Source organism: Spirosoma gilvum, assembly GCF_054776815.1.
Genome location: NZ_BAAHBH010000013.1, coordinates 1 through 54,565, shown reverse-complemented (window position 1 = coordinate 54,565; position 54,565 = coordinate 1). Strand labels below are relative to the sequence as shown.

Below are 54,565 nucleotides of genomic sequence, written 5' to 3'. Positions count from 1 at the left end.
GGAAGCCGAAGGTATATAAACGGTCCAAGGTTGTCCGGGACCAAGGCCAATTTGGGTAAATTCATCCGGATTATCTACTTTGACAACGCTATATCAGGATTAAGATTAACCAATATTTTTCGACTCAAAAACTGACAACCGCCACGGCGGACCGTTTATTTTCAGGATCAGACAAACGGTCAACACTTTCCAGGACGGGTCATACCGGCCACCGTTCAGAAAAACGTCCGATTCCATTAAGACAAGACATAATGACCCGTCCTGAAAAGCGTTGACCGTTTTGTTATTTATTCCCTTTTATATTGACCAGGCTAAGTTAGTCCGGTTTTTCATTGACCGCAAAGCTTTCGATTACTCGCTTTGTATAGTAGTTCTTCCATCTCCGCTTCAGTTTTCCCTCCTGTTGGTGGGCTTGCTCAGGGACCAACATGTCACAGCTTAAGTGAGGCCGTTTATAGTTATACAAAAAGACGGCTTGCTCAAGAACCACTCGGGCTTGGGCCAAGGAGTAAACTGATTGATGCGCTAAATACTCGTTCTTGATGATTCCATTGACCCGTTCAGCGATAGCATTCTCCAGTGGATCACTAGTCTCAGTCATACTAATCTGGACATCAAACGAGTCTAATAAGTCAATATAGTCGGCACAGCAATACTGAAGGCCTCGGTCGGAATGATGAATTAAGGTCTTGCCAATCTGGGGGTTTATATGCTCCAAGGCCATTTGTAAAGCCGCTTTAGAATGCACTGCATGTAAACTCTCGGCTACCTCGTAACCCATGATCCGTTTGGAATAGGCATCGGTCACCAGAGAAATATACAGACACTTGTAGTTGGTGAACCAGTACGTTATATCCGATACCCACAATTGGCTGGGTTTTTCTACAACCAATTCCTTGATCAAGTTGGGATATTTTCGGAACCGATGCCCAGAGAAAGTGGTAGCTACTCGCCGTCTCCGTTTTCTAATCAACAGACCGTTAGCGGCTAGCAACTCAAAAAGTACATCTCGCCCCATCTTGATGCCTTTTTTAGCTAGCTCCTCTTTGAGTAGATCATATAACTTTCGCCCACCCATTTTTGGATGATCCTTCCGAAGCTTTTTGACCATCTCAATTACGACGGATTCGCTATCAAGCTGGCCAGCTTGCCGCTGCCAATATTGGTAATAAGCTTGTCGTGAAAACCCAAGCCAGCCTTCTAACTGCCGAATATGCAGATTAGGATAATTCATGAGCATGAATCGGATGGCTTGGTAACGGACTTTTTTTCGATATCAACGCCTAACTCCTGCTCGGCAACTTTAACCAAGGTGGAATAATACAAGGCTTTGAATTTAGCCACTTCCAATTCTTGTTGGAGGGCATAAACTTTGGCGCGCAATTCCTGTTGATCCTCACCCTGTGGTGGGGAACGACGAGCGGCCGTTTTCTTTCGAGTGGGAGGTAGACTATGTACTTCAGGGACTATTTCCTGTTGTGTTTGAGCCTCTTTCTCTACCTTGTCAACCCAATGCCGCACTGTCTTGCGGTTGACATTGAACTGGACAGCGGCTTGGTCCATGTTGAGCTTGCCCAGGTGAATCTGTTGCACCATTTGGCGCATGGTGAGTTCATGCTGTTGCACCGGTGATAGATTGAGTTGATCCATAAGTTAACCAATTTGTGGTCAACTTTTTTCAGGACAAGTCATAATTTATCTTCGAGAGAATGTTCTGTTTCTTTAAGTTGCACACACTGGTTTCTTCACGTATCGAAATAGGATCAAATTCGTTACTAATTACCGTTTACGAAATGAGTTTGCAAAACTCTGGTCTTCTTTGAGTTTTGCAAACAAATACCGATCCGCCAGTCTATACCACCTATCGATTGGATAAGACCATGAAATTATCGTCACGTATCTGTATTCTCAGAACAACTGGGCGACTATTGCTCGTTTGGTGTTGCCTTGGCTGGCTCAATGCTGTAATCGTCAATGCGCAGGCATCTATCAAAAAGCCGGGTGAAATTCAACAGCCTAAAGGTAACTGGCAGAAGCCGGGTGAAATTCAACAACCCAAAGGAAATTGGCAAAAACCAGGCGAGATTCAGGTACCTCGGGGCATCCAGGCGATCCGAGTTGACGATAAAACATGCTTGCATCGACTATCCCTGGTTGCCGACGCCTTATTTGATTTCGATCAGGCTACGTTAAGCTCACAGGCCGAAGAAACGCTACAAGCACTGATACCCCTTCTTGCCAGGGAAGGTAAACATGTCTTGCTGATTGAAGGGCACACGGACGCCATTGGCTCGTCTGATTATAATATGGCATTAAGTCGTAAACGCGCCCAAGCTGTATCTGACTGGTTAGCTACCCATCAGAGCTTACCACCAGGCAGTGCCATTAAAGGGTACGGAGAAACACGCCCTGTTGCCGCCAACAAAAAGCCTGACGGTTCCGACGATCCAGTTGGTCGCCAAAAGAATCGGCGGGTTGATCTGGTAATCGATACCTGCCATTAAGTATTCTTTAGCCAATCCACGAATAAACGGCTTTTTAACTACGAACACAGCAGGGCATATGCTAGTCAAAAGGGTTATGATCCCTGACCAGTTGACCGAATCAGATTCCGGATTTGTAGCTGCTCCCACACGGCCGATTTATAGTTCCGGCCAATAGGTAGCGAATGGCCCGAAACCCTAAGTTGCGTTTCTGTCAGGGAATCGATCTTCGCCTTCGCTACCATAAAGGAGCGGTGAATCCGCAGGAATTGGTCCGTAGGGAGTAACTCATCATAATACCCCAGCGTCTGACGGGTGATCACCTCCCGACCGGTAGTCATGATTTTTACATAATCCCGCTTACTCTCCAGCCAACAGATATCACTCAGAACAAGCCGGATTAATTGACGATCTTCTTTCACAAACAGAAATGGTTCATCTGCCCCTACCGGGAGGGAAGGCAAGGCGGTGTGCTTATGGGCAAAGGCCTTCCCCACTGCTTTCATGAACCGATCAAACGCAATGGGTTTAATCAGGTAATCCAGCACATCGAGTTCATAGCCTTCCAGAGCAAATTCCCGGTAAGCCGACGTAATGATAGTTTTGGGCGGGTTGGTCAGCGAGCGCAGTAAAGCCAGCCCGGACAGTTGTGGCATCTGGATGTCCAGAAAGAGCAAATCCACGGGTTTATGCTGGAGCAGCGTAAACGCTTCCACTCCCGAACGACATTGGCCCATCAGTTCCAGGCTATCCACCTGCTGAATGTAGGCCGACAGTACATTCAGCGCAATGGGTTCATCATCGACCAGCAGGCACTTGATTTTCATGGGTATGTACAGGGCTAAAATCACTACGAACCAGATCCAGTTTGAGCGTTACCAAATACGTGCCCACCCCACTTCGGTGCCGAAGCTGATGACGACCGGGATAAATCAGTTGTAAACGCTTCGCGATATTGGGTAAGCCTATACCCGTAGCGGATTCATCAGCAGCTAATTCTGGTTTACTATTTTCCACTTTAAACACGAGTTCATCCGGCTTAACATTCAGTTGGAGCTGAAGCCAGGCCTGGTCCAGCTGGCGGCTGATGCCATGTTTGAAGGCGTTTTCCACAAAGGGTAGCAGCAGTAAGGGGGCAATATAGGGCTGATCGGTATCGCCACTGACCTGCCAGGAAAGCTGTAGCCGGTCGCCATAGCGAATCCGTTCCAGCGCCAGGTAATTCTCCAAGTAATCGATTTCGTTCCGTAGGGGAACCAGCGCCATGTTGCTCTCATACAACATATACTGCATCAGTCGCGAAAGCCGCAAAACCACCTCGCCAGCCTTTTCGGGGTCCTGTCGCGTCAGGCCGTACAAATTGTTGAGCGTATTGAAGAGAAAGTGCGGATTAATCTGATCTTTCAGCGATTTTAATTCAATACGCTGATTGGCGATAATGAGCTGCTGATTGAGTTGCTGCTGACCAAACCCGTACCGAATCATCTGGAACCCAATCAGAATACTACAGGTCGATAATAGATAAAAAGCGCACAAGAGGAACCACCCCCAATCCCAGGGCGATTCCTGGGCCGCTCGTTGGGGTTCAAACGGAACCAGGTACAGGTAATAAGACCCCTCCCAGTACAGAATGCCTCCGATAACCAACGCCGTAAGGGTGAGCAGACTAAACCGCTTATAGCGTCCGGTTAACAGATAAATCGGGATAAGCCAGTACAGGGTAGTATAGGTAAAGAGCAGTTGAGCGGGCAGTTGAGCGAGTGCCGACAGCAGATTGGCTACATACCGATGCTCAAACTTATCCAGCGCCAGCACCTGAAACAGAATATACCCTATCCAGGCCAGACAATGGATTTGTACTTCCCGGTAGAGAGTAGAGCTAAGCGGTCGCATACAAGCAGTCGTTCAGGTCGATAAAAATAAGGGATTAACCGCTTCGTTGCCGCCAAAAATGGCGTACCGATTCCCCGGAAGCGACAAACCGCCATTGGCCAACGACAGAAATACGGTCAGCTGCGACAAACGGTAATCGTACCGAAACGAACACGGTCTGTCAGTAAATCCAGGCTGTGTGACGAACGGGTGTTGGGCCATCCGATCAACTCGTTCATCTTTACCAGCACCAACCTATCTGAAACAAGCCGGCTGGTCAGTTCTACTGGGTAGTCGGCTTGGCTTATCGTCACTTAACATCTTGTTACGTATGAATGCCTGCTACTTGACGATGCTGTTGGGCGTTTGGACTTATGTCACCACGAGCCCTGGGCAGGATGACCGGTACGGATTTTACTTTACCCATCACCGCACAAAAGTACAGATCCCGTTTGTGTTTCGGGCCAATTTAATCATTGTACCCGTCCGTCTGAATAGTCGAACCACCGTCAATTTTATGGTCGATACGGGCGTCAGCTATACAATCATCACCGATGCGACAGTTGTTCCCCGGACAACCGATCAACTGAGCCGAACCATTCAGTTGACCGGCGTGGGGCAAGGAGATACCCAACTGGCCTCAATCGTTACTGGAAACACCCTTCAGCTCGGAGCGCTTCGGGTAGACCATCATCCATTGGTTGTTCTGCACGACGACGTTCTGCATTTATCCGAATATGCGGGTATGCCCATTCACGGTATTATTGGCTATGAGCTGTTTGCCAATCTGGTAGTCACCCTTGACTTCCAACAACAGCTGATGACGCTCATGCTGCCCGAACACTACCACTACCGACCCCGTAAAGGCGAACGATATCCGATTGCGATTCAGGATCGAAAAGCCTATACCAATGCACTGTCGATTTCGGTAGCTGGCGACACGCTCCCCCTTCGGCTGGTGCTGGATACGGGGGCCGGTCAGGCGCTCTTGCTGGACCGGTTTGCCGGCTCCTCCCTGCCAATACCCAACCCAATCATTCCGGTTCCGCTGGGACGCGGGCTGAGTGGTCTGATGCATGGACAGCTCGGACGGCTCCCCGCCGTCCAGTTCGGTCGGTTCAGTTTACGCAATGTGCTGGTTTGCTATCCCGACAGTACAGAATTTCGGCGTAAACTAGCCCATATGCCTTCCCGGCAGGGCAATATCGGCTGTGAGCTCCTTCGTCGCTTCCGGGTAACGTTTCATTATTCGGAAGGCTACATGGTGCTTAAACCGGTGAGATACCTGATGCGGGTTCCCTTCGAACATGATATGAGCGGAATTGAATTTCGGGCCGACAGCAGCCGGCCTGGCCGGTACGTTATTGGATACCTAGTGGCCGACTCGCCTGCCGAACAGGCTAAGTTACAGGTAGGCGATGAGCTACAGGTAATCAATAACATCCCTGCCAGCCAGTTAAGCTTAGGGGCGATCAACGAGCTACTTCAGAGCGGAGCGGGCCGCCCCATATCCGTCATAGTCCGTCGACAAGGTCAGCTTATCCCCTATCGCTTTACCCTCAAACGGCTTATTTGAATCACCACCCTTATTCAAGGTATTTCCCAACCCGACTAAACCCAACCAATCGATGCTGAAAGCCCTATTTCCAATCGGCCGGATCTTACTGGCCCTAGCCCTGGTACTTCTGGGATTGATCCACCTCATCGGAGGTAATTTCCCCGTGGCGTTGCTGCCGATTCCTACCCAGGCTCCCCAGCGGGACTGGCTAGTCCTGCTGATGGGTAGCAGCCTGCTACTGGCCGGACTGGGCATCGGTTTTAACTGGAAAGCGGCTCCAATAGCCTGCGGCCTGGGGATACTCTTTGGGGGTCTTGCCCTGGTACTCCATGTACCGCCTTTGGTACGCGATCCGTTTAACGGAAATGCCTGGACCGTGTTGGGCGAATTACTGGCGTTTAGCGGAGGAATGTTTTATGTAGCCGGTTGCCGGTTGCCAACGGCAAATACCTATCGCCTGCCCTGGCAAACGTACGGGCGCTACCTGCTGGCGGCCGCTCTACTCATGTTTGCCATTCTTCATGGTCAGTATGCTGATTACATTGCAACGCTGATCCCAGCCTGGATTCCTGCCACCTTATTCTGGGCCTATTTTGTCGGCGTAGCGTTTGGGGCATCCGCCTTAAGTTTCACACTAAATCGGCAGATCTCCCTGTCAGCCGGATTGTTAGGGCTGATGTTTTTCGGATGGGTACTTGTGTTACATGTCCCCCGGGTCGCCACCAAACCCCATTCGGAGCCGGAATGGACCAGCTTAAGCGTTGCCCTGATGATGAGTGGCATTTGTTGGCTACTTACGGGTAGTAGACAACAATCTTCTTCACCAGTCGATACCCTACCAACATCGGTAGGGCATACTTTCTACTAATTACCGTTAGTTCATCTGAAGCAGGTAAGCGAAAACTAAAAACGCCCGGGTCAATATTGACCGGGCGTTATGTATACCTACCCTATTTAGTTATAGAAAAGATGAGTGACGTTACTTGCTTGTTATTTAAAGGAATTATTAAAAGTAATTGAAAAGTATATATCTGATAACCAACGTAATAAATATATAATTTAGTGCTAAAATTAACGCTAATTTTGATAGTTAAATTGATACTAAATTCAATAGCTAAATTAGCGTTAACCCATGCTTTTTCTGTTCGCGCTGAATCTTTTCCCGGACCGCTTCAATCACCCAGTCATGCAAAGAGATAGTAATTTTACGACCTCGTCGTGCGGGCCGTTTATCCCTTAACACTTTAATGGCATTGATTTCTTGATCCATAAGATTCAGTTTTAGGCCTTTCATACCCTCGGATTGAGAAACCTTCTCTCCACCCCTTTCCTCTGTTGGCTTGCCGCCTTTGTTAATAAATTCTTGAATCTTCTTTTCAGGTACAACCTTCTTTGATCTAGCGATCTTTGGCGGATCGTCCGGCAGTCTTGAAATAGCCATATTGTAATAGATTTAGTAGTTTATTTCGTACTTTTTTCAACATTAAAATCAGTACTAATTTTAATGTTGATTTTATCCATTATTGTCTTGAATAACAGGTTAATCTCGCCTACGGCTTTCTCATCGACCGGGCTTCCTTCAATTACTCCTAGCCCACTCGATGCCGTGTTGGCAAAACTTTTTCGGCTGCCAATAGTCGTGTTGATAAATTCAAGTTCATGACTATCACTTAGCAGCTCCGCCGAATCTTTGTTATCCGACCCTTTCGGGTCTGCCCTGTTTAAGATCGAAAATGCGTGAAGCTCGTCAGGCTTAATAGCTCGTACTTCCTTTACCAAATTTTCTACATCGGCGACCGTCCACAAGTCGAACGAGCGTGGGTTGAATGGAACCAGGTATACGTCGGACACAAACAAAGCTGCCCGTTGGCTTGTCGTGTCCCGGCCTCCAGTATCGATGATAACGTGATCGTATTTGGACTTAAACTTGGTAACCTGTTGTCGAACGGCATCACCGGTCAGAATCGCGGCCGTATAGCCACTATTGCCTTGTGTGTGATGTTCACGCCACTTGGTGAACTTTGTGGCCGTTTCCTGCTCGTCAGCATCGACTAGTAGCACATCAAATCCTTTTTTGGAAAGCCAGACCGTCAGGTTTGTTGCCAACGTACTTTTACCAGAACCTCCTTTAATACCTCCTATAGTAAAGACCATTTTCGATATAGATTTTAGTATTAATATACGCGTCAAATTTAACATAAATAACAGTATTAGATTCTATATGGAAAAATAGGTTATAAAAAGTACTAAGATTAGTATTAAAAAATAAAGCTAGAATATTGATAATAAATGATTTATATAGATAATAATTAATTCTGCTAGTAAAGAGATTACTAATAAAATAGTTACTGATACGCTGTATGTGAGGTTAAAAATAACTACCCTATAAGCTCATCTTAAAGATACTATGGTTAGTTATGCTGAAAAATGCGACACAGACTGCCCCAAGCGTTCGACACGTGGTCATCCAAGGGTTTGTGTTACCAGAAATTGTCTTAAGGTTCAAAACGTCACATCTTACTCAACCACATTAGATAACGTTTTTTGACTCGAATAAAAAGAAAGTCGATCCACTAATCTAGGCTAGCTTAGCGGATAATCAGTAGTTGAGCGCTTAGAAAATCCAACTGAAGTGGTTTACGGTCGGCTGCGGCCTTATGAAAGTTAAATACACTCCTTTGGCTCCGATTGGTAGTTGGGTACGTTTGCAGAATCGTACATAATTCCTTATAGGCTGATAATAGGCCTTCTTCTTCCAACGGGGCAGATTTACACGCTAAGCAACGTGTTTTATAGTTAATAAAGAGCCAATCGTTGACAATCAGTTTGTTATCAAAAAGGGTGTCCAAAAAGCAGTCACAAAAACGTTCAATCTGAAGGGGTAATTTAGACTATCAAAAAGGATTTCCTTCTTGATAGTCTATTTATAAGTAACTGATAAACAGGACTCAACTAATGCATTAGTTCACTAACGTGTAGAATTGCCCCGTTGGAAGAAGAACCCCTAATAGCACTACCAAATTTCATAAAACCCGTTAACTAAGGGGTAAGTATGAAATTTGATTACGCTAACGGCATTGTGAAGCGTTCTTTAAGGCAAACAGAATGGCAGATCAAGCCTGCCTGTTCTGTTTCAATCAACCGACCGTTTGACTGAAAAGTCTCTGACGGTCTGTAAATCCTCTATCCTTGCAAAATAGTAGCCAGGTGAGGATTTGTGTACGATTCTGCAATGCGACCCGTAGTTGCAACACCTAGCCAATCTTCTTTTTAGAAATTTAATTTGAGTGCAGGATCTCCTGTTTTGTTTGGAAAGAGAATGGAGGCAATATAGCGGGTAGGGGTCGTCTTTATTTTCAGTAGACCATTTACGATTTTGTAGTCTAACTCGATAAACTTATCAAGCTTTGTTTCTTCACTCAGAATGGCCTTTTGCTGCCCTGAAGAGAAAGTGTACCGTTTGGCGAGAATGGCCTGTACATTTGCTTGGCGTAGCGGCAGATCTAGCGTAAGTATACTTTCCCGTAAATCGGCATCAATCTCCTGACGAAGCTGTTTTTGATGGTGTTGATTGACTTTGTCTTGCTTCAGACAGATTGAAAAATGCAATGTGTCAACCGCTCGGCCCACTCGCACTTCCTTGCATTCAACGTATATATCCGTTCGTTGATTAATTTCGTCAATACAGGGTGCCAGTACTTTCTGTTTAAAATTTGAGTACCGTTCATAGCTGGTTGCTTCCAATATCTCTTTGAGATCATTGACTCTAATCCGCCACTGGTGAAGATCTAAGAAACGACAGAGCCGTACGTATAAAATCTGTGAATAATCGCGACCAAGCGACATAGCAGATTCGCGTTTAAACTTAGTATAACCTTTACCAAGGGTACACATTGCAGGAACGATGAGTCGATCAACATGAACTTCTAAACGTCCATTCTCATAAAATACCCGGGGAAAGATGGCTAGTGCACCAACTTTACGTTTGGTAGGGTCAACAATATCCATGTGATCAACGGTTATTATCGACTTTTCAATTAACTGCTGAGCAATAGCTTCAAAGTTAGAGTAGGTTAATTTATTGGTTAATATTCCTCTTTGCTTCGATTTGCGCTTGACGGCTGAGTCTTCATCAACTGAGACTGATTCTGGCTTAGTCAAATAAAGATCTCGGACAGGAATTGAGAAAACAAGATTCTCGGCTGGGATAGGTAAGGGTTCATCTCGATTGGCAGTTTGCAGCTCACCCATTTTTGCCAGGATATACCAGTAAACCCGGCGATCAATAACCGACAGCTTGTGCTTGTTTTTAGCTAACAACAAATCAAGTGGCTCCTGAACCACTGAAGCAAGTTTAAGAAAGTGTGTGGATTCAATCTCAAACAGCTTAATCTGAGCCCCAGGTTTAGTTGATGTAGACATTTCCCGTTTCATAGTGTCAAGGTTCTAGCTTCTAGCTTAAAATTAAACCATTTACTATTGGCAACCAAATAAATGACAAAGTTGCCAATAGTATGCTGTAAATCAGGCCTGTGTTGCTTTTATTTTTAAGTTTTATACCGTTAAGATATTCGGTATTCTGGTTGCCAATAGCAAATTTTTAGCGGTATATTAGTTGCCGTTGATTGCCATATGAGCGGTATTCTAGTTGCCTTTATCATTTTGTAGAGGAGTATTACAAAGCAATATGGCCATATATATCAGTTCTTTTCTGCTCGTCTACATTTATACTTGAACTAAGTGGAATAAAATACCTCAATTAGATCGTCCAAATCATATATAAACTCTGTTTATGTTATCCACAATTTGAAAATTTTGTAGCAGTATACTGGTTGCCTAAGCGGTATACTGGTTGCCTTTAATTCAGTATTCTAGTTGCCTAAGCGGTATATTGGTTGTCTGTATTCAGTGTAATAGTTGCCTGTTGTCAGTATTATAGTTGCTTATAATTCAGTATTTTGGTTGCCTGAGAAGTATATCAGTTGCCTATAACTCTTAAATTAATCTTATAAGCATTTGATAATTAATATTATACAAGTACTAATAATTTGCATACAAGTCTCGCGCGCGATCAAGTCAAAGCAAATAGAAACAAGTTGAATTTGAAACAAGGCATCTAAAGTAACTGACTTATCCACACTGTCAGGTATAACTCAAACTTGAAAAAGCAAAGTGAAAAAAGCGCTAAGGAAATATGTAAGTTTCCCTTTAAAGGAAATATATTTGCTATAAACCTTCTAGTTTACGACATGAATCAACCCGACGAGTATGCTTCCCACGCCAAGCGCAAACGCTACGAGCCCCAAACCTACGCTCGACTGCTGGCTGAGTTAACTCAGGCTATGGAAGAGGTGCCCAAACTACGACCCGACAGAGACGCTTGGGATATTGAAGGCGACTGGGCAGCCACTGGCACGATCTACTTTGTGGATGCTGTACACCAGGCCCTATTTGAGCCCCTGCACCATTTTGACTGCCGCACCATTAAGCTAGTGAATTTAGACCAACCGGCCGTGCGTCTTACCTTTTACCGCAAACACCGCTATTGGCTTTTAAAAGACAAGGACTTGCCGCTGGCCGAAAAGATAGCCCAAATCCAGACTTACATCAATGACTTGGTCGTAAAAAGCCAAGCACTGGCCCAAAAGCAGGCGGGGTTATCAGCCCCTAAGCAAACGGAGGCAAAACGAACGATTGGACTCTATGAACAGCAAATTCAACAGTGGCAAGAGGTGTTGGCCATGCCAGAGCGCTACGAAATGGCCTTGTCCAACTACGCCCGCCAGCATATGTACGTCACGGTGAACTATAAATATCGGCTTGCCTCGGGCGATTATGCTAACGCCCAGGAGCATCTGCTCAATACCCAGCGAGATCGGCTGGGCAACATTACCCAAAACCGCTATAACATCCTCTTTGTCGACCCGGTGGAGATTCTTCGGGAGCATCCCTACCAAAACCGGGAAGTAGAGGGGTATCTGGCTAATTTTTCCATTCAGTCGGAAGTAGGTAAACACACGATCTATGCCCGTCTGCGGCCTGACACGAATAGCCTGGACTTGTTTAAATAAGCTACCTTATACTATTCATATTGGAAAGTGGTCAGCGCGCTTATTACAAACGGGACGATTTCTTAGCTAGCCAGGAATGGGGGAGGGGAGAGCGGTCCCAGCTGTATCAAGGTTTCAAAGACTCGACCGAGGCACGTGAAGCACAGTTAGGCCTAACCAACCCAATAGCGCCACGAATTGCCCTTAAGAAAACACCTAAGACTGACTAGCGATGAAACAAATGAGAAGCGCGCGTTTACTAAAGAAGGGGAGAGGTCCGCAACTGTATTTTTAATTATGAAATGTTTCACGAGTTGTAGTATTCTAAGAAAGCAGTCATTTGGTAGATATAAGAAGGAATTATTCAATTAACAAAACCAACTTTTTTAATTTCTCATCGTTAAATGATAAGTCTTATATAACCGCTTATAGTATGACACACTATCTTAAGTGGCTGATCAACAATATAATAGGGCTAGACCTCTTAGCCTTTACAACTCTTCTATTAACAGACGTAGTATTAATAGTTTATATATTTTACTTAGCTATCCGCTCTACACCCTTCGGCACGGCACCTAAGATTTTTAATTTAGTATTTACTTCTTCTTTCTTCTTAACATTCTGGCTAGCGGCTTATGTTGTAACTCATAGCCTACATTATGTAGCAAGTGTTTGGTTATCAAGGAACTACAATATATACGGTCAGCTGTCATTTGTATTGATAGTTGTTGCGCCTACTGTAATTTACCTGTACGTGCTTTACGTCTCCTATCTAAAAAACGCTTATCTGAGTGCTGACGATTTAAAACGACAGTATCTAAGCCGCCAAAAGTAATGCAGGTGGTTGCAGTCATGTTACTAATACTATCCAACTTAATATGAGCCTGTTAGAAAAGTTGCGAGTGAAGAATAATGCAATTGGTGCTTATTCACAGTATGATGGCGAGTATATCTATCCCAAACTTACCGGGCCGCTTAAGAGCCGGATGAGTTTTAAAGGCCGGGAAGTGATCGTTTGGAGTTTCAACGATTATTTAGGTTTGCAGTCAGATGAGAGGGTTATTCAGGCGGAAACGGAAATCGTTAAAAAATATGGTGCTGGTTATCCTGCTGGTTCACGGTTACTGACAGGAAACTCAGATTACCACGAAGAATTAGAGCATGAGATCAGTAAATTGTTAAGTAAAGAGGTGCTGCTACTAAACTTTGGTTATCAAGGCATAATGTCGATAGTTGATAGCTTGGTTGATAGGCATGATACGATCATCTACGATCAATTTGTACATGCATCATTACTCGATGGCGTTCGGCTGCATCAGGGAGCCAAACATTCGTTTAGACATAATGATATAGAGCATTTACGCAAGCATCTGGCAAATGCTAAAGAGCATGCTTCTGAAGTGCTTGTTTTAGTGGATGGCGTATTCTCCATGCGGGGTGATGTCGCTCCAGTGGATGAAATCCTGAAGCTAAAGGAGGAGTATGAATTTACTTTACTAGTTGACGATGCTCACGGATTCCAGACATTTGGCGAATGCGGGTCGGTTGGAGAACTAATGCCAGGTGTAGATATTTACATAAGCACCTTTGCAAAAAGCCTTGCTATTATTGGTGGATTCGTAGCTGCGAATCATGAGTTCATCGAATATTTTAAATACAACTTAAGAAGTCAAACTTTTGGCCGAACCTTGCCTATAATCGATGTAGCCAGCGTACTGTTTAAACTTAAATTACTGAAAGAGGAGGGGAACGAGAGAAGAAAGAAGCTTTGGAAAAACACACAACGCTTACAGAAGGGATTACGTGATATAGGCTACGACATTGGTAATACTTGTAGTCCAATAACTCCAATCTACATAGAGTGTAGAGAGGAAATTGCAATTTCGTTTTTTAAGGAACTTCGGTACAAACACGGCATTTTCTGTAGTGTTGTTGTCTACCCTGTCGTTCCCAAAGGAACAATGATACTACGACTTATTGCCACAGCCCTTCATTCAGAAGAAGATATTAATGAGACTTTAAAAGCGTTTTCGCTTCTTCAAGAGAAGTTTGATATTAATCAGTCAATTCTACAAGCATAATATATTTATCATGGAAGGTAAAAAATTTCGATACGGAGATATTAAGAATATGATGCATCGTGTTGCTATCGAATTGGAAAAGGCTGGATATGAAAGAGAATCTGAAGCTATGGGTTACCTAACTCATATCATAGCTTCTCGAATTGAACCACCTGATATATCTACCAAGTTTGGTCTACAATATCTTTTAGAATGTTTAGAAGCTCAGGATAAATTGATCAATTATATTGACGAGACGTACATCGAGAAAGAAAGGCATCCTTAGTAACTAGGCGGAATATAAGCAATGAGAATATTCTTGTCCTCACTTTTAGCCTTTTTATTGACCATTAGCATGATTGATAATGTTATGGGCCAGGATTTTAAAGTATCCGCAGGCCTTAGAACTTCAATCGTGGACTTCAATAGGGGTAGCTAACACATTTGGGGTAAATCCGCCACGTAGTGGCCGTAATATGCTGTATTTTAATTAATTAGGTTAATTTAACTAGTTCTGGCTCGTAGGATAGAATAGCCAATAAGGACGCTTCCAACGGATCACGGCTTGAGTCTTCGTCAAAGTTAAATTCGCCTTGGAAATTGATATGTTGCCAGGCTACTGGCGATGTACGGGGCAGCATCTCCAGAATAACCGCTCGCTCGGCTTTCGTGGCAGTGACCAATAAACGGCTCAGATACAAGTAATTCCAGCAGATTACTGCGTTCTCGATCAGCCGTTTACAGCCCTGCATTGTCAGCAACTCTTCCTGATTGGCATATTGCAAAACGCCGTTGTTGCCATAACTTACGGCCCGGCTTAGCGCATGAGCACTTTCAATCTTCTCCTGTTGCTGATGAGTACGATGGCGCATTTGTTCATCATTCATATAGCGTAGCAAAAATTCGGTTCTAATCACCTTGCCCAACTCTTTCAATGCCAGATACAAGGGATTCTGCAAGGCATACGAGTTGAGCCGCTTCATCACCAGCGAGGCTAGGGTATACTTGAGTTTGATGCTGACTACCAAGCGCAGTATACGATCCCATTGCCTGGCTACGACGGCTTCATCCATCTCCTCGCCAATGGCCAGTTGATAATCCGTCGAATGGCTCATGGTTACGCCTGTCATGCCGTGCAACTTCAGCCGGTGCAGATCGGTTAGGCGAGGCTGAAAGTCAATCCCCAGCAGGTAGGACACACTGAATACGGGATCAGTGGCTCCATGAGAATCGGTCGAGTGAATCTGGGAGCGTACCACGTTGTTATGCATTAGCCCGTCGATGACATACCAGGCTTCGCGGTCAGAAGCCGAAAAGGCCGTCGAATAGAACAGATCATGAATCGCGTTGATGAAACTGTAAATAGTGATGCCTTTTTCCTTGCCGAAATATTTAGCGGAATAGGTACTATGGATCGAATCAAAACCCACGGCGAACTTCTGCCCATCACTGGAGGTATGCCGCACTTGCGGATTGTGATTAAAGAAGACGCCCACATTCATTTGTTCAATCAACGCACTGATCCGATCATTAGCCCGCAGCAGGTTAGCCGAGCTGAAGTAGTTACGCACGGTTGTTTCTAAGGTAGCGGCCGACAAGTTTTTGGCTGTTTTAGCCACTCGTTGTGTCGTCAGATTACAGCCCAACCCGATGATACCGGCCAGAAACAGATTGGCAACGGGCCGTTCGCGCTGGTGATCCAGACGGGCCGCTTCAAACGTATTCGAGAACTGACAGACCCGATTGACCGTTTCCAGTACTTCGTAGAGCGGAATGACCCGATCCTGAGGAAACAAATCTACTGGTGCTTTCTCATCTGACTCATCCAGCACGGGTGTTTTAAAGCGCAGGGTGTTGTCTTTGCGTTTTTCAACCCACAGATTTTCGCCTGAATCGATGCGGGCCATGGTGTCCCCAAATTGAGCTCGTAGCCGACTTCGTAACTCATCGGCAACCGTTTCCCAGCATTCCAGATGACGCATACCGGCCCGTTCCAGTAAGGTCTGTTTGGTGGTTTGCCAAGTCTGTTCGTCGATCAGATAATCGTCTACCGACTTGTACTGATGGGACGTAGGCAGATAGACACTACCGGCCTTTAGACCCCGGGCGATATGTCGAGCCAGCAGAGCTTTGTACAGGCTTACGCGCAGTTTCCCATCAGCATCTCGAATGTTTGCTCGTTCAGAGGGCTTTAGAAAGTCGGTCGGCACGCTACCCGTCAGTAGACCGTCTTTCTGCTGGAAGAATCGAATCGCTTTGGCCAGTTCTTCGCCAACCGGTTCGGTGCTGAACTCCAGGTGTCGAATCAGGTCGGCTACTCGGTTCTGCAACTTCTGGGATCCTAAAGCGATCTCGTCGTAGTAATCACCATCCTTAAGGTGTCGGCTGGTTTGGGCGTACAAGTCGCGTACCAGGGGCAACTTAGCCAGAAAAGCAGCCGTCTCGGGGCTGCGCAACGTAGTCAGTAATGCCTTGAACTTCTCCTCTAAGGGCTTGGAGAAGTCATAGCTCACGGCCTGCATCAGGTCCAACCGCCCGGCCTGACTGATGTACTCTTGGAGAATATCGGTTAGCTGGCTCAGGTTATGCTCATACCGTTCCTGCCGATCCACTTTGTAGCGTTTTTCGCATTGATTGACACTATTTTCGGTGGCCATGACCAGGGTTTTGGCCAGCGTGTCGTTGAGATAAAAGTATTGATACTGGATAAAACACAACAGGTGCAGCTCCTGTCCCACCCACCGCTTGACCTGCCAGCTTCGGCTTCGCATAACCTCTAAGGCGTAGTCTTCGACCACGGCCTCATGTAAGGCTAATGCCTCCAGAATCGGTCGGTACTGGTGATAAAGCGTCTTCAGCCTACGGAAGTGGCCCACATTTTCACGAATGGCTTTGAGGCTCATCAGCTCCTGGGTATTCCGGAGTTGGGTCAATTGCATCGGTGCCGTCGTATGCAAGGGAGTTTTGTCGTCGGCCGTTTGCTCCAACAATGAGTGGAGGGCCGCCCGTTGCGCTTCATCCAGTTGCGTATGGAGTACCTGGCGCAGATGGGCATCGAAGGCTCGAATGGCCCGGTTGATGATATCGACAAAGGCGGAATAAGCCGGTATCTCCATGCGGTGGCTTCTCAGAAAGTCACACAAGCTACCGAATACCTGAGGTGGCCGCAGCCCCTGGGTAACGAGTTCATTGGCTTCCTGCTGACATCGCTCCCGGACTGCCTGGGTAAAGGGTATGACTCCCAGCACCGTTAGGATCAGGCTCCGGTGGCGCCGGGCCGTTGAGTCAGCATAACTCTGAGTGGGTGGTGTCGTTCCTTTGCGAGCCACTCGTCGGGCAGCAAACTCCCAATCTTTTTCCACAAAAGTAGTTGGCGAGAAGAACCGGCTGGTTGCCCGGAAATAGCCCAGCTGTAGCAGAAAACCTGCTTGGTTAGCCAGCGTATCCAAGCCAGCCAGTAGCGGCTTGATCTCATCGGTAATCTGAAAAAAGAACCGACGTTGGGTATAGGTAAAGGTAGGTGGTGTCTCGAACTCACGTTGATGGCCTTTTTCTAAAATGGGCCGAAGAGTAGGCATTGGGTGGGGTGATAACGAGCGTTTTCAGGAGCGAAATGCAATGCCGTTAAGGTACGTGTAAAAGCATAAAAATCAGCTACTTTTACCCACTCAAAGACCCTTAATGGCGAACCCCCTTTTGTACCTATGATTTACGGCTATGTACGTGTCTCGACGGCCGAGCAAACGGCCGATTCTCAAAAGAGTTTGATTGCTCGGTATGTGGTCGATCGGCGATGGACAGTTGATGAATGGATGGAGGTTGAGATGTCCTCCCGTAAGTCGACGGAACAACGGCGGCTGACGGAGTTAGTCGCTAAAGTTAGCTCCCAGGATACGGTGATCGTCTCTGAACTGTCTCGATTGGGGCGTTCCATCCGGGAAGTGCTGGGACTGATCGAAGAGTTGATCGGTCGTAAACAGTGTCGGTTGATCTTAGTCAAGCAGGGCCTGGACATCGACCCAAAAAATCAGCACGAGATGACCAACAAAATCTTGCTGACGGTCTTCTCGATGATGGCCGAATTAGAGCGGGACTTTGTTTCCGAGCGGACTAAGGAAGGCTTACGCTCTCGTAAAGAGCAGGGGGTGATTCTGGGAAAACCCAAAGGGGTGATCCAAAAGTCAATTTATGACAAAGACCGAGAAAAAATCGTCCATCTGCACAGTCTGGGGGTACCCTTGAATACCATTATTCGGGTGCATCTACAGTATGGTCGGTACCTATCCCTGAAAGAGTACTTGGAAAAGCGTAAAAATTTGGCATAATATACTGTCTTACAGCAACTTGGCATACTTACGTGGCGGATTTACCCCAAATGTGTTAGCTACCCCTCAATATGGTTCCACAGTTCTTTCCTGTACCTGGTTCGTTAGCTAACGTGTGGGATTTTAAGCCAGGTCTTGGTTATGAGATAGGTTTGTCAAGGATGGTTTCACTGAAGACATTTGAATTAGAACCAGGAATACGGTACGCTCATAATGTCTTAAAACAACCGATCATGATCGTAAACCAAGCACTGCAACCTCTGCCAGATAGTCGCAATGTATGGACTGTGGGTAATAAAGTTATTGAAATATCCATACTTTTTAAAAAGCAGGTTTCCCCTGGCGGATGTAAATTTTATCTGATCGCCGGTCCGTTTTGTCAGTTCAGAAAAAATGAAACGCTACATAATCAACTCGGCGATTTTTCTTTTCCCTTAGAAAAAAATCGTTTTGAATACGGCTTAGATGCTGGGTTGGAAACAACTGGAATCCTTAGCTTTCGTCTAATGGGTCAGTTTTCCAGAACTGTTTTTGCTTCAACGATAGGGTCTTATCATGGGAGTACATTTTCATTTACTGCTCGGTACAACATCAGCAGTTTTATTAGACGCAAAAAGGTGAAAAAAGTCGCTCGGATGAGTTGTCTCCCTACCGATTGCGACGTGACCCGGCCCTATAAAGAGGTAAGAACTCATGAATCCAGCTCTCTTAACTAATTTCAGAATCACCGGTTAGCTTTAATCCTTCGATGCTACTGGATCGGCTTTGTGGTTACAGTCTTTTGTTTTTGGAAGTTTCAATACTATGCCCATTTATACCGAAACTTCGTTCTATGCAGTACCGAACCCACTCAAAAAGAACTGCGCTCGGCCAAATTGTTAAAAAACTTTTTTCTGTTCTTGACTTACCTTTTTTTGATATTCTTTGCTGAGGTAGTGAAGGCTTTATTTTTAGTATAATAAACTTAGTTTTCTTCTTTTTTTCGTTTCTATTTATTTAGAAAATATGGGTTTTATATTTACTTTTATTCAATATAAAAATGAATAGTTATGAGATTAGTTTTTGATTTAATACGTCGATTTTTTTTACGAAAAATTCATGACAAGAAACGTTAGTTATTTTATATGAGTGAAAGAATTTTGATCTGCCTTTCTTCTTAAATGAGTTGACTTTTCATAAATTTATTTTAGAACGTCAACAAAATACACTGTTTGACGAATATTGCTTCAACGAACGGCATACAGAACTATGTGGTATTTGTTCCAAAGCGATTGAAGACTTAGACAATCTGATTTGTGATTTAGGACTTGAGCAGGTAGAGGATGTACAAGCCTATTTGAAGGAACTGAATCGAAATATTCACATAAGAGGGAACCGCTCAAGGGGCTTTCAATATCAACTTAACAGCATCTAAGATTATGGAAGCAAACACTATTTGCAGAGTCTATCTTACTACCTTACTGGCTAGCCTGACGGTACTTTCCTCGCCTTCGCCCTGCGGGCATCGGCGAAAATAAAAAAGTGCTACTTTTTAGCAAGAGGGAACGGGGCTATGCCACCGTTCTGTCTCTTGCCCTTCGGGGTAGTAATTGATAATCAATAACTTGTAAATTATTACTTAAATTACAAGTAGTTATTTTATAGCTACTACTTATATAAATACTTGATTATCAAATTCTAAAGTAGCTATAAACTTCACTACATAGCTTATGTCTAGATATAAAACCGTCAATGCCCATGCGCATGATTTCGCCGAGTTTGAGAAGCTGGCGACGGCCCACGGGCTGAGTAACACCGCGCTGTTTTCGGCCATGGTACACTATTTCAAAGTGACCAAAGCGGACCCCCGCGACCCCAAAGCGGACAACCCAACGGACGCTATCAAAGCATTAGATAAACGGCTCATTTCGTTTATTAAAGAGCAGGAGAAAAAGACGCTGCATCCCATGAAAGAAGCGCTGTTCGAGTTAGCCTCTTCGGAGGGTGCCACACGAAAACATGAGCTCAGAATTGTGAATAATAACATCAAAAAAATTATTGCTCACCTCCGAATTGATGGCTAGGTATGCAGACGAAATTTACTTCTCCGGTGAAAGGGCATAATAAAGGAAGTTGCCTAAAATTAGCGACCTATTTAGAGAAAGAAAATGACAAAAAAATCGAAGCTGAGCGGAGCTATTTTTTCTCGATAGATCGCGACCGTTGCAACAAATGGGAAGTCGTTCAGCAGATTGATACGAATGGAAAAGGCCAGGGATTGGAGCGGAAAGATGATCGATTTTATTCGATCGTGATTAGTCCGTCTCAAGCGGAGTTAGCCCATATTGGAACTGACTCGCAAGGCCTGAAAGACTACACGCGGCAGGTGATGGAAAACTACGCGGCCAATTTTGGAAAGGGGATTGACAGTCGAGATTTGGTCTGGTACGCCAAGATCGAACACGAACGCAAACACGGCTTTGACAGCCCCGACGTGAAGGCTGGACTCGCTCAGGCAAATGAGTTGAAGCTGGGTGATCAGCGCCATATTCACATTATTGTTTCGCGCTGTGCCGCCCGTGAACATGGACATGTGTTGCAAGCCGAGCGGTTGCTGACCCACCCCGATCGGACGATGAGCCTTTCGCCGATGACCAACCAGCGAGGCATCCATGGGGGAGCGGTCAAATCGGGTTTCGACCGAGACGCGTTCTTTCGAGCCAATGAGCGCAGCTTTGACGAGCAATTTGGCTATGAGCGCGGACTCGCCGAAGGGTATGACTATTGCAATGCGATCAAGAATGGTAGTCTCCATCACTATGAGCAGTCACTGAGTCAGTCGAGAGGAATGGAAATTATGAACGAACCTACCCGACAACGGTCGATTGACCACTCCGCTGGATTAACAGCGGGCTTTTAAGCCAATCTAACGAAACATAACCATGAGACAATCCTACGAGGGGAAAGAATGGGGGAAAGCGATTGCCAAATGGGTTGTATTCACCTTGATTGCCGCCTTAGGCGGCCTGTTGATTCATTTGGTCTTGCATGCCATGTTTCACGCCATTGGCATGAGCCGATGGCCCTCCATTATTATGTTAAGCAAATGGGTCAGCTGGGGATTCGGGCTCTACTTCTTTGTTCAGCTGGCGGGCAACACGAGGATGAAGCCCAGCGTGGGCAAAGCCAGCGTGACGACCCCTACCGGCATCCGGGTGAAAAGCGGGGTGTACAATTTAGCCACCCGAGAGCGTGATATTCACACCATCAAGATTACCAAGCCGACCCACCATACGCTCATTGCCGGTTCGCCCGGTAGTGGCAAAAGCTTTAGTTTACTCGAGCCGATCCTGATGCAGGCCATGCAGCAAGGCAAAGCGGGTTTGGTTTATGACTATAAGTTTCCGGCCCTGGCTCAGCTGGTAGCAGCTACCGTACCGGATAGTACGAAGGACTATTACATCAATTTTGATGACCTTAGCTATTCGCACCGGGTCAATCCGGTTCACCCCCAGGTGATGACCGAGATGGCCTACGCGAAGCAGTTTGCTACCACCATTGTAAAAAACCTGGCCGGCAACGGGGGCGATAGCCACGCTTTTTTTACCAGTTCCGCCATTGGCTACTTCAGTCTGATCTTATGGTACCTGCGCACCGAGCAACCCCAGCTGTGCACCTTACCGCATGCCATCCTGCTGGCTTTCCAGGAAACGGAGCACGTCGTCCAGCTCTTAGAGCGGAGTGGGGACAGCGTGATCCGCACCGCCGTCAAACCTATTCGCACGGCCCTCAAATCGGCCAACCAGCTCGCGGCTATTGAAGGCACCTTGCAACAGGGGCTACAAACGCTCATTTCCGCTAAGGTGTTTTGGGTACTGTCGGGGGCTGACTTTAGTTTAGACTTGAATAATCCGGCCGACAAAAAAGTGTTGGTGCTGGGCAATACGGCCAAGCTGGATGAGGTCTACGGACCCGTGTTAGCCTTACTGGCTACGGTGGCCTTAAAAGAGATGAATCAGCCGGGTAGGGCTGAGAGTATCTTTTTGGTCGATGAGTTTCCCACCCTGTATATTCCCCGCTTTGAAACCTACCCGGCTACCTGCCGCAGCAACGGCGTCGAAGTCATCATTGGTATCCAGGATTTCGCCCAGATGGAAGATCGCTACGGGCGGACGATGAAGAATGCCATCCTGGGAACGCTGTCGAATCAGTTTTTTGGGATGCAGGCCAATCTGGAATCGGCCAAGTACGTGTCGGAGCTGTGGGGGAAAGAGGAAGTGCCAACGACCTCCACGAGTCAAGGCGAATCCAGTAACCGAATGGGTAGTCATCAAGGCAGCAACGCCAGTCAGTCGGTGAGTTTAACCCAGCGGCAGCGTATCCAGGTGCAGGACGTCTCGAATCTGAAACAGGGCGAATTTTATGGGAAGCTGTTTCAGAGTGACTACAGTACCTTCAAAGCCCAGCTGCGGGCGGTCGAGCGGCCTGGCTCACCGAGGTGGCAACCCTTCACCGACGTAACGGAAGCCAAGCTGGAAGCCAACTTTAGCCGCATCGAGCGGGAGATTGCGACGCTGATGCAGGGGTTGCCACCTAAACCCCTTGACCCACTTCCCCCGGCCCCCGTTCCTAAACCAACGTCACCGCCCCCTGGCGGCCCGAATCAACCCGATCCGAACTTAGCCGACTCGTTTTAAGCGCTTCCGATTGTCTTCGTTTGCCCAGTGAGGAGACTCCTCATTGAGCAGATCAGACGCCTATTCCGAATTGATGCATCCATCAGCTAGCCTTAAGACAAGAGCAACATTAGAGTAACGGACTAGGCGCATCCACAAAGTGCTTATATTTTCCCAAGAGCCGACCCGTCAGAAACGTCAGGGGAATCATCACTTTTTTGACCAATACGGGAAGATCGGCCATATCGTATTCAGCAGCATACCGACTCAACAGATAAGCCGCATCGAACGCTTCGGGTTGCGCCTTGCCCGATTTGTTTTGAGCCGCATAGATGGCCGATAAATAATACACGATGCTGTTGGCGGGTTGGATCCATCCCTGGCAGCGTAAGGGCGTCTGGCCAGCATTCCAGAATCGGTGGGGAACGCCCCGTTTAAACAGGACACTGTCGCCTTCCTGGGCATACTGCACTGGCTGCCCCTGCACCTGATAGGCCAGCAAGCCCGATACGACCGTTAGGGCTTCGTCCTGCTTAAAATGGGTATGCATGGGTGGCCCGGACTGGGGAGCTACCTGATTTTCAATTAGCACTTTATCACCTTCCGGGCCTTGCTCTACGGAGAGAAAGGTAAGCGTTTCTCCCAGGCAATTTTGAATCGTATGAGGATAAGAAATAGTCATGGCTTTATTGGTTTGTTTTGACAAACGTACTACATTTAGGATATTGTCCTAGAGTGAATTGTGACCAGAGAAGCAAAAATTGTGGCTAAAGCGTTAGAATTGTTCAATGAACGGGGAATTGAGTACGTTGGCCTCAGGGAGGTGGCCGCTGCGCTGGGCATCCGGGTGGGCAACTTGACTTACTACTTTCCCACCAAAGACGATTTAGTCAACCGGCTTGCCCAAGATCTATCCTCGTTAAACGAAGGCATTGGCGTCGATGAGCCACTTAGCTTATTTTCCTTTCTGGACCGGTTTCGACTCGTTTTCACGCATCACGTTCAGTATCGGTGTCTGTTGCTCAGTATTGTGCACCTGATGGAGCAGAATAAGGTCCTGTCGGACCGCTATAAGGAAACAGAAAAGAAGCGGTCATCCTCGATCGTAGCCAACCTGGTAAGCCTACAGGAGTCGGGGTATCTAGCCCCGCAAGCTGATCTTGATTTTCTGGTGTCGGTATATAGTCTAACGGCTCGTTTCTGGCTTTCAGAAGCCAGTGTATCGTATCGGCACCTGTCCCCGTCAGAACAGATCACCCACTATGTGAGCCTGCTGGCTAAAGTTGTCTTACCCTACGCGACTCAGAAAGGGAAAGAGGATATTGAGCGTTTTTGGGGCTTCATTAAACCGGCTAGACAGGATGCTAAGCTTGCTTGATAGGGGCGGCAGGGGCTTTCGTTGGCGACTGGTGTAAGGTAGGTCTAGCTTGAGAGGGGATACTGCTACTTCTTGGGATTTCCCTAATTTAAAAATACCCCATTTACAAAACCGACACATAAAAACTCTTCGTCTCTTTTTGGAGCGATTTTTGAGATTTTATCATATAGCAGACATAAAATCAGAACGATTGTTCAGAGCTAATCCAATACCAGTATTCTACGTTTCACAGTCCTATAGTCTAGGAAAAGTTGGGGTAAGTCAACGGTTGGCCAGCAGTGCCGAGCCGGTAAAAGTCAATATCCTTGGCTAACTTTTGTATCTTTGAGTAGCAAACCCTACTCATGAACAACGATACTGATAGTGAGCTGAACAAGGACGTCCAGCGCGTTAACCAAATTGCGATCGTTCCCGTCTTGCTGGATGTAATTTGTCAAACAACCGGTATGGGCTTTGCTGCCGTGGCCCGAGTGACCAACACCCGCTGGATTACTTGCAGTGTGCGAGACGACATTCAGTTTGGACTTGTTCCGGGGTCCGAGTTGAGGCTCGAAACCACTATCTGCCATGAGATTCAGGGCTCCCATCAACCGGTTGTGATCGATCATGTAGCCCAGAGTGAGGTATATTGTAACCATCATACCCCGGCTCTGTATGGCTTTCAGAGCTACATCTCCTTTCCCATCTTTCTAAAAACAGGCGAATTTTTCGGTACGCTTTGCGCCATAGATCCTAAACCGGCCCAGCTCGACAACCCCAAGATTAAAGGCCTGTTCACCGCCTTTGCGGATCTGATCTCGTTTCATTTGCAGCAGACTGACTTACTGGAGCAAAGCGATTATACGGTCAGACAGTTGAGCCGTCAGCTCACCCAAAGCGAGGATGAGAACCGACAATATCGCCACATAGCCAATCATAATCTGCAAGAACCCCTGCGCAAGCTGCGGCTGTTTACCACGATGCTGGTGGATGTTGTCCGAAGAAACGAGCTGGACCAGGCTGAAGCGATCGCCCTGAAAATTAATGCGGGAGCCGAGAAGTTCTCCAGGATGATCAAGGACTTAGCCAATTTTTCCGTCTTAGATGATACCGATGCGACTCTTCAGGAGACGAATCTCAACCAGGTTTTATCGGTCGTAACGAGTCAATTAGCCCCAGCGATGCTGGCGACAAAGGCTCGTGTGCATGTAGGTGAACTGCCCATCATTCAAGCCATACCCCAGCAGATGGAGCAGCTCTTTTGTCACCTGCTGGAGAATTCCATTAAGTTCGCCAGGAAACAAGAGCCTTTAGTCATCTCCGTCAAGGGCCAGGTGGTTGATGGCTCTTGGTTGAGCCAGCCCTTGTCGATAAGCTCTGGTTATGTTCAAATCCAAGTGATCGATAACGGCATCGGGATCCAGCAATCCCAGCTGGAAAAGCTGTTTGATATGTTCGCCAAGTTGCCCGCCGACATTGCTGGCCAAGGCGAGGGTTTTGGCTTAACTTACAGCCGAAAGGTGGTTCACAATCTACAGGGTCAAATTAAGATCGAATCGGAAGTAGATCGAGGGACAACGGTTTCGATTTTTCTACCGGTTCATTGACTAGGGTACTACCTAAACGGCCGTTTGGCAGTAGGCCCTCGAAAAGAGGGTTTGTTGAGACGGCTCATACATGAGTATTTAGCCTAAAGTCGTGCTTTAGCTAACATAAGTACAGATTATGTACCAATTTTTATGAAATCGATCTATACAATCGTACTCCTTTGGATCGGACTTACTGGCGTGTTTGGTCAATCCAGACCCTCAACCAAGATTTACTTTTACAGCCTTCCCGCAAACTCGTTGCTTACCAGCGCTAATCCCGATAAACCGATCCGAATTGGTAAGTGCACATTACTAGAGACCAACTTGGATAGCTTGGGGCTGGATCTGCTAAAAGACAAACGCGTGTATATCCATTTCGAGTCAGGGCAAACGTATTATTACCGGAGTATCATCAGCACCAGCACGGCTATAGGTGCCACCGCCATCTTAACCCCCTGTGCAGAGCAGGACTTTTGGCTGAACGTTTATTTTCTTGGCATTGGTACTTATCGTCATTACTACTTAGACAAACAGGCAGGCTTGAAACTTCTGGAGGAGAAAAGCAGGTAGCTTGGTGTAACATAAGTGCGGTGGCTCTTGCAAAAGTCGCAACTAAAAACTCATGGACCTTACTAGCTTGAAAAGCCAGCACCTTACTTACATTAGTAATAGTAGCGTGTAAGCGTATACCAGCCGGGGTAAGAGGCAGGGGTTGTCTCAGCATACTCCAGTTGACTCACTAGACGACCCTGTTGATCGTAGTGGTTGGTATATACATACTCGGTCGTCGAACCAACTCCATTCGACAAATAACGGATTTCTGTCTTTCGTAACAGGGCATTCCGACTCGTTTCTCCCAGAAACGTCAGCGTTGCTAACGGAGCAAAATGCTGGTTGTCGTAGATGAAACGAGTAACACTTTCTAAAGCCCCAGTGAAGGAAGAATAGGCCTCAAGCCGGATCCTATTACCGGCCTCAAGGGCTATTTTACGATTCGGCTGGACGTATTTGATGCTCGGATAAGACGGGTTGTAACTGTCTTGTAGGGCACTGACTAGAATGCCTTCCCGGGAGTAGCTTCTCAGCGTGTCCACATCGACAAACGAGTAGCTTGGGCGGGTATAGCTGGTTATCCGCTGGTGGGTCGAGTCAAGGGGAAACTTGGCTGAGTAGCCGTCTCGAAGCACTTGTAAGTACCCATCCTGATAGCGATAGGTGTTTGCCGGGGCCATTGAGATCATTTTTTGGCCGTTAGCCTCAAAAGACTGTTTGAGTTGCTGGCCAATTAATCGCTGGTGGCTATCATAGCTAAAGGTGGTTGAATCAATGGCATTGACCGAATAGATGACCCCATTAAACAGCACCGTATCCACGCTTGTTTGTGAGTGAGATTTGCTTAAGTAAAACGTAGCCATAGCCTCTACTCGCTGAGTAGGGGGTTGAGTTGGTAGTTGGTCCATGGAAGGCTGTTTACACCCTTCTAGAGCCAGCAGCAGCGCCATGAGTTTGCCAAGTAACCTATATTTAGTGGTGACTAGCTGAAAGATATTCATATGGGGTATACGGGCTATGTGTCAACAAAGTACGAAACTTCTGGCTAAACATCGTTTCACCAAACGCCCGAATTACAGATACTACCTCGTCTCAGTTGGAAGGGATTTTTGAGATCATGAACCTATTGACTACCCATTCAGCTTGTGTATTCAATCGGTCAGGGAAAGTGGTAACCTGCCTTAGGGCCAAAAGAAGGGGCTACCATTTGCCAGTTTCTTTGGCTAAATCAATCAACCGCTGGCCTTCTGGCCGCATCAATCCAGCATCAATTAGTTTTTGCGCACGCTTTTTGTTCATTTCCCCCCAGCTACTGTTCGGATTGCGCGGAGTAAACTTTAAATACACACTTTGCTCATCGCGTTTGGCGGCCTTACTATCCACCCAACCAAAACTCAAGGCGTGTTCAATCGCATCGTGCCAGCGAATACCCGGATGCCCACTCGTTTTCTTGTAAACAATCAGGTAAATCGATTTTTGGCGTTGGCCATATTGCTCTAACCACGCCCGCCATTGGTCAATTGAGAGGGCAAAAAAAGTGGGTATGCCGTCCTTGGTCTCCATAAGGGAATAAAGATAACCTACTTAATATGCGTTTAAAGGAGCGTTTTTAAGAGACAGTGATTTTACTAGCTGTCCAGAGGGCCCGCTCCGGCGGTGGTGCGGCATTCTGACCGGCCACCGCGGCTCAATCAACAAGTAGACGGTTTTAGAAGAGCTACATAGCTCATAATCCGTAGTTCTACTTGTTAAACTAAGCTGAATTTACCCTACTCTTGTCTTTCCATTGATCGCTAAATCTTTACCCATGAACACCAACTCAATTTTTCATCGAAGTCACCTGGCTGCCTATACGCTGCTGACTGTATTACTGAGTACCTTACTAAGCCAAGCTCAGGCACAAACCGAGTCAGCTCGCGAGCGCGAGCTATTTACGGTGGTCGAACAGCCCCCCGAATTTGTAGGTGGCATGAAAGCCTATGAGTCATATATGAAAGCCAAGGTGCGCCAAGTAAAGGACACCTCGAGCCACAAGCTGACCGGTAAAGTGTTTATTAGTTTTACGGTCACGGATCAGGGGGCGATTGAAGAGCCAATGGCGTTGACTCGTCAGGGGAGCTCCGAGGCCACGGAAGCAGTACGATTAGTGCAGAGCATGCCCGCCTGGAAGCCCGGCAAGCAGGCAGGTCGTGCGGTGAATGTCAAGTATAATTTACCCATTAACTTTAGTGAACGCTGAGGCAAAGGGATATAGCCCGGAGCGTACCGCCTTCAGCAAGTCTCTCTTAGCTTCAGTTTTGAAGCCTTTTGTAAAGATCGATGAAGTTTTTACCGCCCACTTCACCGATCTATACTTACCTGAGAAATGGTAATCCTACAAATTATTGTCCTAGTTATTTTCGAAATTAGCTTCTTGACCGCTCGTTTAGTAGTGGTAGGGAGGTGTGCGTTCAGAAAAGGCAGCGTGGCTGTTGCACAACTCCGCTTTTTACGTCGATTGTTCACTGTCTGAAAAAGCTAATGGCTTTTCTGATCTCGTCGTCTTATCTCAGTTGAGAAAAAGCACGGCAAAGCCCAGAAAATTGTCTTGACAAGCCAATGACCACTCCACTTTTAGAGCTAGGGCTTGGCTGACAGTAGACTTGGTAGTGAACTTCATGTACTTCTTCAGGTTGAAGGCAACGGCTGCCATCAGCATCACCTTGTGAGCCCCAACTTTGCCTCGTACATTAATCTTTCGCAGCCCATAATAGTCTACCAGACTGCCTAAGGCTGGTTCGATCGTCGCACTTCGTAACCGCTTCATGCGCTTGCCTCGCCGGCTTTGCTGGCGCTCCAGGGCTCGTCGATAAAACGGATCATAAGCCGAACGAATAATCTGTCTGCATTGGCTGTTGGGTACACACGTGGGTTTGAAGGGACACTGTTGGCAGTCTTGGTAAGCCGCCCGGTAGACTTTCAGCCAGCCGCCATCAGCGTTCTTGTCAAACGTTTTAAACACCAAACGCTTACCCTGCGAGCAGGTAAAGTGATCTTCTTCAGGATTATAGGGAAAGCCTTCGATCTGTGGCTTGTACTTACCAAAAACAGGTATCCATCCGGTGATGTTCTACCCTTCCAGCAAGGCGTAGTTACCGCCATTGGAGTACCCCGTATCAGCCAGTACCTCTTCTAAGCGCAGCTCATTGGCGACCAACCGTCACTGAAGCTTCAGGGTAATATCAGGTAAGCACTGGCTGTCTCGACCATCAGCGAAATCCGCCTGTACGTGGCTGATAACCCCTTTGGCGGTATCCACTGCCAGACTACAATGGTAGTTGAGTTTGCGGGCTTTACCCGGCGGTCCGCCGCTGCGAGCTTGATGAAGATGCGTGCATCGGGATCAGTTGGGCTATAGTGAGTTTTATTACTCAGGAGCTTCGCCTTTTCGTTGCCAGCTCCTAAGGTAGTCGGTGCACTCTTCAAGTTTTGCTGGTGCTTTTTTAACCGTCTTAACTGATGATCGGCTGCGGTAATCACCGATGCCGCTTCACGGGGACTGGGAGTGGCTATAGAGGTTACTGACTCATGCTGATCTTCAATCGACTGGGCCAACCTAGGACCAGGTAAATTGGGTTGTTTTTCTAGCAACCTTTCCATTGAGGCATTGGCTTTAACAGGGGCTGAGTCAATGGCAACCCGGCGACCAGCCACCATGTTGTTGGCCATGCAAAGAGTGAATACTTTGTCAAACAGTAGCTCAAAAAGTGCTTCCGGATAAAGTTAGCGAGTACGGCTCAGCGTAGAGTGCCAGGGTAATGGCTCATCCAGGTTGTAGCCTAAGAAATACAACATATCCAACCGCATGGAGCAATGCTCAATCAGCTTACGGTCAGACGTAATATTCTCCAGATAGCCAATGAGCATAAATTTGAAGAAGACCACGGGGTCAATCGAAGGATTGCCCGTTGAGCCATAGCATTCTTTGGTATGTTCATAGAGGAACGTCAGATCAAGCGTCTCCTTCAGCCGTCGGTAGAAGTTATGCTCGGGGATAGAGTTGGAAAGCTGAAACGAGGTAATAAGTTTTTCACTGTCGTCTTTTTTGCCTTGCATAGCTGAAGGTACAAAAACTCCACCAATTAAGTCGTTTTAGGCACTGGCTGAGTTGTGCAACAGCCACGGGCCTTTAGTGAGAATATTCATCTCACGCTAGTTGGGCCATCATTGTTCTTGGATGGAACTAAGTACATTGTAAACTAAGTTTTCTGGTATTGTTTGTTGACCGGATTAACCTTTGTGTATTGGCTGTTTAAGGTCTCTCTGGCTTGACTAAGCGTGAATTGCCTAGTGAGTTTTAGCTGCTTCTGATTGCGTTCAGCAGTCCACGCTAAAACTTCCCGCTCCAACTCATCTTGAGTGGGAATGCGTCGGTTCAAACATTGACGGGCCAAAGCCGAAAACTCAATTTCGATCATGTTGAGCCATGAACCGCACTTGGGTGTATAATAAAATTCGAACCGGGCAGCTAAAGCATGGGCTTCCTGAGCCGCCAAGTGTTCATAAAAGGCATTGGTGGTGTGGGTATTCAGATTATCCTGAACCACTCTAATTTTGAGCGCATGGGGATAGTTAGCCGCTAGGGTTTGCATGAATTGAGTGTACTCTTTCTTGGTCCGCTGACTAAAAACACGTAGCACACGCCGACCGGCTAATGGCTCTACTGCCCCCAGCACGACACATGATCCGTGCTTGCTGTAGGCATAGTGTTCTTTGGCAATCTGACCAGCTTGGGGGGCTAGGCCTTCTACCACATTGCCAATTAGAAAGCAGGAACGTTCATCAACGCACACGACTGGATAGTGAGCATTATAGGGTAGCGCATAGAGGGCTAGCAGAGTTTCCATTCGGGCTACATACTCACTGTTCATCTGACCGATGCACCACTGGCGTTTAAGATGGGGCTTGAGCTCGTTTTTTTGAGAATATCACCCAAGTGAGTGTGGGACAGATGTTCACAATATCCCAGTTCGACGGCTTTACGAGCCAATAAGCGTAACGACCACTGGCTGTGTCCAGCCGGAGCCTGTTCACAGGCTAATGCCGTTAGTTGGGCGCGTTGACTACCCTCAATGAGTATGGGTCGTCCACTACGAGGTTTATCAGTCAGGAACCTTAATTGTTCGGTCTGGTATTTAGCAGCCCAGGCTGCGAGCGTGTTGCAGTTTGTATTCAGTGTTTGAGCCACCATCTGGTAGGTCTTGCCCTAATGGAGTTCCAGCAAAGCGGTAGCCCGCTTGAATGTTTTAACAGGCAAACTACCTTTGGCCAGCAGTTGGCGCAAATAAGTCTGGTGATCCTGGGTTAGAGTAAGATGTCGCTTGGTCATACCCCTGAAATACTAAATAACTTAGTTTACAGTGTACTAAGCGATAAGTAAAAATTCTTGTCACCCGCAACAAATCCTAGCTGTTTGTCACTCTGGTAATACGTACCGCTGAATTTGACTTTCAGACCACTCTTAGGGGTAGCTAACACAGTTGGGATATATCCGCCACGTGAAGCCTATAATTATCTAATAATTAGATGGTTATACAGATTTAACTAGCTGTACTAAGGAGCAAATTCACCGTTTTGGCTAAATGGCTTACAAAACGGCTCAATTTCACTACTCAAAGCTACCTTTCGTAACGGATATTCCTCAAAAGGTATTTTTTGCCATAATAGCATCAAAATTATATGCTTTTACGCGTGCCTAAACACCAAAGTTATTTGCTCTCTAAAACGAACGAACGTTAAAAGCATACATTTTCCGGCAATATATTAATATACAACCTTTTAACTGCCTTTGGTGGCGAATATACATACTACTGGACAAATTGAAAACGACGTTTGCTGATGAGCTGGTAAATGGTTTGTAGATAGACTAGAAACTGCTCAAACCAGATCAGTTTCGCATTCAACAGATCAAGTCCTTTCTTGAATAATGATTGGGCTGGAGCTGTCGTCAGGTCAGCATAGTTTTTGGTTGGAATCTGCTGTTGGTGCGTCTCCCCCTCAATAATGCTCAGTACGTAAGCAAACATAACCACGGCTAACAATAGCTCAATTTTACTCGTCTTTTTGAAATTCATAGCCTGTAAATTGAACCCATTCGACTTGAGGGCCTTGAAGCACTGTTCGATGCGCCAGCGTTTCCGATATAATTCAGTAGCCGTGTGCACATTGTCCAAACTGGTTAACCAATAAAAAACTGGCTCGTCTTTCTTGCGCTTATCTTGGCTAGCGTCCCGATTGCGACACATCACCAACTTAAGTCGGCAATCAGGCCAGTTGAGCCAAGCCCAGACCGCCCTCTTGCGTCGTAGTGCTCGTTTCTCTAAGCCCCGGTAGCTAGTGTCAATGTCATACTTGTAACATTCTCGCTGTAAGCGAATGACAAACCGGGCTGCCGGCGCAGTCGATGCCCTGCTGATGCAGAAAGGTAAACCAACGCTGGCCAGTATATTCCCGATCGGCTAAAAGGACCTTCCCTTTTAAGTTAAAAAGTAGACTGGCTTGTTCGATGAAGGCTTGCCGTTCACGTTCGTTACTATGCCCCTTTTTGTTGAGATCCTGCCAGAAAATAGGAATAGCGACTCCTTGGTAGAGAAACCCTAGCACTAGCAACTGTACGTTTTTTTGGCCGATTTGCCAGGTAGTGGCATCTAAAATGAGGTATCTCACACGACCACTTAATAAAGCAAACGTACAGCGTAATATACAGAGCGTAAGTTGTTCGGGACACGTTGTATTGAAGAATCGAATCAGCCGCTTGTAATGACTGGCGGGTTGTCGATCCGCTTTACCTAGCAAGGTGCCGATGCGATCTTTGACGGTGTTTAAGTTCGTACTTCGACTGGCTAAAAGGGCTTGAGTAAGTAGCACGAAATTCTTAACGATACCTCGACTGAACTGCGGGAAATAGCCGCTAAATTGCTGATAGAGTGAGTGGTCCACGATGGTAATGATTAGAAGTTTGGTTACTCCTAAGTTACCGGCTACTCACTCACTTTTCTAAAATGTCCAGTAGTCTGGCGAATATACCCTAAATGTGTCAGCTATCCCAATACACGTTTCGACAAACATTAAATAAATGGGTAACCATTTTCAGAAAAACGGTGTTTAACTATCAACAGCTTTGCTGAGTGCTTGCTTACCGGCAGTCAAATGTCGTTTATCATGAATGACTATCCCGATGCCCTGTGGACCCAGCAGCAGCTCACTGACCATCTTAGTCAGATCAGCCAACTGCTCCAGTCTCAGGATTTTACCTCTGGGAGCCCCTTTACTCAGCAAAGTCAGGTCTGCTGGATTAAGTTAATCAGGGCCGTAAGCGATTTAGTCCGGCAGGCTTCCCTGGCTGGCAAGCGCATTAACTTCATAGATGAGGTCAGCGCTCATGACCCCTCTCAGGACATCACCACTTTATTGGATGTCATGCGTCAATCCGCCTTTGTTCTTCGGGCGGACGCACTCAATCAGCCTGACTTAAAGATTCTTTCACCGGCCCTGAATCAGTTTAATGGCGTTGGTTCGGGCCATTTCCCCAATGGCTTATTCTTTACGTGTTCTCATAGAAATGAACGGGCCTTTTTTATTGGCCGAGACCGTATTTACTTCTATCGGCATCTGATGCGTGCTTATATGGAAGCTGGTCGATACCTGATGTCACTACCTGAAGCGGACTAAACGGATAGGTTAGGCAAGTCCAAATGGTCACGCAAATTTTAGCTACTCTGTTGTTGCCCATCCATTACCTCTTAGCCTTCTATGTCACATGAAAATCGTTCTGGTCGCCTTCATCCTACTCATAGCATACCCGGGCTATAGGCAACTCCCTGGTAAGCGATTAACGGGGCTGGTTAAGCTGCCCAATGGTCAAAAGCTGCAACAGGGCGACACGCTACTTCTGGGGCCTGGTACGATGGTCAATCGAGACTTTACGTATGCTACCCATGCCGGATTACCCCTACTCGGGCGGCCATTGGAGCGAGGATTTTCGGGCTCGTCTTTTGTGGTTGATCAAGTCCGGATGCTAGACGACCCGTACTTTGGCAAGCTCTTTTATGCCGTTATCCGAGCGGGGGTTGGCACTACCATTGTTGAATTGACAAAGGGTCTGGAAGCAGGTGAGATTACGGCTATAAAAAAAAGGAAGTAAACCTGTTATGAAGGTCCGTATGAATTTTATGGCATGATCCGACACTAGCTTTCGAACAGGCTACCACCTTACTATGCGATAAACTTGCCGAGGTAAATTCATTCAGTTCGGAGTTTGCTTATTCTCTTTTTCAGACGGACTTTTCTCGTAACAGCTTTAGCTCGCCGATCTTTTTCCTGTAGACAGCAATCTGATCGTGGGCAATCGTGATCAGCATTAAATCAATTGAAGAAGGCGGCTGGCCTGCCTGAGCGATAGTGATACTGGGAAGCATTCGTTCAAACCCTATCAGAAGCTGACTGTATTTATCAATCTGATGGGTTAATTCCTCAGCCATTCTGTTAGGATGCATAAGCCAGTATGTTTAACTACACCTCTTTTTCTCGTTTTCTATAAGCTATAGCTATGTCAGGATAGGAATCGTTATTGGTTTGTCTTGCTCTACAACTCCCCTAGGGTTAACGACTAACACGTTACTCCATCAGCATCCGACAACAATATCAGGGAATCTGGAGCCAGTAGCATAGCGTAGAAACCCGTTGGTCTGGTATTGTTGGATAAGCTGTCCTATTGTCAGGCTCAATTTCAATCATTGGGTAATCGCAGTGTTGGCCGCACCGAGGATCATAGACTTGATTCATGCAAAACACAAGCCGCAAAGTTATACAGGTACCCAATTAGCTACCCTTGAAATCGACTCGACCTAATAAAGTTGACCGAATCATTGGATAGCTAAGCCCCGAATGTAGTATTCCTGTCCCTGGCTACTGGTCCGTATATCCACCAGTAAGTCCTTACCCTGCCAGGTAACCGGATCGACGCCATTAATGGTCCATGTATCTTTTGCCAGCCGTAGTTCCGGACCACCTCGGATCACACTCATAATATTGATCAGCACTTTCGGTATCACGACGGCATCGGTCACCGTGAAAAGTTTATTGAAGTTGATACGCATGAGCTTAAGATTTTAAACGTGAGACGAACTAGATTATCATGTACTGCTTTACTAAGCTTATTGACGTTAACTGTCGGGCCCTAAGGGTATCTGTTGAAACTGAGGAATCAAATCGAATCGCCCGGCAGCATGTTCAGGGGTCAGATAAAGAATCGTGTGGGGCGTACCTCGTACTCAATAGGGCTTTTTCTCGGCGGGTATAACTCTTTCCAAAGACCGGGATTTACAACTACTTTTAAGCATGATAGATTATTATCAGCGTGTTTTCAATCGACCCGATATTGATTCACAGGGTAGTAGATCAACCACTGGTCTTCTGGAATATGGCCTATCCCTACTCGTGTTATCCTAAAATTGATTATTTGTTATTCTTTTGGGATGCTTTAGGTACCAGGGGTACTAAAGCGGCTTCACGTTGCGCATAGCGAGGCACTTTAGCGACACCGGCCACTTTAGCAGCCTTAGTCGCATCTTTCTTACTGGATTTCGTAGCCATAATAAAGATTGATTAATTAATTAGTAACCCCGCTTTGTCGCTTTAGAAAGCCATTTGAAGCAATCGTTAGCGATCTGTGGAACATGCCGTCCGTGTATTTTTGATGCGCTCAATTCCCGGACAGGATTTCAACAGCGAATCCATTATCCATTTATGCGCAGCAATAAGCACGGACACAAGGTGCTAAAAACCGGGACCTGTTAAGTGAGTGATTGAGTAGATCGCTCCTACCAAGCGTCTACCTATAAGGAGAAGTGCGTATTACAGCCAGCAGAAACAGGCTGGTAGCTCACATTGATTCAGCAACAGTCGACCAGGTTTGCTATCTGGCCTTTCATATTCTGAACTACACGGGAGAAGTTAACCATCAGGCCAGGCAGTTGACTGCCGAAAACGGGGCCTTAGTTAGTGAACACGGCTAGTGGTGAATTGTTTATTAATTCTTTTAATCATTCAGGCCAGACGCTATTTTAACCCATATCGTAAAAGATAGTTAGACAAAACAAACTGAAAACCAATAGCTTATTTGTCCTGACTCGAATCTTTTTTTTCGGAGAACTGAACAAATACCATTCAAAGGCGCTTATATACCCGGACTTCATTCGCCTTAGGTAGCGGCCTAATCCAGACTCGTAGCTATAGCTCCTCTCCTGTAAATCCATACGAGCCTTCACTAGTCTTCTTTCGATTCCGAATCCTTTCTTTTTTTAGTACCAAGCTGTGACCGGCATAGTTTGTTAAATGCTCATGCTCATGACCTTCCACTTGCGTTTTTACGCCTACGATGATGCACAGCGTCAAACCTTCCATTACCTGTTAGCCGATACGGAAGCTAGTTCGCTACAAGGCTTTGCGCAGGGACAAGCTATCCTGTTGATCGAACAGCGAGAAGGAAGTCTTGCCCAAACGTATATGATTGCCAATCCCCCTACAACAAGGAAGCCTCCTCGATTAACGGTCGAACCAGAAACCGTACAGGCCATAGACATCTTTGTCGTGAGCGAGAAAGATTGGAACCAAAGCAGTGCCAGCGATACTCAGTCGCATAACCCCTGGTATGGACCAACCCTATAAAGACAAGCTAGCGTAACAAGGCTTTAGGATTAATTCGGATAAACGTATGCAGCACTTATTAGAATGGACAATTGAGGCATTAATCAACCGCCATCCATTACGAAAAAATCAGATTCTGGGCGAACTAAATCATGTAGGTCGCCAGTCAGTAGAGCTCGTATTTCTGGATAAAGACCGGCCAGAGCTGGGAGCGGTTGAACTCATACAGATTCAAGTGAGTCTGGACAAGGCCTCCCAGAACATGAACCACACCAGCTTTCGGTGTCGAGTCAACAAGTTGATGGAACTATCGCTTCCGAGCCATCAGCGTAACGATCCTGATACAGTCCTGCTCTTTCCTACAACGCAGGATGCCATTCGATGGCTCCAGACTGATGAATACACTCAATTAAATGTATAATCAGTTACTTATTAACCTATTAATCATATGGAAACGGTCTTATTTATGGCGGTTGTGCTAGGCGTATTTTGGCTTGTCATTCAAAACGCCAGTAAGCGCCAAAAACAGGAACAAGGCTTATATCAGGCTTACCGAGCAGCCATAGCCAGTGGTGACAGAGACCAGGCGCTTACGTGTGGGCGCGCCTTTTATCGCTGTTTACAAAACGGCGAATTAACGCTTAATGCCGAACTGGCTATTAAAAAAGATTTGAGCCGAATGGAGTAAGTGAACCCTAACCTACTGCTCTCGATCTATGCCCTATAGTTCCATAATAGCTGCTGATTGACTCTCTGATTAAGATAGACCTGTCTTCTGGCTGAAGCGACCCTACTCAACTTAGTATCATCGTATTTTTTCATCTTCTACCATGAATCAAGGCTCTTATTTTCATCTTATTAGGACAGATTTATTTTTGGATCAGGCTCCTATTACCCATCAATCGCCTACCTTTTACAATATCTTCATCGGCATACTGATTATCCTTATTGGGTATTTCAGTTATAAAAAACACGCCATTACTCTTAAGCAATAAGCGAATGCAAATCGATATTCAGAAACTGGTCGAGAAAAAGGGGCTATATAAGTTCTGACAGCCATATAGCCGCTTATTTATACCTAGCGTTTCGAGGGTATATTAGCCAGGGTTATTAATCCCAAACGCCCCAATGTCTATTTTCTGAGTAGCTGATTTCTGCTCTGAACCCAACGATCCTGCCAATGATGATATGGGCTGTTCTTGTCTTCTTTAGTATCGGTACGGCAATCGTCTTTTATATTGACGAACAGGCCCAGGTTCAGGGTGGGCCTAACAGGACGCAAAGAAATATACTCCTGCTGGTGGTAGTCACTAGCCTTTTCTTCGCTTTGCTATATGGCTTTCAAGCTGGAGAATAGGTTTCGCTAACGGATACAACTACCTGTTGATGCAAACTTGCTACGCCCACTTCAAGGGGATGAGCAGCAAGAAGAAGTAAGCAGTAAATCTATTGGTCGACTGGAAAAGTATACAGGCCAACTTTACACGCATGAAAAATACAATTATTTTCGTTCACGGCTTTTCGGGGATGGATGCCCGCTTCACAACGGCTTATTTGAATATACCCGAAGCCGAAGCGTTGCATCGCTTTACCGAAAGTGGACATCCCTACAGCTTTTCCGAGGTGATAGAATTTGATAGTGAATTTAATGTACGGGTCAATCTGTTTGGCACGATTGTGTTTCAGAATACGGGTATGTGATTTAAGGCCGGTAAAAAATAGTTTCAGCATTTAGTTTACTGAATTTCTCTAGTAAAAGAGAGTAAACTAAACGCTGAGAAGCCTACCTAATTGACCAGTTAATATACTGTCGGATTTCTATTGGTATCGGCACGCTACTTCTGGTTCAATAGCTGGTTTAATCTGTTCTGTAGCTCATCCTGTTTTTTCCTGACGGCCTGAAGTTGTTGCTGTTGTGCCTGAATCGTCTTATCCTGCTGAATGCTGTATTGGATTAATTCCCCTACCTTTTCCAGCAAAATAGTATTCATCTTGACCAGGTCAATTTCTTCATTGGCTACCTGTTCTGCTAACCAAGCCCCTTTTCTATCTACGGATACCAGATGTAACCCTTGGCAAAACTATAGTTAGGTCGGTTCTTAAGCACTTTATCTCAAGCCCAAACGACAGCGTCCCAGTAGCCAGGATTTTTCGATTCACTCTGCGCGACCGGTACCTTGAGCTACGTCGGTAGGTACACGCTAAAGGTGGCCCCTTGACCCGGCTTACTGGTCGCGGTGATGCCACCCCCATGATTCTCCATCACCCGCTGGCAGATGGCCAGCCCCACACCGGTACCCGGAAACTCCTGCTTACCATGCAGCCGCTGAAACACCTGGAAAATGCGATCCAGATACTTGGTGTCAAAGCCAATACCCTGATCGATGATGCTAATCTGGTGATAGAAAGGGGCCGATCCGTTGAGCCGGATGTCAACAGGCAATTCGGCCAGGTGCCGATGGAGGTATTTCACCCGTATTTGGGGACGCTCAGAGGCCGGTGTAAACTTGAGTGCATTGCTCAGCAGGTTCTGAAACAGCTGACTCAACTGGGAGTCATCGCCATGCACAATGGGCAGTTCATCGACCTGCATCTGAGCCTGGCGATGTTCGACCTCTACCGAGAGCGTCTCGAGTACCTCAGCGATGACAGCCTCCAGCGAAATGGGTCCGAAGCGTTGCTGCCGAGTCGTAAGGCGGGAGTAACTCAGCAGATCCCGAATCAGGGTGGACATGCGAGCCGCAGACTTGGTGATGCGCTCCAGGTAATCGATCGCCGTGGTGTCGAGCACCTGGCCCAGATACTGACTCAGCAGCGTGCTAAACGACTGCATTTTGCGCAGGAGTTCCTGTAAATCGTGGCTGGCGACATAAGCAAACTGTTGAAGGTTCTCGTTTGACCGGCGCAGATCGCCCACTAATAGGTCTAATTCCCGGGTTCGGGCCTGCACCTGCTGCTCCAGCTCAGCCGATAAGTGGCGGTAACGGGCTTCGCTCTGGAGGATGGATTGCTCAGCTTGGTCTTTAGTGCAAAACGGGGCCAAAATGAAAATAGCCCCGTAAAGTACTGATTCTGAGTATAGGTAAAGAAAATGGTCGTTTTCTTTACTGACTGATTAGCAGGCAGAATATAGCCTATTATGGCCCATTTAAAGGCAATATACCCGGTTAAATTATCAAAGTAAGCTTAGCTGTGTCGAGTAATGAGTTTTCTAACTCTCTATTTTCTTTTGGCCCCGTTTTGCAGTGCAGACCTACTATGGCTTATTATGAGTCTTGAAGGGTGTTGTAGATAGTCGCAATGCTTTACCAACTCACGGAGAATAGCTACCGCGATAGATTCAGCTCGAAAGCCCGCTACCTCATTAAAATCACTTATCTGGAACATTTGGTGGCAAAGAGGATTAACTCCTGGTGGAAGCTACTGCTCTGCTTAGTCGACCTGTACCAGGTTTATATTCCTCTACAGATAGGAAGGGCGTTATTAGGCGACCAAAGTGTATCCTTAAGCCGAAATTGTCTTGCCGCTTGGGTTCGTTCGCTTTTTTGATAATCATAGCGTTAGGAAAAACGGAAACGATAAGCACGGCCCATTATTTTGTAAAGGCGTATCGTTTAGCATTCTCTAATAAAACAAGGCTATGATTCGCTCAGTCATTGCGGCAACGGGTAGTTATATTCCGGATACCATCATTCGAAATCAGGACTTTTTAACGACTCAATTCTTTACACCCGCTGGAGAAGCCATCCCCACCGATCAGGCCGTGATGCTGGACCAGTTTACGACAATCAGCGGCATTCGGGAACGACGCTACGCCCGCTCCGATCAGCAAGCCTCCGATCTGGGTTTGCTGGCCGCCGAACAGGCCCTGATCAGCGCGGGCATCGATCCCGAAACGCTGGATTATTTGATCGTCGCCCACAATTTTGGCGATGTCGCTCACCAAAGTAACCGGGTCGATCTAGTACCTTCGCTGGCTTCCCGCATTAAAGCAGGGCTGGCGATCAAGAACCCCCGTTGCGTGGCCTATGATCTGGCCTTTGGTTGTCCGGGCTGGCTGGAAGGTCTTATTCAGGCCAACTATTACATACGCTCGGGGGACGCCAGGCGTTGTCTGGTCATCGGCACCGAGACCTTGTCGCGGGTGATTGATCCGGGAGATCGGGATTCGTTATTGTTCAGTGATGGCAGTGGGGCCGTCGTTCTGGAAGCCAGTCCGGATGGACGAACGGGAATACTGGCGCATCATACCCAGACCCATGCCCATGAGCACGTGGCCCTGCTGACGATGGGTAGTGCTTATGAGCCAGCCCGCAGCGAGCGGTCCGATCGGTTTATGAAAATGAAGGGGCGAAAGCTTTACGAATTTGCCTTACAGCACGTCCCCCTGGTGATCAAAACCGCCCTGGACAAAGCGGGTATGGACCTTTCGGCAGTCAGAAAGATCCTTATTCACCAAGCCAATCAGAAAATGGATGTCGCCATTCTGGAACGGCTCTTCAAGCTGTACGGTCAGCCAGGCCCGGACCTGGCACTGATGCCCATGACGATCGCCTGGCTGGGCAATAGTTCGGTGGCCACCATTCCCACCTTGCTGGACTTACTGCTACGGGGCCAGCTGACCCATCAACGCATCGAAGCCGGTGATACCGTCGTATTCGCTTCGGTGGGAGCGGGCATGAATATCAATGCCGTTGTCTATCAATTCTAATCCAGCGGGTCGTCCGTTTTCATTCAATAAACTGGCAATCTATGGCCCACTTTGAGACGGTTATTTTTATTCTGGCTGTGCTGATTGGCTTATCGGCCATCGCCCATAAAATTAAGCTGCCGTATCCGGTTTTATTAGTGGCCACCGGTGTAGTGATTGGCTTCATACCGGTTTTGCCCAACCTGGCCTTAAATCCCAATGTCGCCTTGGTCCTTTTTCTGCCCCCACTGCTCTACCAGGCAGCTTCCAAAACGGCCTGGCAGGAGTTCACCCGTTCCATTCGCCCGATTACCACTTTAGCCGTTACGCTGGTTTTTTTTACCGCCAGTACCGTGGCCGTTGCTGCCCACTACGTGATTCCCCACTTTAGCTGGCCGATGGCCTTCGTGCTGGGCGCCATCGTCTCGCCCCCCGACGCGGTGGCGGCTACCAGTATCATCAAGGGCCTGGGCCTGAGCAAACGCGTTATTGCCATTCTGGAAGGCGAAAGCCTGCTCAACGATGCCTCCGCGCTCATCGCCTACCGCTACGCCGTAGCCGCCGTGATGACGGGCCAGTTTGTGTTATGGGAGGCGGGCGGGCAATTTTTACTGGTGGCCGGGGGCGGCCTGTTGATCGGTGGGGTGCTGGGCTGGTTGGTGACGCTAATGCTCGATCGAATCAGTAGCGCCACCACCCAAACGGGCCTGATTTTACTAGTTCCCTACGGAGCCTACTTAGCCGCAGAACACGCCCACACCTCGGGCATTCTGGCTGTCGTCAGCGCGGGGCTTTTGATTACCCGCCGGGCACCGGAAGTGCTGTCACCCCAGGCTCGCCTGGAATCCCGCGCTATTTGGGACACGCTCATTTTTTTGCTCGAAGGCATGGTCTTCATCCTGATCGGCTTGCAACTGCCGGCCATCGTGGCGGATTTGCGCGGCTACACGACGGAAGAATTAGTACTGTACAGCGTGGTGATTAGCGCTGTTACGATTCTCATCCGCATTTTGTGGGTATTTTTCAGTACGTATTATCCCCGGTTGCTTGGCTGGTCAACCGCACCGGGTTCGGACGCCGATGAGCCGCCTAACGATGTGGACTGGCGGAACGTGCTGATTGTGGCCTGGACGGGAACCCGGGGCGTGATCTCGCTGGCGACCGCCCTGGCCCTGCCGCTCACGCTAAGCTCCGGCCAGTTGTTTCCTCAGCGCCCGCTGATGCTGTTCTTATCGTTTGTGGTCATTCTGGTTACGTTGGTCTTGCAGGGAATGAGCTTACCCCTGCTGATCCGGCTGCTGGGGGTGACACCGCAAAGCGATCTGGTTCGGGCGGATCAGGCGCTGGAGTTCCTGCTGGCCAGCCGGTCGCTGACCTATCTGGAAAATGACTTTCCGATGACTTTGTCGGAGTTACTGAAACAAAGGCTCATTCGGCGCTACCGGGTTTTGTTGACCGAACTGGACGCGACGCTGTATCAGACGGACTCGGAGCCCGAACTGGTTACGGATCACGCGTTAGTAAGTGAACAGCGGGCCGCCGAACGAGTCCTGGGCGAATACCAGCAGGCGCTTCTTCTGGAACTGGCCACCGAAAAACGCTTTAGTGACGAGGTGCTGCGGACGGCGGAACGACGAATCGATCTGGATATGGCCCGGCTGGATACCTCCGAGCAGGCCGCCGGGGAGTCGTAAAGCCGATCGGTAGGATGGGCTTAGTCTTCGGTGTTACGCCTGGCTATCTCAACTCATCCAGATACACTGAACACGAAGATGCTCAACTTCAGGCAGTGAAAATCACTCCTGACCGCTTCAAACCCCGGAAATTAGTCTTATGCTGCTCAATCACAAGATTTCATTTACCTTCTATATTCGTAATATTTTGCCCCAAGCCCTGCTCATCTTTTTGTTTGCCAATGGCATCGTTTTCCTTAAACTGTTCAGCGCCTGGGATTTAGTCCTTCCGATCGCCATTGCAGCCATCCTGGGCACCTGTATTGCGCTGCTGCTGGCTTTTCGTACCAATCAGGCCTACGATCGGTGGTGGGAGGCCCGCATCGCCTGGGGAGCCATTGTCAACGATAGTCGTAGCCAGATTCGCCAGCTCCAGCTATTTGTGGCCGATGGGCCTGACCGAGACGCGCGGCTGCACGCCTTCGTGGAGCGCCAATGCGCGTTCTGCTTTGTATTGGGGGACACCCTACGGGGTCAGGATGTGACGGAACGATTACAAACGTTCCTTCCTCTGGCGGATAGCCAGCGCGTGACTCAGGCAACCAATAAACCCAACGCTCTACTGCTGGACCAGGGGTTAGCCATGCGCAGCTTATACGATCATGGACAACTAACCGATTATCAGCTGGTTCAGTTGAGCACGACCCTCAACAACCTGACCGATTCCATGGGACGCTGCGAACGGATCAAAAACACGGTTTTTCCCCGAACCTATACGTTTAACATGCAAGTATTCATTTACCTGTTTGCCACGATTCTGCCCTTCTGTCTGTATCCTGTTCATTATCTGTTGGATGTACCGCTGGTCACGCTCCTCTCCTCGGCCTTCATTCTGATTGAGAAAAGCGCCATTCAATTACAGGACCCCTTTGAGAATAAGCCGACCGATACCCCCATGACGACGATTGCTCAAACCATTGAACGAGATCTGAAAAGTATGACGGCGTATTCATCCCTGCCTGAAAGACCGGTTTCCCAGACTTATTATTCATTATAAGGGAAGTAATCCCAGTCGTGCGGAACATGCCCAATATATCCTCCTCGCCAAAGAAGCGGGAAGTAGATCCAGCTAATCAGCGATAAGTGGGCGGGTCCCGCAGCTGCGTCTAAGCGGTTGGGCGACCAATTCGATTAGCCGTCATTAACTGGCCAAAAACTACTGATTAATAATTAGTCAATGAACAGGTATTCAAAGTAGGCTCTTATGCGGTTAGGATAATAGACTTTTAACTAATAAAATTGCACTTTTCCCATTGAAATCATCAGAGACTAACAAGAAAAGCTGAATATGTATAAGGATACTATGAACGATGACGATCCTGCCATTTTATAGAAATATTGGTACAATTTATTAATTATGAGGTCATTGCAACTATATCTTTATTCCTTCCGTTGCTTCTATATCCGACCTCTACTGGTGGACATCGTTATGAAAATACAGTCAAGATTTTTTGTATTATTTTTAGTTGTATTCACGTTTGTCTCAACCCACTCCTGGGCGCAAAGCTATAGCCTTGGGCCTACAACGGAGCCAGAGGCCAGCCAGGACGCTCACCGGCTAGGCGAAGAAATACAAACCAATCAACCGGTTGTCACGGAAGCTCAGAAAGGAGCCAATCGATCCCTTGATGCCATGCACTGGACCGCCGTTAACGTTCATGGGCAAAGCCAGTTGGTGCCTGTGGTCAGCAAACGGCTGCTGGATGACTCAAAGGAAGTTCCGTTTACCATACGTATTGATAAGTCAGTTGAGGAGCCAATGAAGGCATTAGACAAACCGGCTGCTCAGCGTTTATAAGGGAGGCTAACCAGGACACCTTACCTCAGTGATAGGGTACGAAAAAGGGGGAGTAGCATGATGTGTTACTCCCCCTTTTCGTACCGCCGTAATTGGCAGCCAGCGTAAGCTAGTAAAATGTGAGCCAGGATCGTAGTTCAGGACTCAGCTTATTCCGTGTCAACAGAACCCTGTACTCTTTTAAATGACTTACCTAAACCCCGGTTAACCACTTATCATTTTTTCGCTTTACGAGCCAGGTCCGGCGGTTTGATGCCGGATTCGGTCTGCTCGTACTTGGGGATTCTGGGGACACCCTGTACCTTAGGCGCTTTGGTGGCTGGCTTTTTGGTGTTTTTGTTTCCTTTTTCTTCGTGTGCCATATCAACAGAGTTTAAAGCAGAACGGTGGCCAGCGCAAAACGATTTAATTTGTTCAGATGGCTACCGCCGGTTTACCAGTCGTATATCCCCAATCCATCCAACGGATGTGGGTCTAATCAGCGGGTAAACCCTAGGTTTCCTGCCGTGCAGGTCCGTTACCGAACAAAAGGCCTGATTCTGACTAAATAAAGTCCGGCTCCGTAATCATTTGGTGATTACGCATGTTGAGTTACTAACAGCCTTGCTGCGTGCGTGCTAACCGGCAGTCAAATGGCGCCATCGATGATCGACTACCCGGACGCTGCTTGGACGAAACCGCAGCTCATTGCGCATCTGGAGACGCTAGCTCGCCTGTTTGTCTCTAAGGTATTTAAGCCATCAACCCCCTTTAGTCGCCAAAGTCAGATACACTGGTTTAGACTAATCCGCTCGGTCAGCGATCTGTTGCGCCAATCGGCACAAGCTGGCCAACGGATTACCTTTACCCAGGAGGTCAGTGCCTCGGGGGAGGACATCACCAGCCTGTTAGAGCGGATGCGACAGGGCAGCTTCCTGATCACGACCACGTCGCCTTTTCGGCAGCAGGACTTGCTGGTCTTGGCACCCCATCTAAACTACGTACGTGGTAAAGGTAGCGGCCACTTTCCCAATGGTTTATGGTATTGCTGTCCCCATCCGAATGAACTAGCTTTTTTCATCGGTCAGGATCGGATCTATTTCTTTCGGCATCTGATGCGCGCTTATCTGGAAGCTGGGCATTACCTGATTTCACGACCCGATTCGAACTCAAGTCGCTAAACGGTTGGGCTAGCCTGGGCCAGTCCCGCTCAACTGTTGGATTTACTCGTCTATCCACTATCATCGCCTATATACTAATGCAGTATCTTTTAATCAACCAAGCGTATGCGAATCAATTTCAATGAACTCTTCACCGTCACCGATCAGGTAGTCATCCCCAAAGTGCTCATCAACATCATGAGTGTCATCAAAGGAGGACCGGAACTACACTTAATGCTGGGCAGCCTGCTGATCAACGGGGTTGATCCGGTGAGCTGGCAGGGCAAAGATGTGCTGGCCGATCTTCGCCAGGGGCCTCAGGGCCAGGAGTATTATATTCGGGGCTTAGCCATCGAATAACCCAGGAGTCCGGCCCCGTCATGACGGCCCTTTGAACGAGCATTAACCTCTAAATTCTATTGTATGGCTAATCAGGATAAAAAAAACAGGAACGACAAGAAAGCCGCGACCAAAGCGCCAAAGGAACACGGCGTCGCGAAAATTCCCAAGTACGAGCAGCAGCCCCTAGCCAGCCCAACGGTCTTGGGTCTGCTACCCAAAGCCAAGAAGAAATAAACAGCCTGATAAAAACTGCTGATCGATTTGGGCTAACGTGAGGTGTTGCTAGAATCGATCAGCGGTTTCAAGTGGCCTGGGGCTTTCTGAATAGTTGGCTAAAGCCAGTTTGATTTTTAACCGATCATTATCGTAATCGTTCATGAATCCACCTATTTATTCGGACATACCCGAGAGGTCTGATTCGGGCTACTGGCTAGCCGTTGAGAACGCACTGTACCGCAGCACCACCTTTTTGCCCAGGGATCGAGCATTACACCAATCCCTGAAGGCCAAAGCCTGGGCCATCAAGCAGGCAAGCTTAAGTAAAAAAGCGAAGAAAGGCTCCAGCTACTAGGCCGAATTTGAGGGCTAGACGGGTGCGTCTACTGACAGCCACCAGCCCTGGACTAGTCAGCCGTCGAGGCATTCAAACTCCAACACGATGCGAAAAGGACAGATAGTAGTTTTAGGGAAAGTGGTGTATGATCCAGCCAAAATAGCTCATTTCGATTTTGGTAGGAATCAGTTTGGCCAGCGCCGGTGTCGATGTGTCTTTATCAATGCGGCTGAAGAAGGGGGTGGCGTCATTGGCTCGAAAGAAGACTACGGTATGTTGCTCGAGTTTGCCGAGACGAATAACTTAGTTCGAGAGCGGGATTACACATTTGGCGAGTAGAGTCAGGTTAGGCATCGCACACCTGTTCTCAGGCCAAGAGCTTTCAATAATAGATCAACCCCTATAATCGGGCAAGACAGGAAGTGACAATGAGGGCATAAAAGTATTGATGGTTTTTTATGCGCTCATTGTTACTACAATTGTTCTCTCGTTATCCACTTCGTTGGATAGTCAACAATAAATAATTTTCTTACACGATGAGCCCATTTATCAAACTAAGGCGTTCGTCCCAGTATGGAGGCATCGATAACTATTTGGTTAATGTGAATCACATTGTCAGGATTGCCAAATCGACTGGTGGTAGCCAAGTTTTTACCGTACAAGGTGATTTTTTCTGTGACGAGAACCCAACTCAGATCTTGGTGATGATTGAGGGAGTGTTTGATCTAAACTAGCTGGGTAGATAGCCCCCAGGCAAAACTACACTTAATCCCTACTTGAATAAACTCTATCACAATGGCTGATTCAGAAGCGATGTTAGTTCAATTTAACAAGTTTGTCCGCGACAAGCAATTGTTAGAAGCCTTAATTACTCAATGCGATGTGTTTATCACTGAGTTGTTTGACGAGATTTCCTTCTTTTCGTCAACTGAAACTTCAGAAGTAGAGCTAAGCAGGCATACTAAGGCAGCCAACCTTCTGCTGAATTACAAGAAAAAACGGATCGAATTAACAGAAAGCCTTTTCGTTTTAGTAGCCCCTTACCATCCCCCTTCACAAGTTGGGTGAATTTTAGCTACTCGTTACATACTATACATACTATAAGGCCAGTGTCTGTTCAGTCCAATAACCCCTACCCATTATGACGATTATTTTCAATTACCTTTTCATCCAGACCAGTGCGGGGTTTGTTTGCCGGGTTCCAGTACGCATTTTAGAGGGTCCTGTGCTCGGTAAAGGAACAAGCCCAACAAGTAGTGAAGCCGGGGGCATTGATCTCCAGGACTGGATTGGAAAGAGTCTGAACGTAACGATTGAAGAGGGTATCCATAAAATTATGGGCGTAGTTCAGTGATGCCGTTTGGAGGACAGCTGCTATTTCTACTAACTGGCAAACAGTATAAAAAGGCACTCAGCGTATGTGTATTGGTCACAACTTCACTTAACCTTTTTCCGCTTGGTTCTTACTGGTTCACCGGCTCTTCAAACGCCCATTTTAAAGGGACACTTTTCGCTCCTCGTCTCACAAAGGAGCCTTTATTGAGATGAAAGACTTCCTGGGTCCCACTAGATGATGTAACGGCACTAAGTAAAGTGGGCTTAACCTATCTTGTAGCACTCTGTGACAACCACTTAACCACTTCGATCGTTAACCACTAGCTTTGTTGTTCCATCAAAATCTATACAGCCTCCTATGCCGTCAGCACAAGCTACCCTCTCGTTCGACATTCTGGTGGTCGATGATGAACCACCCATCAGTGAGCTGCTCACCCGAATTGCCCAACATGAATTTCCTCAAGCCAAGATTATTCCTACCCATTCGATTCAGCAAACCCTGGAGTATCTGCAGACACGCCTAGATCATCCCCCGCAACTCATCCTGCTAGATATTGATTTACGGTATGCCCAGGATGGCTTAAGTTTGCTGCCCTAGTTACGAGCCCAGCTTAAGGGAGCAGTACCCATCGTTATGCTGAGTGTATCGGGCGAAGAAACCAAAATAAAACAAGCCTATGATCAAGGGGCGGTGGCTTATACACGCAAACCAGAGGATCTTCAAGGTTGGCATACGTATGTGACGATGTTACGCCAGTATTGGTATCAATCGGTGAGTCTGCCCACGATGGATCATCCCCTCAACTAAACGTACTCGAAACGCCAGCTTGGGTTATCTGCTTCTTTAAGAAGCAGCAATAGGAGCTCTCTTGGTCCCACTGTGGAGCGCGTTTGAAGTGACAGTACGTTTTGACTACCTGTCAACACTACTTAGGAGTCTACGATGTTGAGGAAAGGGAAGGGTATTACCTTTTGATTTTTAATGCCTTTTTAATGTGACATTTACTCATCATATCAGTCTAAAGTCTGTATTTCCTCCAGAGTCGTCAAAATCCCTGCAACTTTTTGTCCCTCACCGGCACCGTCAGATTTAGGTAGGCTTACCTAATTTTTATAGATCATTACTGCCCTCTACAGCAACTGGTAACCAGCTGAAGGTACCGAGCAAAGGCAAGAAAATTTGGCGAATAAATCTTAAAAACGCCAATTAATTAAGCTCCAATCGATTGAACTTGATTATTTAAGGGTGCTGCTGCTGGCCATACTGTCGACCATCGCGTTGGCCTGTTGTTGGGCATACAGCTTGCCCCCCTGATTCTCCAGCTCCTTCAAGGTTACCCCCTCATTAGAGATGCCATGCTTATTGTTTTCCTCAATGGCCAGTTTTATGAATTGAATCGTGACGGCATTCACCGGCGGTTTGCTTGCCAGTAAGGGGGCTAGACTGTCTAACTCACTATAGGTCTGGTTAAGTGGGTCGTCCGCTGCGATGCAACCCGATAGCATGGGTAGGAGGAGGGAAGCCGTAAACGTGACTTGTCGAAGGTTCATGGTGGTACCGTTTTATAATAGGGACAAAGCTAAAGAAGTTCTCTAATTGACCAACCGATGAATAAAAAGCGTTGACCAGGACCGGTTTGATTTCCTGTAGGGCAGTTTATGTATTTATTAATGAAGATATTTGACTATATCAGAGAGACTTTATTTAAGTATTGGTAACACCGAAGTTTTCGTAACTTACGGTGTCAATCTATCTAAGGCTCCCCACCCTCACTAATGAAGCAGTTAGCGGCCGCTAATTTTCAGCATACGTTTGACCCCACTCACGTTCTCTACCTCACCGGTGATGTGAATTACAGTTCGGTGTATTTACTGGATGGCAAAGTCATCTGTACCAGCCGAACCTTAAAATGGCACCATGAGCGCTGGCCACAGTTTCTACGGATTCATAAAGCTAGCCTAATCAACCCCCACTATATCCATCATTGTCAGGTATTCTCCTCCATTTTGGCTCAGCTAACTATGAAGAACGGAGCGGTACTGCCCGTGGGTCGTCGGCGTATAGGTGAGGTACTAGCTTATTTAGGCCATCCTTCTAGAAGCGCGGGTGTTTATGTATTGGAAGCTAATCGACCGGCTCAACAGCAAGTGGCATGAACACGGAAAAAGGAGCAGAGATATGGGTCGTCGATGATGATGCCGATGATCATCTTTTGATGGCCTATGCCGTCAGTGGCCTGGCGGCTCAGATCCAGATTAAACCGATCGAGAATGGCGAGGAGTTGATCACTTCTCTAGCCCAGGTCGCTGTTTTACCCAAGCTGGTGTTTCTCGACATTAACATGAATCGGCTCAATGGGCTGGATGTACTGGGTCAAATCCGGGCTCATTCCCAGTATGACAGCATGCCGATTGTGATACTGACCACCTCAAATTCGGTTCTGGATCGAGAGCGGGCCCAGGCTTTAGGGGCCAACGCTTTTTTGACCAAGCCCAGCCACATCGACCAGTTGCGGATACTGATTGAGAGCGTACTTGAAGACCTATTGTAGGGCGGCATTCACCCAATTTCGGCTTCGGTGTAGACCGGATTTCGTCTTCTTTCGAAGGGCGTAGGCTAGGGATATCCGTTATTAGTTAGTAAAACAAGCGCTCAATTTAACGCCCGAATTATTGATACTCGAATCTCGCTTCGTCTCAGTTGGAAGCGTTTGCTGAGAATATCTACTTATCAACTCTATGGTCATCCTTGCCAAAGGAAGTGCCGACTAGCTCACAATCGCTGACACCGTCCACGACCGTACAATCGATGTCCATTTTTGGACATTATAAATCAAGAAGTTAGACTCAAAACAGCCCAGGCTTATCCAGAAGGGCCTGGCTTGAGATTGGCCCATCATTTGTTATACATTTAGATGACTTATCAGTAAGTAACCAAAAAACCCACACGGATAGGTTTGACGATAGGAAGTTGAACGCATTTTGACCGGTTGAGTGAGCCCTTTAGGTACTAACTCACTAACGCTTTCTTTTCCAACTTACTACTCACCCAAACCGGAGGAAGTGAACACTAATCCTGTAACCATCGATGAAAGCCATTATTGCGACCATACTAGCTGTTGTCTTATGCTTTACAGGGCTGACCACTGAAGCACAAAGTACCCACTCAGTTAATCAAAAAATTAGTCCCGATGCCCTACAAGAGGATTTGAAGATACTCAGAACTGTTCTGGAGAAGGCTCATATTGGCTTATATCGGTATGCCACTAAAAAAACCATGGATTCGCTGTTCAGTCAGTGCGCCAATCAAGTAAAACAACCTTTAACTGAACTAGAGTTTTTCAAACTGATTACGCCCATTCTAGTAGCCATCCGGGATGAACATACCTTCGCCTTACCCTCTCAGAACTATTGGAATACCGAAATTGGACAAACTGTCTATTCAGCCAGTAGCGCTAAGTCAACGGCTAAACTGTTTCCCTTCTTTATTAAGGTGATGGGCAATCGCCTGCTCATTGACAATAATCTTAGCCAGGATACGACTCTGCAACGAGGTGATGAAATCCTGGCCATCAATGAGCAACCCGTTTCAGCCATTCTGAACAGGCTACTGCCAACCATACCCACTAATGGGTTTATTGACACCTTCCGCTATCGCCATCTTGAGCAATTTTCCATGAACCAAACCTACAACCGCTTTATGGTTCATTATGCCCTCTTTGTGGAAAAGCCCGATCAGTTTAGACTTTCCATCAAAAGTGGGTCAAAACCGATTCAACAACTTACCGTTGCCGCCCTGACTAGTAGTCAACTCTTCAACAACTACTGGCGACGCTATTCGACGCTCAATGATGCCAAAAAGAAAAACGAAAATCCGCTAGAGTTAACCTTCCTATCGACCAAAACGGCCTACCTCAGGCTCTCCAGTTTTCACCCACCGATCTGGTCCAGATACAATTACAGTTTTTCCACCGAGTATAAAGTCTTCTTTGAGACCATTCGCCACAACCTGATTGAGAACTTGATTATCGATCTGAGAGGCAATGAAGGCGGCAACCCAGCCATTGGCATGGCCTTACTCCCCTATGTCTGCATCAGTCCCTTTCGTCCTTATGAGTATCATGAAGTCAAGGACTATAAGTTTGACTCGCTGAAACCGTATTTTAGAGATTCGACGGCGTTGCCCCACTATGCGGATGAGCTGTTTTTCGCCACCGATCACCAAACCTTTCGAACCAATCCCCAGTATAAAAGTGAAACCTGGTCTCGTCCTATGCAGCCCAGCCCCCTGGCTTATGGGAAAAAGCTGTATGTGTTGGTGAACGGAGCCACCGGCTCAGCCGCTTCCATCCTGGCCACGATAATCCGGGTAAACCGGCCCGATGCGGTCTTTATTGGGGAAGAATGCGGAGGGGATATGGAAGGACCCATTTCGGGGGGAGGAACTGACATCACCTTACCTCATACCCAAATTCGGGTTGATATTCCGTATATCAAGCGAATGATCAATTTGAATGGCTACCCGCATCAAGCAGGCCGAGGCATCCAACCGGATTATAGGATTGAGCCAAGTATGGCTGATTTATCGCGAAGCGAAGATACCGAGTTACGATTTACCCTGAAGATTATCGAAGGGAAATGAGCCTATGGGCCTACTGGCCACCCGTGGCTAGGCACGGAAAAATACAACGGCTAAGGCCTGTTCTCTGCTACAATTTTTACAGATTGACCTTGCTGCCTGTAGTCGATGAAGCTCGATCTCGCTTGTTATTTTTATCGCCTATTTTAGCATCGCAAAAAACGCCGGGAAGGTGAGAAATTACAGGAAGCCGCTTCGCTTGATCTCATCTGGGAGCATTTAATGATAATGGATAGCCTAAAAGGAGTCAATCAAGAATGGGTCTTTCTGGATTAGTTACCGAGTGATTAGTAGGCAAATGATGCCAAATAGGTATCTTTGCCCGCCTTGATAATCAAGGGTGTTGAAAAGAAAATGGGACTTGTCAGGCCGCACTTAAGCGCGGCCTGACTGGTTACTAACTCCATGAAGTCATCTTAAGTGAGAGCGGTTTCAGAGAATGTACTAGTTTACATCAGTCGTCCGACATTTTAGCCCTATACACGGCCTATATTTACTGTTTGCCATAAATCGCTACTAGCTCTTCTACTAAGATACCATTAATCTTCATGCCGGTCAGGATACAATTAGTCAGCTCAATTCCAGTCAGGTTGCAATTAGTCAAGCTACTACCCGATAAGTCACAATCCTCAAATCGCAGGGGTTGCTGTTTGGCTAACGAATCATAGTTGGGATGACCTTCAGGAGGCAGGCCGATCTGGTGAAAATAGGCCCCACCAAGTTGAGCTTCTGAAATGTCTAGATGACTCAAGTTGGCATTTCTAAGTTTGACGCCCACCAGGGATACATCCTGAAAAGACGATCGGTCCAGTTTAACGTTGACAAAGGTTGATTCTTCGATACAGGCCTGGCTGATGTGAAGTGGCTGTTGGGATTGACTATCCATGCGCTTTTGTAAAAGGTAGGTTTGGAGGGTAAATGTAGCTCCATTACTGGATTACCTATGGGGGTAAAAACGACAACTTACGGGTGGAATTATGCCGAGTTTAGTACATTTAGTCCGGCAGTTAAACTAGCCAATGTGTCCTTACCCCGTTTTATGAGCCAGTTTTAACTGGAGTTTAAGCCGCCTGTCGGTATTCAACCGGCGTCATGAACTTCAAGGCTTGATGAGGTCGCTCCGTGTTGTATTCCACCAACCACTCATCC

At 47.0% G+C, this 54,565-nt stretch carries 62 protein-coding genes and 1 pseudogene; 36 read left to right on the top strand and 27 right to left on the bottom strand.

Going from position 1 to position 54,565, the window contains the following annotated elements:
• Nucleotides 1-105: 105 nt before the first annotated feature.
• From ACYVFD_RS28745 to ACYVFD_RS28735, 3 genes are all read right to left on the bottom strand, one after another.
• The gene (locus tag ACYVFD_RS28745) at nucleotides 106-237 is read right to left on the bottom strand and encodes a hypothetical protein (protein WP_461093969.1); all 132 of its coding nucleotides are present in this window, start codon (nucleotides 235-237) and stop codon (nucleotides 106-108) included.
• A 79-nt stretch (nucleotides 238-316) separates the two neighbouring features.
• Entirely contained in the window at nucleotides 317-1,234 is a 918-nt protein-coding gene (locus tag ACYVFD_RS28740) for an IS3 family transposase (protein ID WP_461093968.1), read from the bottom strand.
• Nucleotides 1,231-1,650, bottom strand: a complete 420-nt coding sequence (locus tag ACYVFD_RS28735; protein WP_461093967.1) for a hypothetical protein — start codon at nucleotides 1,648-1,650, stop codon at nucleotides 1,231-1,233. Before ACYVFD_RS28735 ends, ACYVFD_RS28740 begins: the two co-directional genes overlap by 4 nt.
• Nucleotides 1,651-1,880: 230 nt before the next feature.
• On the opposite strand from ACYVFD_RS28735, the gene ACYVFD_RS28730 reads away from it, so the two are divergent.
• The gene (locus ACYVFD_RS28730) at nucleotides 1,881-2,504 is read left to right on the top strand and encodes an OmpA family protein (protein ID WP_338877441.1); all 624 of its coding nucleotides are present in this window, start codon (nucleotides 1,881-1,883) and stop codon (nucleotides 2,502-2,504) included.
• A 74-nt stretch (nucleotides 2,505-2,578) separates the two neighbouring features.
• On the opposite strand, the gene ACYVFD_RS28725 is transcribed toward ACYVFD_RS28730, so the two are convergent.
• Nucleotides 2,579-3,310 carry a LytR/AlgR family response regulator transcription factor gene (locus tag ACYVFD_RS28725; RefSeq protein ID WP_461093966.1) on the bottom strand — a complete coding sequence of 244 codons (732 nt, stop codon included), beginning with the start codon at nucleotides 3,308-3,310 and terminating at the stop codon, nucleotides 2,579-2,581.
• Nucleotides 3,282-4,376 (bottom strand): sensor histidine kinase, encoded by a 1,095-nt coding sequence (locus ACYVFD_RS28720; RefSeq protein ID WP_338877439.1) that lies wholly within the window; start codon nucleotides 4,374-4,376, stop codon nucleotides 3,282-3,284. Before ACYVFD_RS28720 ends, ACYVFD_RS28725 begins: the two co-directional genes overlap by 29 nt.
• Before the next feature lie 310 nt (nucleotides 4,377-4,686).
• Between ACYVFD_RS28720 and ACYVFD_RS28715 the strand changes: the two genes are divergently transcribed.
• Complete coding sequence (locus tag ACYVFD_RS28715; protein WP_461093965.1) at nucleotides 4,687-5,931, top strand: pepsin/retropepsin-like aspartic protease family protein; 1,245 nt, start codon at nucleotides 4,687-4,689, stop codon at nucleotides 5,929-5,931.
• 52 nt (nucleotides 5,932-5,983) lie between these two features.
• On the top strand, nucleotides 5,984-6,781 hold the full coding sequence (locus ACYVFD_RS28710; protein WP_461093964.1) for a hypothetical protein: 798 nt from the start codon (nucleotides 5,984-5,986) through the stop codon (nucleotides 6,779-6,781).
• Between the two features lie 246 nt (nucleotides 6,782-7,027).
• Here ACYVFD_RS28710 and ACYVFD_RS28705 read toward each other — a convergent pair whose 3' ends face one another.
• From ACYVFD_RS28705 to ACYVFD_RS28695, 3 genes are all read right to left on the bottom strand, one after another.
• Complete coding sequence (locus ACYVFD_RS28705; RefSeq protein ID WP_338877436.1) at nucleotides 7,028-7,354, bottom strand: hypothetical protein; 327 nt, start codon at nucleotides 7,352-7,354, stop codon at nucleotides 7,028-7,030.
• Between the two features lie 20 nt (nucleotides 7,355-7,374).
• A complete protein-coding gene (locus tag ACYVFD_RS28700) occupies nucleotides 7,375-8,067 on the bottom strand; it encodes an AAA family ATPase (protein WP_338877435.1) in 693 nt (230 codons plus the stop codon).
• Nucleotides 8,068-9,183: 1,116 nt separating this feature from the next.
• A complete protein-coding gene (locus tag ACYVFD_RS28695) occupies nucleotides 9,184-10,347 on the bottom strand; it encodes a RepB family plasmid replication initiator protein (RefSeq protein WP_461093963.1) in 1,164 nt (387 codons plus the stop codon).
• Between the two features lie 815 nt (nucleotides 10,348-11,162).
• Here ACYVFD_RS28695 and ACYVFD_RS28690 point away from each other — a divergent pair.
• The 3 genes from ACYVFD_RS28690 to ACYVFD_RS28680 all read left to right on the top strand — a co-directional run bounded on the left by ACYVFD_RS28690 (nucleotide 11,163) and on the right by ACYVFD_RS28680 (nucleotide 14,309).
• The gene (locus ACYVFD_RS28690) at nucleotides 11,163-11,984 is read left to right on the top strand and encodes a hypothetical protein (RefSeq protein WP_461093962.1); all 822 of its coding nucleotides are present in this window, start codon (nucleotides 11,163-11,165) and stop codon (nucleotides 11,982-11,984) included.
• Nucleotides 11,985-12,841: 857 nt separating this feature from the next.
• Nucleotides 12,842-14,044, top strand: a complete 1,203-nt coding sequence (locus ACYVFD_RS28685; RefSeq protein ID WP_461093961.1) for an aminotransferase class I/II-fold pyridoxal phosphate-dependent enzyme — start codon at nucleotides 12,842-12,844, stop codon at nucleotides 14,042-14,044.
• A gap of 10 nt (nucleotides 14,045-14,054) precedes the next feature.
• Nucleotides 14,055-14,309: a hypothetical protein gene (locus ACYVFD_RS28680; protein WP_461093960.1), complete on the top strand. Its 255-nt coding sequence runs from the start codon at nucleotides 14,055-14,057 to the stop codon at nucleotides 14,307-14,309.
• A gap of 208 nt (nucleotides 14,310-14,517) precedes the next feature.
• Here ACYVFD_RS28680 and ACYVFD_RS28675 read toward each other — a convergent pair whose 3' ends face one another.
• On the bottom strand, nucleotides 14,518-17,601 hold the full coding sequence (locus ACYVFD_RS28675; RefSeq protein WP_461093959.1) for a Tn3 family transposase: 3,084 nt from the start codon (nucleotides 17,599-17,601) through the stop codon (nucleotides 14,518-14,520).
• Between the two features lie 126 nt (nucleotides 17,602-17,727).
• On the opposite strand from ACYVFD_RS28675, the gene ACYVFD_RS28670 reads away from it, so the two are divergent.
• The 5 genes from ACYVFD_RS28670 to ACYVFD_RS28650 all read left to right on the top strand — a co-directional run bounded on the left by ACYVFD_RS28670 (nucleotide 17,728) and on the right by ACYVFD_RS28650 (nucleotide 23,024).
• Entirely contained in the window at nucleotides 17,728-18,348 is a 621-nt protein-coding gene (locus ACYVFD_RS28670; protein WP_461093958.1) for a recombinase family protein, read from the top strand.
• Nucleotides 18,349-18,419: 71 nt separating this feature from the next.
• A complete protein-coding gene (locus ACYVFD_RS28665; protein ID WP_461093957.1) occupies nucleotides 18,420-19,064 on the top strand; it encodes a hypothetical protein in 645 nt (214 codons plus the stop codon).
• 993 nt (nucleotides 19,065-20,057) lie between these two features.
• Nucleotides 20,058-20,411: a BfmA/BtgA family mobilization protein gene (locus tag ACYVFD_RS28660; protein WP_461093956.1), complete on the top strand. Its 354-nt coding sequence runs from the start codon at nucleotides 20,058-20,060 to the stop codon at nucleotides 20,409-20,411.
• A 2-nt stretch (nucleotides 20,412-20,413) separates the two neighbouring features.
• Entirely contained in the window at nucleotides 20,414-21,247 is an 834-nt protein-coding gene (locus tag ACYVFD_RS28655; RefSeq protein WP_461093955.1) for a DUF5712 family protein, read from the top strand.
• A 22-nt stretch (nucleotides 21,248-21,269) separates the two neighbouring features.
• Nucleotides 21,270-23,024: a type IV secretory system conjugative DNA transfer family protein gene (locus tag ACYVFD_RS28650; protein ID WP_461093954.1), complete on the top strand. Its 1,755-nt coding sequence runs from the start codon at nucleotides 21,270-21,272 to the stop codon at nucleotides 23,022-23,024.
• A 109-nt stretch (nucleotides 23,025-23,133) separates the two neighbouring features.
• Here ACYVFD_RS28650 and ACYVFD_RS28645 read toward each other — a convergent pair whose 3' ends face one another.
• Entirely contained in the window at nucleotides 23,134-23,685 is a 552-nt protein-coding gene (locus ACYVFD_RS28645; RefSeq protein WP_461093953.1) for a cupin domain-containing protein, read from the bottom strand.
• 81 nt (nucleotides 23,686-23,766) lie between these two features.
• On the opposite strand from ACYVFD_RS28645, the gene ACYVFD_RS28640 reads away from it, so the two are divergent.
• From ACYVFD_RS28640 to ACYVFD_RS28630, 3 genes are all read left to right on the top strand, one after another.
• Complete coding sequence (locus ACYVFD_RS28640; RefSeq protein ID WP_461093952.1) at nucleotides 23,767-24,381, top strand: TetR/AcrR family transcriptional regulator; 615 nt, start codon at nucleotides 23,767-23,769, stop codon at nucleotides 24,379-24,381.
• A gap of 344 nt (nucleotides 24,382-24,725) precedes the next feature.
• On the top strand, nucleotides 24,726-25,967 hold the full coding sequence (locus tag ACYVFD_RS28635; protein ID WP_461093951.1) for a GAF domain-containing sensor histidine kinase: 1,242 nt from the start codon (nucleotides 24,726-24,728) through the stop codon (nucleotides 25,965-25,967).
• Nucleotides 25,968-26,099: 132 nt separating this feature from the next.
• Entirely contained in the window at nucleotides 26,100-26,519 is a 420-nt protein-coding gene (locus tag ACYVFD_RS28630) for a hypothetical protein (RefSeq protein WP_461093950.1), read from the top strand.
• 92 nt (nucleotides 26,520-26,611) lie between these two features.
• On the opposite strand, the gene ACYVFD_RS28625 is transcribed toward ACYVFD_RS28630, so the two are convergent.
• Together ACYVFD_RS28625 and ACYVFD_RS28620 are read right to left on the bottom strand one after the other, a co-directional pair.
• Entirely contained in the window at nucleotides 26,612-27,409 is a 798-nt protein-coding gene (locus tag ACYVFD_RS28625; protein WP_461093949.1) for a hypothetical protein, read from the bottom strand.
• Nucleotides 27,410-27,701: 292 nt separating this feature from the next.
• Complete coding sequence (locus ACYVFD_RS28620) at nucleotides 27,702-28,064, bottom strand: YdeI/OmpD-associated family protein (protein WP_461093948.1); 363 nt, start codon at nucleotides 28,062-28,064, stop codon at nucleotides 27,702-27,704.
• 244 nt (nucleotides 28,065-28,308) lie between these two features.
• On the opposite strand from ACYVFD_RS28620, the gene ACYVFD_RS28615 reads away from it, so the two are divergent.
• Entirely contained in the window at nucleotides 28,309-28,740 is a 432-nt protein-coding gene (locus ACYVFD_RS28615) for an energy transducer TonB (RefSeq protein WP_461093947.1), read from the top strand.
• 309 nt (nucleotides 28,741-29,049) lie between these two features.
• Here ACYVFD_RS28615 and ACYVFD_RS28610 read toward each other — a convergent pair.
• The 6 genes and pseudogenes from ACYVFD_RS28610 to ACYVFD_RS28585 all read right to left on the bottom strand — a co-directional run bounded on the left by ACYVFD_RS28610 (nucleotide 29,050) and on the right by ACYVFD_RS28585 (nucleotide 33,479).
• Nucleotides 29,050-30,596, bottom strand: a pseudogene (locus ACYVFD_RS28610) (IS1182 family transposase).
• 143 nt (nucleotides 30,597-30,739) lie between these two features.
• Nucleotides 30,740-31,411 carry an IS630 family transposase gene (locus tag ACYVFD_RS28605; RefSeq protein WP_461093946.1) on the bottom strand — a complete coding sequence of 224 codons (672 nt, stop codon included), beginning with the start codon at nucleotides 31,409-31,411 and terminating at the stop codon, nucleotides 30,740-30,742.
• Complete coding sequence (locus ACYVFD_RS28600; RefSeq protein WP_461093945.1) at nucleotides 31,408-31,731, bottom strand: helix-turn-helix domain-containing protein; 324 nt, start codon at nucleotides 31,729-31,731, stop codon at nucleotides 31,408-31,410. Before ACYVFD_RS28600 ends, ACYVFD_RS28605 begins: the two co-directional genes overlap by 4 nt.
• Before the next feature lie 15 nt (nucleotides 31,732-31,746).
• Complete coding sequence (locus ACYVFD_RS28595) at nucleotides 31,747-31,869, bottom strand: hypothetical protein (RefSeq protein ID WP_461093944.1); 123 nt, start codon at nucleotides 31,867-31,869, stop codon at nucleotides 31,747-31,749.
• 478 nt (nucleotides 31,870-32,347) lie between these two features.
• Nucleotides 32,348-32,884 carry a transposase gene (locus ACYVFD_RS28590; RefSeq protein ID WP_461094109.1) on the bottom strand — a complete coding sequence of 179 codons (537 nt, stop codon included), beginning with the start codon at nucleotides 32,882-32,884 and terminating at the stop codon, nucleotides 32,348-32,350.
• Nucleotide 32,885: 1 nt separating this feature from the next.
• Nucleotides 32,886-33,479 carry a transposase family protein gene (locus tag ACYVFD_RS28585; protein ID WP_461093943.1) on the bottom strand — a complete coding sequence of 198 codons (594 nt, stop codon included), beginning with the start codon at nucleotides 33,477-33,479 and terminating at the stop codon, nucleotides 32,886-32,888.
• A gap of 222 nt (nucleotides 33,480-33,701) precedes the next feature.
• Here ACYVFD_RS28585 and ACYVFD_RS28580 point away from each other — a divergent pair, with 222 nt between their 5' ends.
• Together ACYVFD_RS28580 and ACYVFD_RS28575 are read left to right on the top strand one after the other, a co-directional pair.
• Nucleotides 33,702-34,211, top strand: coding sequence for a hypothetical protein (locus ACYVFD_RS28580; protein WP_461093942.1), 510 nt, complete (start codon nucleotides 33,702-33,704; stop codon nucleotides 34,209-34,211).
• Between the two features lie 88 nt (nucleotides 34,212-34,299).
• Nucleotides 34,300-34,683 (top strand): hypothetical protein, encoded by a 384-nt coding sequence (locus tag ACYVFD_RS28575; RefSeq protein WP_461093941.1) that lies wholly within the window; start codon nucleotides 34,300-34,302, stop codon nucleotides 34,681-34,683.
• Between the two features lie 130 nt (nucleotides 34,684-34,813).
• On the opposite strand, the gene ACYVFD_RS28570 is transcribed toward ACYVFD_RS28575, so the two are convergent.
• From ACYVFD_RS28570 to ACYVFD_RS28560, 3 genes are all read right to left on the bottom strand, one after another.
• Nucleotides 34,814-35,035, bottom strand: a complete 222-nt coding sequence (locus ACYVFD_RS28570) for a hypothetical protein (RefSeq protein WP_461085613.1) — start codon at nucleotides 35,033-35,035, stop codon at nucleotides 34,814-34,816.
• 369 nt (nucleotides 35,036-35,404) lie between these two features.
• Complete coding sequence (locus ACYVFD_RS28565) at nucleotides 35,405-35,638, bottom strand: hypothetical protein (protein ID WP_461093940.1); 234 nt, start codon at nucleotides 35,636-35,638, stop codon at nucleotides 35,405-35,407.
• Nucleotides 35,639-35,996: 358 nt separating this feature from the next.
• Nucleotides 35,997-36,134, bottom strand: a complete 138-nt coding sequence (locus ACYVFD_RS28560; RefSeq protein ID WP_461085609.1) for a hypothetical protein — start codon at nucleotides 36,132-36,134, stop codon at nucleotides 35,997-35,999.
• Nucleotides 36,135-36,887: 753 nt separating this feature from the next.
• Between ACYVFD_RS28560 and ACYVFD_RS28555 the strand changes: the two genes are divergently transcribed.
• The 4 genes from ACYVFD_RS28555 to ACYVFD_RS28540 all read left to right on the top strand — a co-directional run bounded on the left by ACYVFD_RS28555 (nucleotide 36,888) and on the right by ACYVFD_RS28540 (nucleotide 38,888).
• A complete protein-coding gene (locus ACYVFD_RS28555; RefSeq protein WP_461093939.1) occupies nucleotides 36,888-37,208 on the top strand; it encodes a hypothetical protein in 321 nt (106 codons plus the stop codon).
• Nucleotides 37,209-37,254: 46 nt separating this feature from the next.
• On the top strand, nucleotides 37,255-37,608 hold the full coding sequence (locus ACYVFD_RS28550; RefSeq protein WP_461093938.1) for a hypothetical protein: 354 nt from the start codon (nucleotides 37,255-37,257) through the stop codon (nucleotides 37,606-37,608).
• Between the two features lie 27 nt (nucleotides 37,609-37,635).
• Nucleotides 37,636-37,875 (top strand): hypothetical protein, encoded by a 240-nt coding sequence (locus ACYVFD_RS28545; RefSeq protein WP_461093937.1) that lies wholly within the window; start codon nucleotides 37,636-37,638, stop codon nucleotides 37,873-37,875.
• An 800-nt stretch (nucleotides 37,876-38,675) separates the two neighbouring features.
• Nucleotides 38,676-38,888 carry a hypothetical protein gene (locus ACYVFD_RS28540; RefSeq protein WP_461093936.1) on the top strand — a complete coding sequence of 71 codons (213 nt, stop codon included), beginning with the start codon at nucleotides 38,676-38,678 and terminating at the stop codon, nucleotides 38,886-38,888.
• A gap of 134 nt (nucleotides 38,889-39,022) precedes the next feature.
• Here ACYVFD_RS28540 and ACYVFD_RS28535 read toward each other — a convergent pair whose 3' ends face one another.
• Together ACYVFD_RS28535 and ACYVFD_RS28530 are read right to left on the bottom strand one after the other, a co-directional pair.
• Complete coding sequence (locus tag ACYVFD_RS28535; protein ID WP_461085599.1) at nucleotides 39,023-39,178, bottom strand: hypothetical protein; 156 nt, start codon at nucleotides 39,176-39,178, stop codon at nucleotides 39,023-39,025.
• Nucleotides 39,179-39,369: 191 nt separating this feature from the next.
• On the bottom strand, nucleotides 39,370-40,230 hold the full coding sequence (locus tag ACYVFD_RS28530) for a sensor histidine kinase (protein ID WP_461093935.1): 861 nt from the start codon (nucleotides 40,228-40,230) through the stop codon (nucleotides 39,370-39,372).
• Nucleotides 40,231-40,827: 597 nt separating this feature from the next.
• Between ACYVFD_RS28530 and ACYVFD_RS28525 the strand changes: the two genes are divergently transcribed.
• From ACYVFD_RS28525 to ACYVFD_RS28510, 4 genes are all read left to right on the top strand, one after another.
• Nucleotides 40,828-41,898 (top strand): 3-oxoacyl-ACP synthase III family protein, encoded by a 1,071-nt coding sequence (locus tag ACYVFD_RS28525; RefSeq protein WP_461093934.1) that lies wholly within the window; start codon nucleotides 40,828-40,830, stop codon nucleotides 41,896-41,898.
• A 41-nt stretch (nucleotides 41,899-41,939) separates the two neighbouring features.
• The gene (locus ACYVFD_RS28520; protein WP_461093933.1) at nucleotides 41,940-43,571 is read left to right on the top strand and encodes a Na+/H+ antiporter; all 1,632 of its coding nucleotides are present in this window, start codon (nucleotides 41,940-41,942) and stop codon (nucleotides 43,569-43,571) included.
• Nucleotides 43,572-43,710: 139 nt separating this feature from the next.
• Nucleotides 43,711-44,607 (top strand): bestrophin family protein, encoded by an 897-nt coding sequence (locus tag ACYVFD_RS28515; protein WP_461093932.1) that lies wholly within the window; start codon nucleotides 43,711-43,713, stop codon nucleotides 44,605-44,607.
• Between the two features lie 432 nt (nucleotides 44,608-45,039).
• Nucleotides 45,040-45,408, top strand: coding sequence for a hypothetical protein (locus tag ACYVFD_RS28510; RefSeq protein WP_461093931.1), 369 nt, complete (start codon nucleotides 45,040-45,042; stop codon nucleotides 45,406-45,408).
• Nucleotides 45,409-45,623: 215 nt separating this feature from the next.
• Here ACYVFD_RS28510 and ACYVFD_RS28505 read toward each other — a convergent pair whose 3' ends face one another.
• A complete protein-coding gene (locus tag ACYVFD_RS28505; protein WP_460979304.1) occupies nucleotides 45,624-45,770 on the bottom strand; it encodes a hypothetical protein in 147 nt (48 codons plus the stop codon).
• Nucleotides 45,771-46,040: 270 nt separating this feature from the next.
• Here ACYVFD_RS28505 and ACYVFD_RS28500 point away from each other — a divergent pair, with 270 nt between their 5' ends.
• The 8 genes from ACYVFD_RS28500 (at nucleotide 46,041) to ACYVFD_RS28465 (ending at nucleotide 49,375) form a co-directional block, all read left to right on the top strand.
• Entirely contained in the window at nucleotides 46,041-46,568 is a 528-nt protein-coding gene (locus tag ACYVFD_RS28500) for a hypothetical protein (protein WP_461093930.1), read from the top strand.
• 105 nt (nucleotides 46,569-46,673) lie between these two features.
• Nucleotides 46,674-46,907, top strand: coding sequence for a hypothetical protein (locus ACYVFD_RS28495; RefSeq protein ID WP_461093929.1), 234 nt, complete (start codon nucleotides 46,674-46,676; stop codon nucleotides 46,905-46,907).
• Nucleotides 46,908-46,970: 63 nt separating this feature from the next.
• On the top strand, nucleotides 46,971-47,123 hold the full coding sequence (locus ACYVFD_RS28490) for a hypothetical protein (RefSeq protein WP_460979307.1): 153 nt from the start codon (nucleotides 46,971-46,973) through the stop codon (nucleotides 47,121-47,123).
• Between the two features lie 142 nt (nucleotides 47,124-47,265).
• Nucleotides 47,266-47,460 (top strand): hypothetical protein, encoded by a 195-nt coding sequence (locus tag ACYVFD_RS28485; protein WP_461093928.1) that lies wholly within the window; start codon nucleotides 47,266-47,268, stop codon nucleotides 47,458-47,460.
• Nucleotides 47,461-47,547: 87 nt separating this feature from the next.
• Nucleotides 47,548-47,781, top strand: coding sequence for a hypothetical protein (locus ACYVFD_RS28480; RefSeq protein WP_461093927.1), 234 nt, complete (start codon nucleotides 47,548-47,550; stop codon nucleotides 47,779-47,781).
• Nucleotides 47,782-48,237: 456 nt separating this feature from the next.
• Nucleotides 48,238-48,510 (top strand): hypothetical protein, encoded by a 273-nt coding sequence (locus tag ACYVFD_RS28475; protein ID WP_461093926.1) that lies wholly within the window; start codon nucleotides 48,238-48,240, stop codon nucleotides 48,508-48,510.
• Nucleotides 48,511-48,583: 73 nt separating this feature from the next.
• Nucleotides 48,584-48,796, top strand: coding sequence for a hypothetical protein (locus ACYVFD_RS28470; RefSeq protein WP_461093925.1), 213 nt, complete (start codon nucleotides 48,584-48,586; stop codon nucleotides 48,794-48,796).
• Nucleotides 48,797-49,135: 339 nt separating this feature from the next.
• On the top strand, nucleotides 49,136-49,375 hold the full coding sequence (locus tag ACYVFD_RS28465; RefSeq protein ID WP_461093924.1) for a response regulator: 240 nt from the start codon (nucleotides 49,136-49,138) through the stop codon (nucleotides 49,373-49,375).
• 638 nt (nucleotides 49,376-50,013) lie between these two features.
• Here ACYVFD_RS28465 and ACYVFD_RS28460 read toward each other — a convergent pair.
• On the bottom strand, nucleotides 50,014-50,328 hold the full coding sequence (locus ACYVFD_RS28460; protein ID WP_461093923.1) for a hypothetical protein: 315 nt from the start codon (nucleotides 50,326-50,328) through the stop codon (nucleotides 50,014-50,016).
• Between the two features lie 225 nt (nucleotides 50,329-50,553).
• Between ACYVFD_RS28460 and ACYVFD_RS28455 the strand changes: the two genes are divergently transcribed.
• The 3 genes from ACYVFD_RS28455 (at nucleotide 50,554) to ACYVFD_RS28445 (ending at nucleotide 53,419) form a co-directional block, all read left to right on the top strand.
• Nucleotides 50,554-50,934 carry a LytTR family transcriptional regulator DNA-binding domain-containing protein gene (locus ACYVFD_RS28455; RefSeq protein ID WP_461093922.1) on the top strand — a complete coding sequence of 127 codons (381 nt, stop codon included), beginning with the start codon at nucleotides 50,554-50,556 and terminating at the stop codon, nucleotides 50,932-50,934.
• Nucleotides 50,931-51,329, top strand: coding sequence for a response regulator (locus ACYVFD_RS28450; RefSeq protein WP_461093921.1), 399 nt, complete (start codon nucleotides 50,931-50,933; stop codon nucleotides 51,327-51,329). The genes ACYVFD_RS28455 and ACYVFD_RS28450 overlap by 4 nt, the downstream gene beginning before the upstream one ends.
• 536 nt (nucleotides 51,330-51,865) lie before the next feature.
• Nucleotides 51,866-53,419 (top strand): S41 family peptidase, encoded by a 1,554-nt coding sequence (locus tag ACYVFD_RS28445; protein ID WP_461093920.1) that lies wholly within the window; start codon nucleotides 51,866-51,868, stop codon nucleotides 53,417-53,419.
• A 490-nt stretch (nucleotides 53,420-53,909) separates the two neighbouring features.
• On the opposite strand, the gene ACYVFD_RS28440 is transcribed toward ACYVFD_RS28445, so the two are convergent.
• Both ACYVFD_RS28440 and ACYVFD_RS28435 read right to left on the bottom strand, forming a co-directional pair.
• A complete protein-coding gene (locus ACYVFD_RS28440) occupies nucleotides 53,910-54,302 on the bottom strand; it encodes a pentapeptide repeat-containing protein (protein WP_461093919.1) in 393 nt (130 codons plus the stop codon).
• A gap of 175 nt (nucleotides 54,303-54,477) precedes the next feature.
• Nucleotides 54,478-54,565, bottom strand: an 88-nt coding sequence (locus tag ACYVFD_RS28435; protein ID WP_461091945.1) for an integrase core domain-containing protein, incomplete at its 5' end; no start/stop codon positions are given.

Excerpts from the sequence above, each read along its gene's own strand:
- ACYVFD_RS28745 (WP_461093969.1), bottom strand. The coding sequence starts at position 237 with ATGGAATCGGACGTTTTTCTGAACGGTGGCCGGTATGACCCGTCCTGG.
- ACYVFD_RS28740 (WP_461093968.1), bottom strand. The coding sequence starts at position 1,234 with ATGAATTATCCTAATCTGCATATTCGGCAGTTAGAAGGCTGGCTTGGG.
- ACYVFD_RS28735 (WP_461093967.1), bottom strand. The coding sequence starts at position 1,650 with ATGGATCAACTCAATCTATCACCGGTGCAACAGCATGAACTCACCATG.
- ACYVFD_RS28730 (WP_338877441.1), top strand. The coding sequence starts at position 1,881 with ATGAAATTATCGTCACGTATCTGTATTCTCAGAACAACTGGGCGACTA.
- ACYVFD_RS28725 (WP_461093966.1), bottom strand. The coding sequence starts at position 3,310 with ATGAAAATCAAGTGCCTGCTGGTCGATGATGAACCCATTGCGCTGAAT.
- ACYVFD_RS28720 (WP_338877439.1), bottom strand. The coding sequence starts at position 4,376 with ATGCGACCGCTTAGCTCTACTCTCTACCGGGAAGTACAAATCCATTGT.
- ACYVFD_RS28715 (WP_461093965.1), top strand. The coding sequence starts at position 4,687 with ATGAATGCCTGCTACTTGACGATGCTGTTGGGCGTTTGGACTTATGTC.
- ACYVFD_RS28710 (WP_461093964.1), top strand. The coding sequence starts at position 5,984 with ATGCTGAAAGCCCTATTTCCAATCGGCCGGATCTTACTGGCCCTAGCC.
- ACYVFD_RS28705 (WP_338877436.1), bottom strand. The coding sequence starts at position 7,354 with ATGGCTATTTCAAGACTGCCGGACGATCCGCCAAAGATCGCTAGATCA.
- ACYVFD_RS28700 (WP_338877435.1), bottom strand. The coding sequence starts at position 8,067 with ATGGTCTTTACTATAGGAGGTATTAAAGGAGGTTCTGGTAAAAGTACG.
- ACYVFD_RS28695 (WP_461093963.1), bottom strand. The coding sequence starts at position 10,347 with ATGAAACGGGAAATGTCTACATCAACTAAACCTGGGGCTCAGATTAAG.
- ACYVFD_RS28690 (WP_461093962.1), top strand. The coding sequence starts at position 11,163 with ATGAATCAACCCGACGAGTATGCTTCCCACGCCAAGCGCAAACGCTAC.
- ACYVFD_RS28685 (WP_461093961.1), top strand. The coding sequence starts at position 12,842 with ATGAGCCTGTTAGAAAAGTTGCGAGTGAAGAATAATGCAATTGGTGCT.
- ACYVFD_RS28680 (WP_461093960.1), top strand. The coding sequence starts at position 14,055 with ATGGAAGGTAAAAAATTTCGATACGGAGATATTAAGAATATGATGCAT.
- ACYVFD_RS28675 (WP_461093959.1), bottom strand. The coding sequence starts at position 17,601 with ATGCCTACTCTTCGGCCCATTTTAGAAAAAGGCCATCAACGTGAGTTC.
- ACYVFD_RS28670 (WP_461093958.1), top strand. The coding sequence starts at position 17,728 with ATGATTTACGGCTATGTACGTGTCTCGACGGCCGAGCAAACGGCCGAT.
- ACYVFD_RS28665 (WP_461093957.1), top strand. The coding sequence starts at position 18,420 with ATGGTTCCACAGTTCTTTCCTGTACCTGGTTCGTTAGCTAACGTGTGG.
- ACYVFD_RS28660 (WP_461093956.1), top strand. The coding sequence starts at position 20,058 with ATGTCTAGATATAAAACCGTCAATGCCCATGCGCATGATTTCGCCGAG.
- ACYVFD_RS28655 (WP_461093955.1), top strand. The coding sequence starts at position 20,414 with ATGCAGACGAAATTTACTTCTCCGGTGAAAGGGCATAATAAAGGAAGT.
- ACYVFD_RS28650 (WP_461093954.1), top strand. The coding sequence starts at position 21,270 with ATGAGACAATCCTACGAGGGGAAAGAATGGGGGAAAGCGATTGCCAAA.
- ACYVFD_RS28645 (WP_461093953.1), bottom strand. The coding sequence starts at position 23,685 with ATGACTATTTCTTATCCTCATACGATTCAAAATTGCCTGGGAGAAACG.
- ACYVFD_RS28635 (WP_461093951.1), top strand. The coding sequence starts at position 24,726 with ATGAACAACGATACTGATAGTGAGCTGAACAAGGACGTCCAGCGCGTT.
- ACYVFD_RS28630 (WP_461093950.1), top strand. The coding sequence starts at position 26,100 with ATGAAATCGATCTATACAATCGTACTCCTTTGGATCGGACTTACTGGC.
- ACYVFD_RS28625 (WP_461093949.1), bottom strand. The coding sequence starts at position 27,409 with ATGGACCAACTACCAACTCAACCCCCTACTCAGCGAGTAGAGGCTATG.
- ACYVFD_RS28620 (WP_461093948.1), bottom strand. The coding sequence starts at position 28,064 with ATGGAGACCAAGGACGGCATACCCACTTTTTTTGCCCTCTCAATTGAC.
- ACYVFD_RS28615 (WP_461093947.1), top strand. The coding sequence starts at position 28,309 with ATGAACACCAACTCAATTTTTCATCGAAGTCACCTGGCTGCCTATACG.
- ACYVFD_RS28605 (WP_461093946.1), bottom strand. The coding sequence starts at position 31,411 with ATGAACAGTGAGTATGTAGCCCGAATGGAAACTCTGCTAGCCCTCTAT.
- ACYVFD_RS28600 (WP_461093945.1), bottom strand. The coding sequence starts at position 31,731 with ATGGTGGCTCAAACACTGAATACAAACTGCAACACGCTCGCAGCCTGG.
- ACYVFD_RS28595 (WP_461093944.1), bottom strand. The coding sequence starts at position 31,869 with ATGACCAAGCGACATCTTACTCTAACCCAGGATCACCAGACTTATTTG.
- ACYVFD_RS28580 (WP_461093942.1), top strand. The coding sequence starts at position 33,702 with ATGAATGACTATCCCGATGCCCTGTGGACCCAGCAGCAGCTCACTGAC.
- ACYVFD_RS28575 (WP_461093941.1), top strand. The coding sequence starts at position 34,300 with ATGAAAATCGTTCTGGTCGCCTTCATCCTACTCATAGCATACCCGGGC.
- ACYVFD_RS28570 (WP_461085613.1), bottom strand. The coding sequence starts at position 35,035 with ATGCATCCTAACAGAATGGCTGAGGAATTAACCCATCAGATTGATAAA.
- ACYVFD_RS28565 (WP_461093940.1), bottom strand. The coding sequence starts at position 35,638 with ATGCGTATCAACTTCAATAAACTTTTCACGGTGACCGATGCCGTCGTG.
- ACYVFD_RS28560 (WP_461085609.1), bottom strand. The coding sequence starts at position 36,134 with ATGGCTACGAAATCCAGTAAGAAAGATGCGACTAAGGCTGCTAAAGTG.
- ACYVFD_RS28555 (WP_461093939.1), top strand. The coding sequence starts at position 36,888 with ATGACCTTCCACTTGCGTTTTTACGCCTACGATGATGCACAGCGTCAA.
- ACYVFD_RS28550 (WP_461093938.1), top strand. The coding sequence starts at position 37,255 with ATGCAGCACTTATTAGAATGGACAATTGAGGCATTAATCAACCGCCAT.
- ACYVFD_RS28545 (WP_461093937.1), top strand. The coding sequence starts at position 37,636 with ATGGAAACGGTCTTATTTATGGCGGTTGTGCTAGGCGTATTTTGGCTT.
- ACYVFD_RS28540 (WP_461093936.1), top strand. The coding sequence starts at position 38,676 with ATGAAAAATACAATTATTTTCGTTCACGGCTTTTCGGGGATGGATGCC.
- ACYVFD_RS28535 (WP_461085599.1), bottom strand. The coding sequence starts at position 39,178 with ATGAATACTATTTTGCTGGAAAAGGTAGGGGAATTAATCCAATACAGC.
- ACYVFD_RS28525 (WP_461093934.1), top strand. The coding sequence starts at position 40,828 with ATGATTCGCTCAGTCATTGCGGCAACGGGTAGTTATATTCCGGATACC.
- ACYVFD_RS28520 (WP_461093933.1), top strand. The coding sequence starts at position 41,940 with ATGGCCCACTTTGAGACGGTTATTTTTATTCTGGCTGTGCTGATTGGC.
- ACYVFD_RS28515 (WP_461093932.1), top strand. The coding sequence starts at position 43,711 with ATGCTGCTCAATCACAAGATTTCATTTACCTTCTATATTCGTAATATT.
- ACYVFD_RS28510 (WP_461093931.1), top strand. The coding sequence starts at position 45,040 with ATGAAAATACAGTCAAGATTTTTTGTATTATTTTTAGTTGTATTCACG.
- ACYVFD_RS28505 (WP_460979304.1), bottom strand. The coding sequence starts at position 45,770 with ATGGCACACGAAGAAAAAGGAAACAAAAACACCAAAAAGCCAGCCACC.
- ACYVFD_RS28500 (WP_461093930.1), top strand. The coding sequence starts at position 46,041 with ATGGCGCCATCGATGATCGACTACCCGGACGCTGCTTGGACGAAACCG.
- ACYVFD_RS28495 (WP_461093929.1), top strand. The coding sequence starts at position 46,674 with ATGCGAATCAATTTCAATGAACTCTTCACCGTCACCGATCAGGTAGTC.
- ACYVFD_RS28490 (WP_460979307.1), top strand. The coding sequence starts at position 46,971 with ATGGCTAATCAGGATAAAAAAAACAGGAACGACAAGAAAGCCGCGACC.
- ACYVFD_RS28485 (WP_461093928.1), top strand. The coding sequence starts at position 47,266 with ATGAATCCACCTATTTATTCGGACATACCCGAGAGGTCTGATTCGGGC.
- ACYVFD_RS28480 (WP_461093927.1), top strand. The coding sequence starts at position 47,548 with ATGCGAAAAGGACAGATAGTAGTTTTAGGGAAAGTGGTGTATGATCCA.
- ACYVFD_RS28475 (WP_461093926.1), top strand. The coding sequence starts at position 48,238 with ATGGCTGATTCAGAAGCGATGTTAGTTCAATTTAACAAGTTTGTCCGC.
- ACYVFD_RS28470 (WP_461093925.1), top strand. The coding sequence starts at position 48,584 with ATGACGATTATTTTCAATTACCTTTTCATCCAGACCAGTGCGGGGTTT.
- ACYVFD_RS28465 (WP_461093924.1), top strand. The coding sequence starts at position 49,136 with ATGCCGTCAGCACAAGCTACCCTCTCGTTCGACATTCTGGTGGTCGAT.
- ACYVFD_RS28460 (WP_461093923.1), bottom strand. The coding sequence starts at position 50,328 with ATGAACCTTCGACAAGTCACGTTTACGGCTTCCCTCCTCCTACCCATG.
- ACYVFD_RS28455 (WP_461093922.1), top strand. The coding sequence starts at position 50,554 with ATGAAGCAGTTAGCGGCCGCTAATTTTCAGCATACGTTTGACCCCACT.
- ACYVFD_RS28450 (WP_461093921.1), top strand. The coding sequence starts at position 50,931 with ATGAACACGGAAAAAGGAGCAGAGATATGGGTCGTCGATGATGATGCC.
- ACYVFD_RS28445 (WP_461093920.1), top strand. The coding sequence starts at position 51,866 with ATGAAAGCCATTATTGCGACCATACTAGCTGTTGTCTTATGCTTTACA.
- ACYVFD_RS28440 (WP_461093919.1), bottom strand. The coding sequence starts at position 54,302 with ATGGATAGTCAATCCCAACAGCCACTTCACATCAGCCAGGCCTGTATC.